The organism is Actinomadura chokoriensis (assembly GCF_039529475.1).
GTDB classification, from domain to species: Bacteria; Actinomycetota; Actinomycetes; order Streptosporangiales; family Streptosporangiaceae; genus Spirillospora; species Spirillospora bangladeshensis.
This window is the reverse complement of sequence record NZ_BAAAMW010000012.1, coordinates 113,552-169,640: the sequence shown is the minus strand read 5'-3', so window position 1 is coordinate 169,640 and position 56,089 is coordinate 113,552. Positions and strand designations below refer to the sequence as shown.

Sequence of the window (56,089 nt, the reverse complement as noted above, 5' to 3'; positions counted from 1 at the left end):
CGGCTCCGCATCGAGGGGCACGCCTACATCCGGCACCTGGACTCCTCCACCGAGGACGGCTCCCGCATCCGGGTGTGGCTGGTCGCGGCGAACAAGCGCGGCCTGATGCGCGTCCCGGTCGAGCGGGTCCGGCGGCCGGACGTGACCGCCCGGTCGCGGCAGTCGGCGGTCTCCTACGACTGGTCGGGGTTCGTCGCGGAGATCGACCCGTCCGCGCTGAAGATGTTCGGGCGCTGGCGGGACGTCGACTGGGTCCCCTGCGTGGAGATCGTCAACCGGGGCCTGCGGCGGCGCCGCACGTTCGCGAACCCGCGCCTGCCCGGCCGGCAGTGGCCGGACGACCGGGAGTGCGCGCCGGGCGTCCTCGTCCAGGGCGTCGCGGCCCGGAACCGGTTCGTGGTGCAGGTGCGGCGGACGCCCGCGGCGGTCGTCGGCTGCCATCTGGACGGCGGCGAGCTGTGCCTGGACGGCTGGAGCAGCGCCCCGCTCGGCGACGAACCGCGCGTCACCGCCGTGCCGAAGGCCGGCCGCGCCACGGTCACCGGGCCGGTCGAGCGGGTCGGCGGCGAGGGGTTCCGGGCCAGGCTGCCCGCCGCGGGGCTCGCCCGGCGGTCGGTCGACTGGGAGATCAGCCTGCCGGGCGGCGTCAAGCCGTACCTGGACGCGGACGCCGCCGGAACCGCGTTCCCCGTCCCCGGCGGGGAACTGGAGATCGCCCGGACCCGGCGGAGCACGCTGCGCATCGTCGTGCGCGGAAAGGCCCTCATCCTCGACGAGGTGTCCTGGTCGTCCGACGGTGCCCTGCACCTGGCCGGTACCTGCACCGACCGTGCCGGACGGCCCGATTCCCTGTTCCTCCGGCGGCGGCGGTCGGCGGAGGAGCACACCGTCAAGCTGTACTGGGACGGCGACCGGTTCACGGCGAAGTTCTCGCCCGCGCGCATGCCGGTGTTCGGACTGTCCCGTCCCCTGGTGTCCGGCCGTTGGGACGTCCTCACGACCATCAGCGGGCAGGAGCAGCCCGTCCTCATCAGGCGCCACACCCTCCGGGACCTGCCCGAGCCGTTCGAGGCGGGCCTGCACCGCATCACCGTCCGCGCCTACAAGACCGACCAGTTCGTGCTGCGGATCGAGACCGCCCTGGACGACGACGAGCGCGGCGCCTACGCGCAGAGCCGGATACGGTCCGGGCACTACCGGCGCCACCTCAACCTGCCCGTCCGCGACCTCGCCGTGTTCGACGCCTACCGGGGACGCCAGTACTCGTGCAACCCGCGCGGTATCTACGACGAGCTCCGGCGGCGCGGAACCGACCTTGAATGCGTGTGGGTCACCGAGAACGGACAGTTCGGCAGGCCGGTGGGGGCCCGCACCGTCCTGGTCGGCACGCGGGAGCACTACGAGGCCCTCGCCCGCGCGCGCTTCGTCTTCGGCAACTGGTCGCAGAAGGAATGGTTCACCAAGCGCGACGACCAGACGTACGTGCAGTGCTGGCATGGGACGCCGCTGAAGAAGCTCGGCTACGACGTCAAGCAGATGCCCTACAAGCGGACCGAGGGCGTCAACTGGATGGAGCACGACGTCCCGCAGTGGGATCTGCTCCTCGCGCAGAACGCGTTCTCCGTGCCGCTGTTCCGGCGCGCGTTCGGCTATGAGGGCGACGTCCTCGAAAGCGGCTACCCGCGCAACGACATCCTGAGCAGCCCGCACCGGGACGAGATCGCGGCGGCGGTCCGGCGGCGGCTCGGCATCCCCGAGGGCAAGCGCGTCGTCCTGTACGCGCCGACGTGGCGGGACGACTTCCACCACGCGATCGGCAAGCGCGCGTTCCGCCTCGAATTCGACGTCGACCAGTTCAGGGCGGCGCTCGGCCGCGACCACGTGCTGCTCTTGCGGACGCACTACCTCGTCACCGACCGGCCGAAGCTGGCGCCGGGCGACTGCGTGATGGACGTGTCCGTCTACCCCGACATCTCCGAACTCTTCCTGATCAGCGATGTGCTGGTCACGGACTACTCGTCGGCCATGTTCGACTTCGCCGTCACCGGCCGCCCGATGGTCTTCTTCACCTACGACCTGGAGCGCTACCGCGACCACGTGCGCGGCTTCTACTTCGACTTCGACGCCGAAGCCCCCGGGCCGATGCTCGGCACGTCCCGCGAGGTCGTCGAGGCGCTGGGCGACCCGGCCGCGCTGGAGACCGGGTACCGGGAGGCGCGCGCCGCCTTCGCCGCCCGGTACTGCCCGCACGACGACGGCCACGCCGCCGCCCGCGTCCTCGACCGCGTCCTGGAGCGCACGGGCGACCGGGCGGGCGACCGCATGCCCGACGGCGTGCTCGACCGGGTCCCGCCCTCCGGTCGCTGACCGGCCGCCCCACCTCCTCCTAACCCCGCTCACCCCATCACGGAGTCGCTCGTGTCCCCGCAGATCAGCATCGTCGTCCCGTTCCGCAGCACCGGCGGCCGCCTCGCCGAGTGCCTGGAGTCGCTCGCAGGGCAGACCCTGCGCGACGTCGAGGTGCTCATGGTGGACGACGGTGCCGACGACGGCGAGGCGCTCGTCGCCAAGGAGTTCGCCGGGCGTGACGACCGGTTCACGCTGCTCCAGCCCGGCCCGGCCGCAGGGACCGCCGACGCCGGTGTGGAACAGGCCAAGGGCCGGTACCTGGCGTTCGCGGACGGCGAGGACGCGCTGCCGCCCTACGCCTGCGAACTGCTGGTCGGCACCCTCGACTCCACCGGATCGGACCTCGCCGGCGGAAACGTCATGTGCCTGGACGCGGAGCAGGTGTGGCAGTCGCCGCTGCACAGCGAGCCCTACGCGAAGACGATGCTGTCGACGCATGTCACCCGCCACCCCGCGCTCCTGCAAGATCGGACGCTCTGGAACAAGGTCTACCGGCGCTCGTTCTGGGACGCGCACGGCTTCGAGCTGGGCACCGACCAGGACGCCCTGGTCGCCGTCCAAGCCCAGCTCCTGGCCTCGGTGGTGGACGTCCTGGACACGACCGTCTACTTCTGGCGCGACCGCCCGGGAACGGCCCCGCGCCTCCGTCCCGACCCGGACCACATCACCGACCGGATCGCGACGCTCGCGGCCATCCGGAACTTCGTCCACGACCACGCACCGGAACTCCTCGCCGTCCACGACATGTACGCGCTGGACCTGGACGTGCGCGACCTGATGCTCGCCCTGCCCGCCGCCACCTGGGAGGAGCGGGAACGCCTGATCGAGCTGGGCGCGGAGGTCGTCGCCGACGCCGACCGCTCGGCCACCGAGGGGCTCGACGCGATCCGGCGCCTGGAGCTGCATCTCCTCCGCGGGCGCATGGTTCCCGAACTGCTGGACGTGCTCCGGTTCGAGGAGTACGGGCTCCAGGACGTCCCGATCGTGCCCAGAGGCCGCCTGCGTCCGCGCTGGTACGCGCGCTACCCGTTCTTCGAGGACGCCGAACGCGACATCCCCTTGGACGTGTACGACGTCACCGACGAGATCGGCCTGTGGGCGGACGTCGACCGCGTCGAATGGGACGTCGACACCCTCATCGTCGAAGGGCACGCCCACTTCGACAGGTTCGACGTGTCGGCGGCGACCGATTCCCGTATCCGGGTCTGGATGCGGGACGTGAAGACCGGCAGGGAGATCCGGCTGCCCGTGGAACGGATCCGCTGCCCGGAGGTCACGGCACGCTCCGGTCAGGCGAGCGTCTCCTACGACTGGTCGGGCTTCACCGTGCGGGTGGAGCCGGAGTACCTCCTCGACGGCGACGAATGGCGCACGGCCACCTACGAGCTGTTCGCCGAGGTCTCCACGGCGGGACGCAGGGCCGTGCAGCGCCTCACCGCGACGCCCCCGGCCGTGCGGTGGACGGCGGCACGGCAGGTGGACGAGCACGTGGCCGTCCAGCCGGCGGCCGGCGACGACGACGTGTTCGTCGTCCACGTCAAGCGCGCCAAGGCCGTCCTCACCCGGATCCGCCGCGACGGGGACATGCTCGAACTGACCGGCTGGACGCGTCGTGCCCTCGGCGCCGGGGTCGCCCTGGTCGCGGCCCGCCGGCACGGAGGGGAGGAGGTCCGCGGCGAGGTGACGCTGCGCCAGTCGGCCGTCCTGCGCATGGCGGAGGGCACCGGGTTCGACTTCACGGCGAAGCTCCCGCTGGAGTTCCTGGCCTCCGGGCGGGGCGGGCCCGCCCCGCACCAGCCGCACCTGCGCGACGCCATCGACTGGGACATCCGGCTGACCGGCGAGGGCGGCCCGCTGCGGCTCACCGTCGCCGGCAACGTCAAGCCCGCCCGGTTCGCGCTGCCGGGGGAGCACGGACGCGAGCTGGCGCTCACGCGGACGGCGTTCGGCAACCTGCGCGCCGTCGAGCGCACCCTCCGCCCCGTCGTCCGCGCCGCCGAATGGGACGCCGCCGGCCACCTCACCCTGACCGGCGACCACGCCGGCCCCGAGGACAGGCCCGACCACTTCGTCCTGCGCCGGCGCCGGTCGGGCGACGAGCACCGCGTTCCCGTCACCTGGGAGCAGGACCGCTTCACCGCCGCCTTCACACCCGCGACCATGGCCGTGTTCGGCACCGACCTGCCGCTGATGAGCGGAACGTGGGACGTGCTGGCGCGCGCGCGTTCCGGCGAGGTGGCGGTCGTCGTCGAACGCGAGGCGATCCCTAGACTGCCCGACCGGCGGCGCGTCGGGACGCACGAATTCGAGGTCGGCGTCCACCAGATCGATGCGCTGACCCTGCACAGCCGTCCCGCCCTGGGCGACGACGAGCGGGGCGGACACGCGCAACTGCTGCTCCAGCAGCGCGACTACCCCGTCTATCTGCGAAGCCCGTTGGCGGACATCGCCGTCTTCGACAGCTACGACGGCGCCCAGTACAGCTGCAACCCCAGGGCCATCTACGAAGAACTCGCACGCCGCGACACCGACCTTGAATGCGTGTGGGTCACCCAGGACGGCCAGTTCCCGATCGACTGCACGACCGATGTGAATACCAGGACCGTCCTGGCCGGAAGCCGTGAGCACTACCGCGTCCTCGCGCGCGCACGGCACATCGTCACCAACCGCGGGCTCCCGCCCTGGTACTTCAAGCGCGACGGCCAGACCTACGTCCAGACGTGGCACGGCACCCCGCTGAAGCGTCTCGCCCACGACCTCAGGGACATGCCCTACCAGCGCACCGAACGCAACGACTGGCTGGACTGGGAGGTAGCGCGCTGGGATCTGCTGCTGTCCCCGAGCCCCTACGCCACCCAGATCATGCGCCGCGCGTTCCACTACGACGGGGACGTCCTGGAGACGGGGTATCCGCGCAACGACATCCTCAGCAGCCCCGAATGGGAGAGCGTCGGGACGCGCATACGCAAGCGCCTGGGGATCCCCGACGGCAAGAAGGTCGTCCTCTACGCGCCCACGTGGCGGGACGACCGGCGCCACGGCCCCGGTAGGCAGGGCTCCTCGCTGGAGCTGGACGTGGAAACCCTGCAGGACGCCCTAGGCGACGACCACGTCCTCCTCCTGCGTACGCATCACCTCGTCACCGACAGGCCCCGTCTAGCGACGACCGGGGCCGACGGCTTCGTCATGGACGTCTCCCGCTACCCCGACATCGCCGACCTCTACATGGCGGCGGACGTCCTCGTCACCGACTACTCCTCCGCCATGTTCGACTACGCCGTCCTGGGCCGGCCCATCGTCATCTACGCCTACGACCTGGAGCGCTACCGCGACCACGTGCGCGGCCTCTACATCGACCTGGAGGCGGAGGCGCCGGGTCCGGTCGTGACGACGTCGGCGGACGTCGCCAAGGCCGTCAAGGCGGCACCGGAAAGCGAGCAGCAGTACGCCGACGCCTACGACCGGTTCTTCGTGAAGTACTGCCCCCACGACGACGGCCAAGCGGCCGCCCGCGCCGTAGACCGCATCCTCAATCGTTGACCTGCGGCGTGTTGTTGTTATCAGGGGCGTCATAACAACAACACGCCGCAGATCAACGGGGGGTCAGCCGGGGTGGCGGGCTCTTGCCCACAGCCATACGCCGGGGCAGCCGGCCAGCGGCAGGCGGCGCTCCAGCGCGGCCGTCAGGCGCAGCGCCTCGTTGGCCAGCGGGTGCAGCGGGGCCAGGTCCTCGCGGCGCGCCGTCCGGTGCCGGAACCGGCGCAGCAGCGGCCGGACGAGCACGCCCCGGCTCCACACCGCCTCCAGCACCAGCCCGGCGCCCTCGACCAGCTCGGTGAGCGCGCGGCGCGGGTAGCGGCGGACGCGGCCGAGCGCCACGTCGTGCGCCGACCACAGCGCCATGTCGCACGGCACGGACACCAGCGCGACGCCGCCCGGACGCAGCACCCGCGCGATCTCCGCCGCCGCCCGCGCGTCGTCCTCGATGTGCTCCAGGACGTCCAGCGCCAGCGCCAGGTCGTAGGCGCCCGGCGCGAGCGGCAGGTACCGGGCGTCGCCCTCGTACGCCTCGACGCCCTGCGCGCGCGCCAGCGCGACGGCGTCCGGGCTCAGGTCGATGCCGGTGGCGCGCCAGCCGTGCTCGGCCAGCACCCGGCAGCTCGCGCCGGACGCGGCGCCGATGTCGACGGCCGCCCCCGGCACGCTGAACCGCAGCAGTTCCGCGGACAGGATCTCCCGCCGCTCGCGGTACCACCAGTTGTCGTTCTCGATCCGGGCGATCCGCTGAAGCTCGATGGTGTCCACGAGACAAGCCGACGGCATCGGCGGCGGCCCGTTCCACCGTCGCCGCCGTCCGCGGGCCGATCGTTGACCCCGGTTTGACCCCGTTCGGGGCTCAGCGCCTGCGGCGCCGCCGGACGAGGAACCGGATCGCCAGCAGCAGCGCGACCAGCCCGCCGAGCGCCGGGACGGCCCGCTTGGCGACCGACGGCCCCGCGACCTCCAGCAGGTCGATCGCGTCGTCCCCGTCCGTCACGTGCAGCCGCCGCGCGGGACGCTCGGGCGCCGCGGCGGGAACGGCGGCCTCGGCCCTGGCGGCGGCCTCCTCCGTGGCCTTCACCGGGCCGGGCTTGCCGGCGTCCTCCGCGGGCTTCACGGCCTCGGCCGCGGGCGCGGCGGGTTCGGCGGGCTCAGCGACCGGCGCGGCCTCGGCGACCGGTGTCGACTCGGCGGCCGGTGCGGCGGCGGCACCGACGGCGGTCTCGCCGGACGACTCCAGCTCGGTCGCCAGCGCCTTCGCGAACCGCGAAATGATCTTCGAACCGACCTCGGACAGGATGTTGCGGCCGAACTGCGCCGGCCGCCCGGTCACGTTCAGCTTGGTGTGCACGCTCACCCGCGTCGTGGTGCCCTCGGTGTGCAGCCTCGCCTGGACGGTCGCGGACGCCGTGCCCGACCCGCGGGCCTCCTTCGCGGCCGCCTCCAGGGTCACCACCCGGGCCGACTCGTCCGCCGAGACGATCCGCGCGGTGCCGCGGTAGGTGATGGTCATCGCGCCGACCTTCACCTTCATCCGCCCCGAGTACTCCTCGCCCTCGACCGAGTCGAGGGTCGCGCCCGGCATGCAGGCCGCGACCCGCTCCACGTCGAGCAGCACCGACCAGGCCTGATCCACCGGTACGGGGACGGTGAAATCGTGGTCGAGCTCCATGATCAAAAGTCCTTATCGTCCGGAGAACTTGTCCGCGACCTTACGGCGGCGGCCCATCCCGTCGCCAGTGGGGGCCCGGTACCCGGGGAGGGGGCGATCATGCGGCCGGGGCCCGGCGGGCGCCGGTACCCGGCCGCATGACCGCGTCATGCGCGTGGCGTGCGGCCCGTCAGCCCGTGGCCGCCGCCAGCGCCCGCGCGGTGAGCACGGTCGCCAGATGCGTCCGGTACTCCGACGACCCGCTCAGGTCGGTGGGCGGTTCGGTGCCCGCCGCGGCCTGCGCGGCGGCGGTCCGGAACACGTCCTCCGTCGCGGTCCGGCCCGTGACGGCGGTCTCCACCGCGCTCGCCCGCACTGGGGTCGGCCCCATGTTGGTCAGCGCGACGCGCGCCTCCTCGATCCCGTCGCCGTTGCGGCGGACGGCGCACGCGACACCGACGATCGCCCATGCCTGCGCCGTCCGATGGAACTTCTCGTAGTGCACGCCCCAGCCCGCGCCCAGCTTCGGCACGCGCACGCCCACGAGGAGCTCGTCCGGTTCCATCGCCGACGTCATCCAGTCGACGAAGAACTCCGACGCCGGGACCTCCCGCTCGCCGCGCACCGACCGGACGAGGAGCACCGCGTCCAGCGCCAGCGCCACGGCCGGAAGGTCGCTCGCCGGGTCCGCGTGCGCGAGCGACCCGCCGAACGTGCCGCGGTGCCGGACGGCCGGGTCGGCGACCGTCTCCGTCGTCTTCGCGATCAGCGGGACGTGCTCGCGCACCAGCGGATCGCGGATCACCTGGTGGTGCGTCGCCATCGCGCCGATGACGATCGAGTCGCCCTCGTCGCGGATCTCCCGGAGCCCGTCGAGGCGGTCCAGGTCGATCAGCGCGTCCGGGATGGCGAGCCGCATCCGCAGCAGCGGCATCAGGCTCTGCCCGCCGGCCAGCACCTTCGCGTCCTCGCCCGCGTCGGACAGCGCCCGCACGGCGTCGTCCAGCGAGGCGGGCCGCACGTAGTCGAACGTCGCGGGGATCACTGGTCACCTCCGGCCGAACCGAGCCCGCCGGCCGCGCCCGGTTGGGCGGCGCCCGGTTCCGCTTCTCCGCGCAGCGCGCGCCACACGCGTTCGGGCGTGCACGGCATCTGCACGTCGTGCACGCCGTGCGGGCGCAGCGCGTCCACGATGGAGTTCACGACCGCCGGGGTGGAGGCGATCGTGCCCGCCTCCCCGACGCCCTTCACGCCCAGCGGATTGGTCGTCGCGGGCGTCTCGGTGCGGTCGACCGTGAACACCGGCAGGTCCGCCGCCGACGGGATCAGGTAGTCGGCCATGGTCGTCGTCGTGAGGTTGCCCTCCGCGTCGTACACGGCCTCCTCGTACAGCGCCTGCGCGATGCCCTGCGCGAGGCCGCCGTGGACCTGCCCCTCCACGATGAGCGGGTTCACGACCTTGCCGACGTCGTCCACCGCCACGTACTTGCGGATCTTCACCATGCCCGTCTCCGTGTCGACCTCCATCGCGCACAGGTGCGTGCCGTGCGGGAAGGAGAAGTTCTCCGGGTCGAACGTGGCGTCGGAGTCCAGCGAGGGTTCGATGCCGTCGGGCAGGTCGTGCGCGGCGAACGCGGCCAGCGCGACCTCCTGCAGCGTCTTGCCCTCCTGCTGGACGCCGCGGACGCTGAACCGCCCGGCGGTGAACTCGAGGTCCTGCTCGGACGCCTCCAGCAGATGCGCGGCGACCTTGCGGGCCTTGTCGACGACCTTCTCGCAGGCGGAGAACAACGCGACCCCGCCCACGGCCAGCGAGCGGGAACCGTAGGTGTCCATTCCCTTGTGCGAGATGGCCGTGTCGCCGTGCAGGACCTTCACGTCCTCGAACGGGACACCGAGCCTGTCCGCGGTGATCTGCGCCCAGGCCGTCTCATGGCCCTGCCCATGCGCGGACGACCCCGTCACCACCTCGACCTTGCCGGACGCCAGGACGCGCACAGCCGCGTGCTCCCAGCCGCCCGCGCCGTACGACAGCGAGCCCAGCACACGGGACGGCGCGAGCCCGCACATCTCGGTGAACGTGGACACCCCGATGCCGAGCTGCACCGGGTCCTGCCGTTCCCGCCGGTCGGCCTGCTCCGCCCGCAGCTTGTCGTACTCGAACAGCTCCAGGGCCTTGTCGGTCGCCGCCTCGTAGTTACCGGAGTCGTAGGTCAGGCCCGCGATCGTCTCGTACGGGAACTCCTCGTGCTTGATCCAGTTGCGGCGCCGCACCTCGATGGGGTCGACGCCCACTTCGGCGGCCAACTCGTCCATCAGCCGCTCGATCGCGTACGTGGCCTCGGGCCGTCCCGCGCCCCGGTACGCGTCCGTGGGCATCTTGGTGGTGAACACGCCCGTGCAGGTGAACGACAGTGCGTCCATCTTGTAGATGCCGTTGAACATGAACGCGCCCAGCAGCGGGATGCCGGGCGTGACCAGCATGAGGTAGGCCCCCATGTCGGCCAGCAGATCCACCTTCAGGCCGCGGATCCGTCCGTCGCGCTCTGCCGCGAGCGTGAGCCGCTGGATCTGGTCGCGTCCGTGGTGGACGGTCATGTTGCCCTCGCTGCGCGTCTCCGTCCACTTGACCGGACGGCCCAGCCGGCGGGCCAGCAGCAGTGCGAGGACCTCCTCCCCGTACACCTGGAGCTTGGAGCCGAAGCCGCCGCCGACGTCCGGTGCGACGACCCTGATCCGGTGCTCGGGGATATTGGTGACCGTGGCCAGCATCAGCCGCAGGATGTGCGGGATCTGCGTGGCCGAGTACAGCGTGAACTCGTCGCCCTCCGGGACGCACAGCACCGACCGCGGCTCCATCGCCGTGGGGATGAGCCTCTGCTGGACGTAGCGCCGCTCGATGACGACCGGCGCGTCCCTCATCGCGGCATCGAGATCCCCGTTCTCGAACACCCACGTGTAGGACTTGTTGGTCCCGAGGTCCTCGTGGACGAGGTCGGCGCCCTCGGCCAGTGCCGCCTCCATGTCCACCACCGCGGACAGCGGCTCGTAGTCGACGTCGATCTCTTCCAGGGCGTCGACGGCCGCGGCCTTGTCGCGGGCGATGACGCAGGCGACGGGCTCGCCGACGTAGCGGACCTCGTGCACCGCCATGGGCGGATGCTCGGGGAGCTTCATGTCCTCGGTCACGACCCACGCGCACGGCAGCGACCCCTGCTCCTCGGCGAGGTCCTGCCCGCTGAACACGGCGACCACGTTCGGGCTCTGCTTCGCCCGCGAGGTGTCGACACCGGTGATCCGGGCGTGCGCGAGCGGGCTGCGCAGGAACGCCACGTGCAGCGTCCCCGCCGGGGTCATGTTGTCGGTCCACTTGGTGCGGCCCGTGATGAGCCGGGCGTCCTCGGACCGCCGGCGCGGGCTGCCGACCTCCTGCACGGTCACGGCGTCACCTCCTGCCCGGCGGGTTCGCGCATATCGCTCGCCGCCCGCCGCACCGCCTTCACGATGTTCTGGTAGCCGGTGCACCGGCACAGGTTGCCCTCGAGACCCTCGCGGACCTCCTGCTCGGACGGGTCGGGGTTCTCCCGCAGCAGATCCAGCGACGCCATGATCATGCCGGGCGTGCAGTAGCCGCACTGGAGCGCGTGCTCCTCGTGGAAGGCCGTCTGCATCGGGTGCGGGGTCCCGTCGACGCCGAGGCCCTCGACGGTCGTCACGTCGCGGCCGTCCGCCTGGACGGCCAGCACGGAGCAGCTCTTCACGCTCATCCCGTCCATCAGGACGGTGCAGGCTCCGCAGTTGCTGGTGTCGCACCCGACCGGGGTCCCGACCTTACCCAGCCGTTCGCGCAGATAGTGGACGAGAAGGAGGCGCGGTTCGACGTCGTCCTCGTACGTCGCGCCGTCGACCTCGACACGGATTCGTGGCATGCGTTTCTCCCAGGGACGTCTCGGGGTGGACTCGGAAGAGAACGTCCACCGGGCGGAGCGCGCTGGTCAGGCCACGTCATCGGGGCCACCTCCGTGGAAGGCGACCCTACGAACCTAATCCGCGGTTGAATCCCGTACTAGCCCCTGGCATCGCTTATTTACCGACGTCTGGGGGAATGCTGGCTAATGCACGCGAAGGAGAACCGACCAGGTTATCGGACCGACGATGCCGTCGTCATCCACCTTGCCCCACCGCTGGACCGCCTTCACGGCCTTCTCGGTGACGTCGTCGAACGTCCCGGTCATCCGCACCTCGGGATGGCTGCGCGCCTGCAGCAGCCCCTGCACGCTCTGCACGTGCTCGCCCTCGTCGCCCTTGCTCAGCTCGGGGAGCTTCCTCACCATGTCCTCCGTCCAGTTGCCCCCGCCGTACGCGGGCCGTCCGTAACCGGCGATCACGCCGGAGCCGCGGACGCGGCGCTTCACCGCGTCGTCGGTGTTGCCCTCGATGGTCTGCAGCCGCCCGCCGCCGAGCACGGCCTCGACCACGCCGACGTGGTCGATCGCGCCGATGCTGTTGCTGGCGCCCCAGTCGAAGAACACGATGTCGCCTGGCTTCGCCCGGTTGACGCCCGCGGTGGTCCCGCTGTGCCAGCGTCCGGCCTTCTGGAAATCCTGCGCGTGCCAGACGGTGTAGGCGCGGTCTCCGCCCGGCAGGGCCGCGGACGCGTTCCCGCTGTGCCGCGCCCAGTAGGTGACCGCCATGTCGCACCAGGCGGCGCGCAGGAATTCGCTCCCGTGCCTGGACGCGTACTCCTTGGTGATGGTGTTCGGCCGGCCCGACATTCCGAGCGATTTCCGGGCCTGACCGATCATTCCGCTCGCACCCGTCGCGGCCGCGCCGATGGCCGTTCCGATCAGTGCGGCGGCCCGGAAAACGCCGTCGTCGTCCGGGTCGCCGTACAGCTCCCGGAGGACCTGCTCCTCGTCGGACTCGGTGGCGTGGTGGACGCCGTCATGGACGTCCACCTCGTCCATATGTGCCGCTTCGTTGGTATTTGTTTGATTTTGGGGGGTCACGTGCTCCTCCAGGAGCGTCGACTCGACCGCGCCCGTTCCGGGGCGGCTCCCGTCCGACCGTATCGGGGTAACCCTCTTCTTCTCCTGTTTCCGCAATGAAACACACGTAACCGTCTATGCAGGGTCTCCATCAGGTAAGACGTCGGATGGTCACCGGACGGTGACGGATGATTCGGGGGAGGAGGGCGCTATGTTCCTCTTCTTCTCATCGCGACTTGGTTGTCTGGGTTCGCTGATCGTGACCCTCGTTCTGAGCGGCATCGTCTACCTGATCATCAGCCGCTGATCCCGCGGTCGGCGCGTCCGTGAGCGGCTCGCCCGCGATCGGTTTGACAAGGCGCGGCGGTGCGTGTCTTCTTGTGTTCGTGACCCAGCGTGCGTCGACCGACAGCCCCGTGGCCCTGCGCCGCGCGGCCAGCGCGCTGTGTCCTTCGTGTTGTCGCTGAATCCGCATCTCACCGGCCGACATCCGTACACGCGACACCAGTACACGAAGGACCTTTCCCGTGGACCTTTCCGTGGTTCCCGATCTCACCATGCACGGCCAGGACGACCCGCACGGTCGTGCTCTCGGCGTCCGTCCACCGACCGTGGGCCAGCTCGCCGCCCGCGTCCGTGAACTGGCGGCGCGTCCCGACGAGTGGTGGCGGCTCGTCCGGTTCGACGCGGCCGAGCCCCGGCACGTCCCGCTGGACGACGAGGCCGGGCCGACCGCCGGGCTGACCGTGTGGCTGACCACGTGGCCGCCCGGTCACGGCGGGACGCTCCACGGCGGCGTCAGCACCCTCGTCGCGGGCGAGCTGGCCGTCGTCACGATCACCGAGCGCGGCGTCACGGAGCGGCCGCTGCGCGCCAACCGCATCCGCGTGCACGGTACGTCCCAGGCGCTGACGAACCCCGGCCCGGCCTTCGCCGTCACCCTCCACGCGCAATCCCCCGCACGCTGAGGGTCGCCCGCGCGCTGAGACCGGTCAGCGCGGGTCAGCGCGGGTCAGTGCGGGTCGTCGGTGAGGTAGCGGGAGGCGGCCTCGCGGCCGATCAGCGGGAGCAGTGCGAAGTAGGTCAGGGACGGCAGCAGCGACGGGAGCTCGTCGGCCGCGCCCGTCTCCATCTGGACGTGGATCGCGCTGTAGATGCCGCCGACGATCGCGTCCACCACGGCCCCCGGGACGGGCGGCAGGGACGCGCCGGTGAGGAAGTCGCGGAACCGGGCGAGGTTGTCCAGGCGCGCCTGCCGGACCCGCGGACCCGCGGCGTTCACCTCCACCAGCGACACCCGCGCGAAGCGGGGCTCGCGGGCCAGCGCGGCGAGCAGCGTGCGCAGCGCGGCGTGGATGCCGTCCGGCCGGTCGGCGGCGGACTCGTACGCCTGCGTCATGCGCGCGAGCAGGATGTCCATGCCGCGCTGGTAGGCGGCGAGGAAGCAGTCGTCGAGGTCGGTGAAGTGCGCGTAGAACGTCTTCTTCGTGACGCCCGCGCCCTCGGTGACCCGGCTGATCGTGGTGTGCGCGTAGCCGCGCTCGGAGACGACCTGGACGAACGCGTCGATCAGCCGCTCGCGCTGGATGCCGGCGACGGTCTCGGGGGAGAGGCCGTGCCGGCCCGGTTTGATGGCCCGGCCCGGGTCCAGCGCCGAACGAGACCCGGGCAGCACGTCCGTGCATCCCGCCTGCGGTGTCCCGGTCTGCCCTGACATCCGACTCCATTCCGTCACCTGCCGTCGGGATCACACTACTTCCCGTTCCGGGGGCCGGGGGAGAGCGGGCGGGCCGGTCAGCGCAGGTCGCGGCGGCGGGCGCGGGTCAGCACCCGGACGGTCCCGACGACGCCGAGCCCGATCAGCACCACCGGGGCGAGCACCGTCGCGGACGCGATCGGCTCCTCCGCCAGCCCCTCCGCGAGGAACAGCCCCGCGAGGACCAGGAAGAACAGCCCGGTCACCGGGCCCGCCGGGTCGAACCGGAACCGCTTGGCCATGTCCACTCCAGACTCGTTGTCAGCCGCGCCGCCGTTAACCACGGTGCACGTCCACGTCGCCGACCTTGCCGCGGATCCGCAGCTCGATCACCGGCGGGTTCGCGCCGGGCGTCTCCGGTTCCAGGACGCGGGTGACCTTGGCGTTCGGGCCGCTGGTCGTCCGGTGCTGGATGTTCAGGTCGCCGAGCGTGATCCGGGCGTCCACCATGACGCGGGCGGCGGCGGGCAGCGTGACCGCGAGCCCGCCGAGACCCACCTGCGCGTCGATCGTGATGCGCTGGCCCGGGGTCATCGGGAGGGCGGTGAGGTCGAGGTCGCCCTGGCCGACGCCGACCTTGTAGGTCTGGGTCGTCTGCGCCACGTCGGTGGGGCGCCAGTCGACGTCGCCGTAACTGGCGTTGCGCGGCATGTCGCCCACCACCGTCGTCGTCAGCAGGCCGAGGGTCAGCAGGGTGCCCGCCGTGGCGAGGCCGTGGGTGCGGAACCAGCCGCCGACGACGAGGCCGAGCCCGATGACCGCGAGCGCGGGCGCCATGACGATCATCCAGGAGTCGGGCGCCGGGTAGCCCTTGGCGACCGGGATCATCGCCGCGCCCGCCGCCATGGCGGCCAGCAGCGTGATCGCCGCCGCCGGTGCCGGGCCGCCGCGCCCGTCCTTCTTCTGCCTCTTCCGGCGGTTCGGCGCCGCGGGGAGATCGTCCGCGAGGGCGTCGGCCCGGGTCGCCGAGTACGCGGCGAGGTCGACCATGCCCGGGGGCAGGCCGCCGCTCGCCGGCGCCGGCCGGGAGAGGTCCTTGTAGAGGGACACGCCGCCGACGACGACGTCCTCCGACCGCGTCCACGCGGCGGACGGCTCCGGCGGGTGCCCGGCCAGCCGCTCGGGGACGGACCGCGCCGCCGCCACCAGGTCCGTCCCGCGCGAGTGCGCTACCACCAGCACCAGCCCGAACACCACCAGGGCGGCGATCGTGCCGGTGTAGGCGCCGCCGAACACGGTGAACGCGAGGCTGACGCACAGCAGCGCGCCGAGGATCGACAGGACCGCCTGCGCGTCGAACCACCGCTTGAACAGCTGCTCCGCGAGCGACGACTCGCCGGGGCTCGCGGGCATCAGCAGCGCCGCCGCGACGTAGAGGAAGATCCCCTGCCCTTGCGCCAGCACGAGGATCGCGAAGCCGACGCGGAAGACGACCGGGTCGATGCCGGTGTAGCGGCCGAGACCGGTGCACACGCCGGCGAGCAGCCGCCGGTCGGCGTCGCGCGCCAGCCGCTGGTAGCCCCGCTCGGAGCGCTCCCGCATCGTCCGCCCGCCCGCGGCCTGCGAGCCCGCGCTTTCCGCACCCGCGGCCTGCTGGCCCGCGCCCTGCTCGCCCGCGTCCTGACGGCTCGTGCTCTCCGCGCCCGTGTGCTGCTCGTCCGGGCTCTGCTTCGCCGTGTCCTGCTCGGTCGGGTTCTGCGGGCGGTCGTTCCGCTCGCCGTCGTTCCGCTCGCCGTCCATGCCTGCCATCGTGGCCTCTCATCCGCGGCCGGCGGTATCGGGGACGTCCCTGAGCGGACCCTGAGCCGGTTCCAGGGCCGGTCCCTGATGCGGTTCCCCGTGCGGGCGTGTGACGATCGGTGGCGTGGGAGTACCGAGGGAAGGGCAGCGGTGAGCCAGGAGGCGCCGGGTGGGACGACGGCGGCGGAGCGACCGGACGCCGTGCCGCTGCGGCCGCCGGCGCTGGAGCGCGTCGCCGAGGGCAGGCTCGTGGCCGGGGTGTGCCGCGGCCTGGCCGTGCATCTGGGTGTGGACGTCGTGCTCGTCCGGGCCGCGTTCGTGCTGCTGACGGTGGCGAGCGGGCTCGGCGTCGCCGCGTACGCGGCGTTCTGGATCCTGGTGCCCGCGCCGGAGGCGGTCCCGCCGGACGAGCAGGCGGCGCCGGCGGGCGAGACCGCGAAGACCGGGCGCCTGCGCGGCCGGGACTGGGGCCAGCTGCTCGCCTACGCGGCGGTCACGCTGGGCCTCGCGGTGCTGCCGTGGGGCGCGGCCGGGGTCGTCCAGTGGGCGCTGTGGCCGTTCGTCGTCGGCGGCGTCGGCGCCGCGATCCTGTGGCAGCAGGCCGACCGCGACCAGCGGCAGCGGTGGACGCTGCCGCTCCGGCAGCGCTGGCTGCGCAGCCTGATGGGCCTGCTGCTGGTGGTCGGCGGCATCGGCGGCGTCGTCGTGCAGAACGTGGAGGCGGCCCAGGCGCGGTCCGTGATCGTCGCCATGCTGATCATCCTGACCGGGGTCGCGGTGATCGTGACGCCGTGGGTGGTGCGGCTCTGGCAGGACCTGGACGCCGAGCGGCACGAGCGCATCCGCTCCCAGGAGCGCGCCGAGCTGGCCGCGCACATCCACGACTCGGTGCTGCACACGCTGACGCTGATCCAGCGGAACGCGCACGACACGCGGGAGGTGCAGCGGCTCGCCCGGTCCCAGGAGCGGACGCTGCGGACGTGGCTGTACCAGCCGCGCGCCGACCCCGACCAGACGTTCGCCGCCGCGATCAGGGAGCTCGCCGGCGAGGTCGAGGACGACCACGGCGTGCCGATCGAGATCGTCTGCGTGGGCGACACGGCGCTGGACGAGCGGCTCGGCGCGGCGCTGCAGGCGGCGCGGGAGGCGATGGTGAACGCCGCGAAGTACTCCGGGGCGCCGTCGGTGTCGGTGTACGCGGAGGTGGAGAGCGACGAGATCGCGGTGTTCGTCCGCGACCGCGGCAAGGGATTCGACCTGGACGGGGTCCCGGCGGACCGGATGGGCGTCCGGGGGTCCATCATCGGACGTATGGAGCGCAACGGCGGCAAGGCGACGGTCCGCACCGCGCCGGGCGAGGGCACCGAAGTGCGGCTGGAGATCAAGAAGTCATGAGCGAGGCGTTGAAGAGGGTCGTGCTGGTCGACGACCACCAGATGTTCCGGACCGGCGTCAAGGCGGAGCTGGGCGGCGGCGTCGAGATCGTCGGCGAGGCGGGCGACGTCGACGAGGCGGTCGCGGTGATCCGCGCGGCGCGGCCGGACGTGGTGCTGCTGGACGTCCACCTGCCCGGCGGCGGGGGCATCGAGGTGCTGCGGCGGCTGCACGGCGCCGTCCCGTCCAAGTTCCTCGCCCTGTCGGTGTCGGACGCGGCGGAGGACGTCATCGGCGTCGTCCGCGGCGGCGCGCGCGGCTACGTCACCAAGACGATCTCCGGCCCGGAGCTGACGGACGCGATCGGCCGGGTCGCGGAGGGCGACGCGGTGTTCTCGCCCCGCCTCGCCGGATTCGTGCTGGACGCGTTCGCCGCCACGGACGTCCCGGCGGTCGACCCCGAGCTGGACCAGATCACCCAGCGGGAGCGGGAGGTCCTGCGGCTGATCGCGCGCGGCTACGCCTACAAGGAGATCGCGAAGGAGCTGTTCATCTCGGTGAAGACGGTGGAGACGCACGTGAGCAGCGTGCTGCGCAAGCTCCAGCTGTCGAACCGGCACGAACTCTCCCGCTGGGCGGCCGCACGCCGGCTCGTCTAGCATGCGCGCGAGTTCCGGACGCGAGTTCCGGACGCGAGTTCTGGGCCCCTCAGCGCGAGTCGCGCAGGGTGCTCACCACCATCTCGGCGACGTGCTCGACCGTCGCCACCCCGGCCCCCATCGTCGGGCTGTCCCCACTGCACACCGCGATGAGGAAGTCATGGTCGCGTCCGGTGATGCGGCCGATGCTGTTCACCGCCCAGCCGTGGCCCTGGTGGTAGACCGGCGTCCACCCGTTCTTCAGCGCCACCTTCTCGCCCGGACGGGCCGCCGCGCTCACCCCCCACGACTGCTCGCGCAGGACGGAACCCATCAGGCTCAGGATGTACGCACGTCCCGACGCGTTGATGGGGCTCTTGTTCGACACCAAGTTCGTGAGCAGGCGCACCTGATCGGCCGGTGTCGTCAGGGACGAACCCCACGACCCCGAGAACGGCGTCGTGTTCTTCAGGGCGAAGCTCTTGTTGGCCTTCCGCACGCCGCTGCTGCCGCCGGCCGCGGAGTACAGGGCGTCCGCCGCGTTGTTGTCGCTCTCCCGGATCATGTGCCCGGCCAGTTCCCGCTGTCCTCGCGTCAGGGCGCGGCGGTCGCGCTGCCGCTGCAGGACGAGGCTCGACAGGATGTCGACCTTCATGATGCTGGCGGTGACGAACCGGCCCTTCTCGTTCTCCCCGAAGGTCAGCCCTGTGCGCAGGTCCGTCGCCATGACCCCGGCCTTGCCCGGACGCGTGCCGAGGTAGGCGCGGACGGCCTGGGTCAGCGCCGGCCGGTCGAACGGCCGGGTCGGCTCCTTCGCCGCCGCTCCCTGCTCGGCCGTGATGGCCTGGGTGGCCCCGGCGGTGACCCCGGTCCTGCGGGCCGGTGCGTCGGAGACGACCCAGTGGGCGGCGAGCCCCGCCCCGGTGGCGCCCGCGGCCAAGGCGAGCACGATGATATGACGCCGCATCGATCCCCCCGAATTCGTGCGACCAGTGGTGAGAAAGCGCCTAGCGCGCGGGCTCCTAGAGGACGCCCGGAAGGCGGGCGGGGCAGCCCGGTTCGCAGCGCTCGGAGTGCCAGGCGACCCGGCGCGCGTAGGCCCCGAAGCGGCGGCGGAGCGCCGCCCGCGTGAACGGACCGGTGCCGGGGAACGCGTCGATCTCGCCGCGCCAGCGGATCAGCGTGCCGCCGCCCGCGTTGGGCTCCAGCGTGACGTCCGCCAGGACGCGGCACCGCGGCGGCCCGGCCAGCGCGACGTACCCGTAGTGCCGCGGCGGGTCCCAGGCCACGACCTCTTCGCGCCAGGGCGGGACGGACCGGACGGCCCCGATCCCGTTCGGGTGCTCGGTCCCGTCGGCCTCGCGCCGCGCGCGGATCCAGAAACCGCCCCACTCGCCCCACGCCTCGGCGACGCACAGATGCTTGAAGATCACATCCGGCTCGGCGCAGGAGGTGGCGGTCGCTTCGATCTCTTCGGACATGACAACCCCCCGTGTTCTGTCACATGGGGTGCATGCCCGATCTGCAGTTAATTACGGCTTGTGAGTAACTGTATTTGGAGTGTGACCGGAAAGGCTTGGGAGATCAGACGGCGCCGACGGTGGATCACGGGGGGCGGCGGCACGCCGTATCGACCGCGGTTCAGGCGGTGTCGACGACCTGGAAGGACTCGGCGAGCCGTCCCTCGGGGAGGCCGGCCGCCGCGGCGTTGGCGCCGAGCCAGCCGCGCAGCATCTCCGGCAGCCCGTCGCCCATGTGCCCGGTCTGGCTCACGTGCGCGCGCAGCGCGTTCACCTTCCGCTCGAACTGCTCGGTGATGTCGACGTAGTGGTTCACGACGGGACCGCCGGTGATCCACACCTCCCGCGCCGTCCACGCGTCGAGGCCCTCGTCGGCGAGCAGCTCCGGGAACGCGTACGGGTTGCGGGCGTCGGGGTAGACGGCGTCGAGCGCGGCCGAGCCGACCGCCCGGTGGTCGGGGTGGCTCGGGTAGATCCGCTCGTAGTTGCGCTCCGGGCTCGGCATCAGCACCCGGTCCGGCCGCACCTGCCGGATCACCTGGGCGATGTCGCGGCGCAGGTCCAGCGTGGCCTCGACCCGGCCGTCGGAGTACCCGAGGAACCGGACGTCGCTCACGCCGACGCACTTGGCCGCCGCGCGCTGCTCCTCCCGGCGCAGCGTCGCCATCTCCTTGCGGGACACGGTGTCGTCGAAGCCGCCCGCGTCGCCGTCGGTCACCATGAGGTAGACGACCTCGATGCCCCGGTCGGTCCAGCAGGCGATCGTCCCGGCCGCGCCGAAGTCGACGTCGTCGGGATGGGCCATCACGACCAGGATCCGCTGCAGCTCACCGTCGTCTAGAACGTTGGTCACGGTTTCAACAATAAGGTCAGTGAACGATCCGGGCACGTCCGAAGATCAGGAACTTCCCGCGGCGGGCGCGCGCGACGGCCGCTCAGACGCGCGCAGAGCCGCCTTACAGCGAGGTCAGCGCGGTGAGCAGGCGCTCCTGGAACGCTCGCACGTCGCTGCCGACGGCGACCTTCACCGGGCGGCGGACGTCCTCGGCGGGCAGCGACCGCGCGTCCCACACGGTGGTGCCGCGCGTCAGCTCGCCGCGCAGCTCCACCCGGACGGGACGGTGGGCGTACTCGCCGAGCCCCGGATCGACGGCCAGCATCGCGGCGAGCGCGTCGTGGATGACCGCGCCCCGGCGCTTCAGCGTGGGCGTGTAGGCGACCTCGTAGAACGTCAGGATGCGGGCCGCGAACCGGGCGACCTCGCTCTCGTGGGCGGCCAGCCGGTCGAGCCAGTCGTCGTGGACGGCGGTCGGGTGCGTGGCGTCCAGCGGCACCAGCACGACCGGCCAGTCCGCCGCGAACACCAGGTCGGCGGCCTCCGGGTCGTGCCAGATGTTCGCCTCGGCGTGCGTCGTGATGTTGCCGGGGTGGTCGAACGCGCCGCCCATGACCACGACCTCGCGGACCAGCGACGGCAGCTCGTCGTCCAGCAGCAGCGCCGCGCCGAGGTTCGTCAGCGGACCGGTCGCCAGCAGCGTCAGCTCGCCGGGCCGCTCCCGGGCCAGCCGGACGATCTGCGCGGGCGCCGGCTCGGCGACGGGCCGCCCGGCCGGGTCGGGCAGGTGCGTGTCGCCGAGGCCGTCCGTCCCGTGCCAGTCGAGCGCGTAGTGGACGTCCTGCGCCATCGGCCGGGCCGCGCCGACCGCGACCGGCACGCCCTCGGTGATCCCCGCCGCCTCCAGCACGCGCAGCGTGTTCAGCGCGCCGGTCAGCGGGTCGATGTTGCCGTGCACCGTGCCGACGCCGACCAGCTCCGCCTCGCTCGCCCGGACGAGGGAGGCCAGGTACAGCAGCGTCATCGCGTCGTCGATGCCGGTGTCGCAGTCGTACAGGAATGTGGGTCTTGCGCTCACGGACGAACTCACGGATGCAACCTATACGGACCGCACGGCCCCGGCCGATCGCCGATTGGGTCTGGGAGGCGGCGCCGGACGCGGGTAGAGCATGAGACATGCGCAAACTCATCAACGCCCCGTCGGACGTGGTCTCCGACGCGCTGCGCGGACTGGCCGCCGCGCATCCGTCGCTCACCGTCGACCCGGAGAACGGCACCGTCGTGCGCGCGGACGCGCCGCGCACCGGGAAGGTCGCCCTGGTGTCGGGCGGCGGGTCCGGCCACGAGCCGCTGCACGCCGGGTTCGTCGGCTTCGGCATGCTGGACGCGGCCTGCTGCGGCGAGGTGTTCACCTCCCCGGTGCCCGACCAGATCATCGCGGCGACGATGGCGGTGAACGGCGGCGCCGGCGTCCTCCACCTCGTCAAGAACTACACCGGCGACGTCATGAACTTCCAGATGGCCGCCGAGCTGGCCGAGGACGAGGACATCGAGGTCACGTCCGTCATCGTCGACGACGACGTGGCCGTTGAGGACAGCACGTTCACGGCGGGGCGGCGCGGAACGGGCGCCACCCTGTTCGCCGAGAAGATCGCCGGTGCGCTCGCCGAGGAGGGCGCCGCGCTGGACGCCGTCGCCGCGGTCGCGCGGGAGGTGAACGAGCGCAGCCGGTCGTTCGGCGTCGCGCTGTCGTCCTGCACGGTCCCGGCCGCCGGGACGCCCACGTTCGAGCTGGGCGAGAACGAGATGGAGCTCGGCATCGGCATCCACGGCGAGCCCGGCCGGGAGCGGGTCGAGATCGGCACGGCGGCGGAGATCGTGGACGCGTCGCTCAGCGCGATCGACGCGGACATGCCGCTGTCCGGGTCCGAGGTTCTGGTGCTGGTGAACGGGATGGGCGGCACCCCGCTGATCGAGCAGTACATCGCCTACGCGGCGGCGGCCGAGTGGCTGGAGGGGCACGGAGCGACCGTCGTCCGCCGCCTCGTCGGCCCGTACGTGACCAGCCTGGAGATGGCCGGCTGCATGATCAGCGTGTGCCGGGTGACGCCCGAGCTGACCCGGCTCTGGGACGCGCCGGTCGAGACGCCGGGGCTGCGGTGGGGCCGGTGAACGGCGCGGATCTCGGCGCCTGGATCAGGCACGCCGCCGAGCTGGTGTCGGCGGACGCCGAACGGCTCACCCGGCTGGACGCGGCCATCGGCGACGGCGACCACGGCCACAACCTCGACCGCGGCTTCCGCGCCGCCGTCGAGGCGCTCCCCGACGATGCCCCGCCGGGGAAGGTGCTGGTCGCGGCCGGGCGGGCGATCGTGTCCAAGACCGGCGGCGCGTCCGGCCCGCTCTACGGGACGCTGCTCCGCCGCGCCGGCAAGGCGCTCGGCGACGCCGACGAGGCCGACGCCGCCGCGCTCGGTTCCGCGCTCCGGGCGGGGCTGGACGGCGTCCGCGACCTCGGCAAGGCCGCCGACGGCGACAAGACGATGATCGACGCGCTGGCACCCGCCGTCGCGGCCTACGAGGCGGCGCTGGCCGACGGCTCCGACCTGGCCGGATGCGTGCGCGCCGCCGCCGAGGCCGCCGCCAAGGGCGCGGAGGACACCGTCCCGATGCAGGCGCACAAGGGGCGGGCCAGCTATCTCGGCCCGCGCAGCGCCGGGCACATGGACCCGGGCGCCTCGTCCACCGCGCTGATCCTGCGCGGGCTCGCCGACGTGGCGCAGGCCGACGCGGCGGGGGAGGGCTGACATGGTCGGCATCGTGATCATCTCGCACAGCCGGACGCTGGCCGAGGGCGTCGCCGAGGTCGCCCGCGCGATGGGCGTCGGCAAGGCCGTCGTCGAACCCGCCGGCGGCGACTCCGAGGGGCGGCTCGGCACCAGCATCGACCTGGTCGAGCAGGCCGTCGCCGCCGCGGACGGGGGCGAGGGCGTGGTCCTGCTCGCCGACCTCGGCAGCTCCGTCCTCACCGCGAAGATGCTGATCGAGGACGCCGGCGGCGACGACGTGCTGCTCGCGGACGCGCCGCTCGTCGAGGGCGCGGTCGCCGCCGCGTCGATGGCCGCGACGGGCGCCGACCTCGCCGCCGTCCACGCCGCGGCCGAGTCCGCCCGCGACCACCGCAAGACGTCCTGACGCCCCGGCTCCGGCGGGCCGGGCGACCGGCCCGCCGGCCCGCCGGAGTCAGGCCGGGTCGTCGGGGCCCCGGAGGAGGGCGCCGAGGACGGACGCCGCGCCCGTCGTCGGGTCGCCCCGCACCTCGAAGACGCGGGGCTCCTCGCCGGTCTCGTCCACCGTGATCCGGTAGGCGGGAAGGTCGGCGCCGATCTCCCCGGGCCCGCCACCGGCCTCGTCTGGCCCGCCGCGGGCCTGGGCGGCGGCGAGCGCGTCGACCGCCTCCCGGATGCGTCCGGCCCGCCCGGCGGGGAGGGCCGAGGTGTCGTACAGCGCGACGACGGCGTTCCGGCCGGTGAACCCGCCGGTGCTCTCGATCTTCACGCGCATGGCGCCTCCCCGCCGGAGCGTCCGGCCCGCTACTTGCTGAAGGCCCGGCGCAGCTCGTCCAGTTCGTCCCGGAGGATGTCATCGTCCTCCAGCGGGCCCCGCATGGCCAGTTTCTCCGGGGCGACGACCTGGTACTCGGGCATCTGCATGGTGCCGCAGCAGCGCGACCTGTCCTGGTCGGCGCGCAGGCTCGCGGACTGCTCGTCGTGCGCGGCGACCTCGGTGACGTCCCGGCCGTCCCCGGTGTAGCCGGGCTCGGTCATCGCCATCCGCCCGCTCATCAGGTCGCGCAGCGGCGTCTCCGCCGTGGTGATCTCGCGGACCGCGAACCGGTTGCGGATGAACGTCCGGTAGATCGCGGGGTCGCCGCGGCCCGCCGACACCTGCAGCATCTTGTTCGCGACGTCCACGTACCGGGCGCCGGTCGCCGGGGACGCCACGATCGCGTCGAACACCAGCTTGCACAGCGCGGACGCCGTCTCGATCAGCACGATCGTCGGGTCCTTCGTGCGCCGCTGCCGGTTCATCTCGAACGTGAACACGTCCGCGAGCACGTCGTAGACCGCCCCGGTGAACACCTGCGAGATCGCGTGCACCTCGTTGCCGACCTGGCTGAGCTTCAGGTCGTTGTCGGCGTTGCGGAGGCCGGCCGGCATCCCGAGCGCCTTCCCGAACTGCTCGGCGAGCTCCGGCAGGAACGACTTGTCGTGCAGGTTGGCCTTGGTGAGCGCGACGAGCGCCTCCGCCTGGTCCGGCTCCGCCAGCGCCAGGAAGATCGCGGTGATGTCGCCGAACGCCTCGTGCAGCCCGCCCGTCTGCGGCGGGTTGCCCGCCGACAGCCAGCCAGGCTTGAGGCCGTCCAGGACCGCGTGTCCCGTCTCGTGCGCGACGATGTCCAGCGACCGGCACGTGTACAGGACGTCGCTCTGCCCCTGCGGGGTGAAGAACAGGAACTTGAGCGCCTGGCCCGTCCGCGTGTAGAAGGCGTTCGCGCCCTCGCCCGCGTGCGGGAACACCGTGATGCGGTCGGTGTTGCCGGTGACGTTCCACGCGAACGGGATCGGGTTGCCGCCGTTGTGCCGCTCGTACATCGCGATCGTCTGCCGGACGACGGCGAACGTGTGCGCGCAGTCGAACTGCGGGCTTCCCGCCGCGAACACGAAGTCGCCGCTGACGTTGCGGGCGACCGGGGTGACCTGCGCGAGGTCGGTCCGGACGCGGGCGTCCGCCGGGCCGTTCAGCACGACGGTCGGGATGAACGCCAGCCGGGCGCCGGGGTCGGTGACCGACGGGTCCTGCTTGTAGACGAGGAACCGGTGCCCGGTCCGCGGCGGCACCGGGACCGGGACGGGACGCGGCACCGGACGTGGCGCGGGCCGCGGGATCGGGGGGATCGCCCCCCGCACGCGTGGAGCCTGGACGTCATGCTGGTGGATCGTCATCGAAACCACCTCCCCTGACGGTGCGCGAGTCCCTGATGACCCTGCGCTCCGTCCGTTCAACGTCCGCCGGTCCGGAGATCGAATCAACCCGGTGCGGGGCAGCTGTCCACATGCTGCCGCGGGGGCCGGACTTCGGGACGCGCCGAAATCGTCCGCGCCGCGCCGTAGACTCGCACGTGATGTCGAAGACCGAAGCTCACCCCTTGCTCGATGGCCTCAACCCGCAGCAGCGCGCCGCCGTCGTGCACTCCGGCGGCCCGCTGCTGATCGTCGCGGGCGCCGGCTCGGGCAAGACCCGGGTGCTCACGCACCGCATCGCGTACCTGCTCGGCGAGCGGGACGCGCACCCCGGCCAGATCCTCGCGATCACCTTCACCAACAAGGCCGCCGCCGAGATGAAGGAGCGCGTCGGCGCCCTCGTCGGGCCGCGCTCGCGCGCCATGTGGGTGATGACGTTCCACTCCGCCTGCGTGCGGATCCTGCGCCGCGAGGCCAAGCGCCTCGGCTTCCCCACGAGCTTCTCGATCTACGACCAGGCCGATGCGAACCGGCTGATGGCGCTCGTCTGCCGCGAGCTCGACCTCGACCCGAAGCGGTACCCGCCGAAGTCGTTCAGCGCCCAGGTGTCCAACCTGAAGAACGAGCTGATCGACTACGAGACGTTCAAGAACCGCGCGTCCACGCACATGGAGCAGACGCTCGCCGAGGCGTACGAGATGTACCAGGCGCGGCTCCAGCAGGCCGGCGCGATGGACTTCGACGACCTGATCATGATGACGGTCAACCTGCTGCAGGTCTTCCCGGAGGCCGCCGAGCACTACCGGCGGCGGTTCCGGCACGTCCTGGTCGACGAGTACCAGGACACGAACCACGCGCAGTACGAGCTGGTCCGCGAGCTGACCGCTCCCGTCGAGGGGGTGGGCGCGGCGGAGCTGTGCGTCGTCGGCGACGCCGACCAGTCGATCTACGCGTTCCGCGGCGCGACGATCCGCAACATCCTGGAGTTCGAGCGCGACTACCCGGACGCGACCACGATCCTGCTGGAGCAGAACTACCGCTCCACGCAGACGATCCTGTCGGCGGCGAACGCGGTCATCGAGCGCAACCCGCGCCCCCGGCCGAAGCGGCTGTGGTCCGACCAGGGCGAGGGCCACAAGATCACCGGCTATGTGGCCGACAACGAGCACGACGAGGCCGCGTTCGTCGCGCACGAGGTCGACCGGCTCACCGACGACGGCGACGCCCGTCCCGGCGACGTCGCCGTCTTCTACCGCACCAACGCCCAGTCGCGCGTCTTCGAGGAAGTGTTCATCCGCGTCGGGCTGCCGTACAAGGTCGTCGGCGGCGTCCGCTTCTACGAGCGCAAGGAGATCCGCGACGCGCTCGCCTACCTGCGCTGCCTCGCCAACCCCGAGGACACCGTCTCCCTGCGGCGCATCCTGAACGTCCCCAAGCGCGGCATCGGCGACCGCGCCGAGGCGTGCGTCGAGGCGTACGCGTCCCGCGAGCGGATCTCGTTCTGGCAGGCCCTCCGCGTCCCCGAGGACGTGCCCGGAATGGCGACCCGCTCGATCAACGCCGTCCGCGAGTTCGTCACCCTGCTGGACGAGCTGCGCAACGCCGCCGAGAGGCTCACCCCGGCCGACCTCCTCACCGAGGTCCTCAAGGCCAGCGGCTACCTGGAGGAGCTCCAGAACTCCAAGGACCCGCAGGACGAGACCCGCGTCGAGAACCTCCAGGAGCTCGAAGCCGTCGCCCGCGAGTTCGAGGAGCGCCTCGACGGCGAATCGGCCGAGGGCCGCCTCCCCGAATTCCTCGAGCAGGTCGCGCTGGTGGCCGACGCCGACTCCATTCCCGGCGGCGCGAAGGGCGGCCCCGTCCCGCCCGGCGAGCAGCCCGAGGAGACCGACCAGGGCGTCGTCACGCTGATGACCCTGCACACCGCGAAGGGCCTCGAATTCCCGGTCGTGTTCCTGACCGGAATGGAGGACGGCGTCTTCCCGCACCTGCGCGCCATGAGCAACCCCAAGGAACTCGAAGAGGAACGCCGCCTCGCCTACGTCGGCATCACCCGCGCCCGGCAGCGCCTCTACGTCTCCCGCGCCGCGATGCGCAGCTCCTGGGGCGCGCCGCAGGTCAACCCGCCGTCGCGGTTCCTGGGCGAGGTGCCGGTGACCCTCGTCGAATGGGAACGCGAGGCGTCGTCGACGTCCACTCCGGCGATGTCGAGAATGGCGGCACGCCCGGGCACCCGCTCGCCGGGAAACCGCGCCGTCCCGTCCCTTTCCCCCGGCGACAAGGTCACCCACGACGCCTTCGGCCTCGGCACCGTCGTCTCCGTCTACGACCGCGGTGAAAAGGCCAGCGTCGATTTCGGCGGCGAATACGGTGTCCGCACCCTGGTCCTCCGCTTCGCCACCATCGAAAAACTCTGATCCCCGCCTCGCGCGCTGGTACGGAGGGCAGTCCGTCCACCACGCGAGCCCGCGGATGCAGGTCGGAGGCCCGCGCCCGTTCGCCGCGGCCGCCGCCGTTGCGATGCGGGCTAGCCGGGGCGGCGGCTCAGGAGGTTGGCGGGGAGGGTCGACAGGACGATCTGGTCGTCCTGGGTGAGGAGTTCGGCGCGGGTGCGGACGATGCCGCGGTCGGGCTTGGAGCGGGACGGGCGGGCCTCCAGGATGGCCACGCGCAGCCGGAGGACGTCGCCGGGGCGGACGGGGGCGGGCCAGCGCAGTTCGTCCAGGCCGGGGGAGGCGAGGCTCGCGACGCGCGACAGGACGTGGTCGGCGAACAGCCGCATCATGATCGAGCCGGTGTGCCAGCCGCTGGCGATGATGCCCTTGAACGGGCCGGTCGCGGCGAAGTCCGGGTCGACGTGGATGGGCTGCGGGTCGAACCGGCGGGCGAACTCCAGGATCTCGGCCTCCGACACGGTGACGTGCCCGTACTCGTAGACGGCGCCGGCCGTGTAGTCCTCGAAGTAGCGGTCGTCGATCGGGGCGGCGAAGTCGGTTCCGAGGGCGCGCGTGCTGATCGTCATGCCACCAGCATCGCAGCGCCGCCCCGCTTCCTCAGCGTGCCGGGGTCAGGGACGTGAGGAAGGCGTCCAGCAGGGCGATCTGGCGGCCGGGCGGGAAGCGGTCCGGGTCGAAGAGGGCGTGGACGACGAGGCCGTGCGCGAACGCGGCGGCGGACGCGACGACGTCGTCCGCGTCGGTCGAAGCGGGCAGTTCGCCGAGTGAGACGGCCGCCGCGACGTGCGGGCGGAGGCGGCGGCGCCAGTCGTCGTAGCGGTCCTTCTGGCGGGACGCGAGGGCGGGGTCGGCGAGCGAGACGTCCCAGGAGCTGACCCATACGCGGTTCATGTCGGTCCCGGCGGGGGTGAGGCTGAGGACGTCGAGGAGGGCGGCGCGCAGGGCGGCCATGCCGGGCGCCGCCGTCGCCGCGCGCAGCGGGCGGTTCCTGGTGCGTTCCTCGGCCACGTCGAGGGCGTGCGCGACGAGGGCCTTCTTGTTCGGGAAGTAGTGGGTGAGCAGGCCGGTGGAGGCGCCCATCTCCGCCGCGACGGCGCGCAGGGTCAGCCCGCCGAAGCCGTGCTCGGCGAGGACGCGCCAGACGGCCTCGGACACGTCCCGGCGGCGGGCGTCGTGATCACCTCGGGCGGGCATTCCCGTAGGGTACATAACAAACGTTCGGTATGTACCCCTCGGGAGGCTTCATGTTCGCTCGCACGATCGGAGACGGCGCCGAGCTGCGTCCGTTCGAGCCCTGGCAGGCGGCGGAGTTCGCCGAGCACGCCGAGCGCGTCCGCAAGGACATCGAGGAGTACATCCCCTGGGCGCGGACCGTCGTGGACGCGGAGTCGGCCCGTGCCCTGCTCCAGTCCTACGCCGACAAGCAGGCCGAGGACTCGGGCCGCTTGTACGGCATCTGGGTGGACGGCGTCCTCCAGGGCGGGACGCTCTTCCGGGTGTTCGACACGGCGCGCGGCGTCTGCGAGGCGGGCGTCTGGCTCGCGCGCGAGGCGCGGGGGCGCGGCCTGGTCACGGCGGCCGTCCGCGTCATGATCGACTGGGCGGTCCGGGAGCGCGGGATGCACCGCGTCGAGTGGCTCTGCGCCCCGGAGAACACCGCGAGCGCCGCGGTGGCCGAGCGGCTCGGCATGACGTGCGAGGGCGTCCACCGGCAGGCGTTCGTGATGGACGGCGAGCACCGCGACGTGCAGGTCTGGGCCGTCCTCGCCGACGAGTGGACCTCATGACACCCCCGTGACGCGCTCATGAAGCCCGCATAACGCCCCCGGGACACCGCTAGGGTAATCAGTGATCTCCGCTTAACTCCTTACCCCCCGGAGTCCCCGTGCACGCCGAGCAGGTGCTCATGCTGCTGGCCGCCGCCGTCGCGGCCGGCTGGATCGACGCGGTGGTCGGCGGGGGCGGGCTGATCCAGCTGCCGGCGCTGCTGCTGGCCAACCCCGGGCAGCCGGTCGCGGCCGCGCTCGCCACCAACAAGCTCGGCTCGATCGCGGGCACCGCCTCGGCCGCGGTCGCCTACGCGCGCAGGGCCAAGCCGGACGTCCGCGTCGCCGTCCCGGCGGGCGCGCTCGCGGTCTGCTGCGCGGCGGGCGGGGCGCTGTGCGCGTCGGCGATCTCCTCGGACGTGCTGAAACCGGTCATCATGGTGGTGCTGCTGGCCGTGGCCGCGATCGTCGTGCTCAGGCCGGACCTCGGCCGGGCGCCGCGCACGGTGCTGCGGACCCGCCGCCGGGTCGCCGCCGCAGTCCTCGTCCCGGGCGTCGCCATCGCCTTCTACGACGGGCTGGTCGGGCCCGGCACCGGGACGTTCCTGGTCGTCGCGTTCACCGCGCTGCTCGGCCTGGACTTCGTGGACGCGTCCGCCACCTCGAAGATCATCAACGCGTGCACCAACCTCGGCGCGCTGGTCGTCTTCGCGGCGCAGGGGCACGTGCTGTGGGCGGTCGGGCTGGGCATGGCCGCCGCCAACGCGGTCGGCGCGCAGCTCGGCGCCCGCATGGCGATCAGGCGCGGCGCCGGCTTCGTGCGGATCGTCCTGCTCTGCGTGGTCAGCGCCCTCGTCGCGAAACTGGCCTACGAGCAGTTCGGCTGACGGCCCCGTCAGCCGTCCGCCGGCGGGACTGGCAGCGGGCGCTCCAGCGCGGACAGGCTGAGCAGGACGAGCGACGCCGTCCAGCCGAGCGGTGCCGGCCCGGCGGGCTTGCCGGTCGGCCCGACCTTCTCCGGCAGGACGCCGAGGGACGTCCGGTGCGCGGAGAGCCAGCCGAGCCGGCCGACCGCCTCGTCCGTGCGGCCGGACGCGGCGGAGTTCAGGCCGAAGAGGGCGGTCTCCGGCGTCCAGGCGACGTCCGGGGTGCCGGACCAGCGCTCGCCCGGCAGCACGCCGCCGTTCGGCAGCGCCTGCTTGCGGGCGGCGTTCTGGATCGCGGCGGTGATCCCGTCGTCGGCCGGGGCGAACGGCGGCGCGAGGAAGGTCACCGAGGTGTCCATCAGCCCGCCGGGCAGCGGCGAGCGCGGGTAGCCGTAGGGCGCGAACTGCCTGGCCACGGCGTCGGACACGCGCTGCGCGGCGTGCTCCCATTCGGCCTGCTTGCGGGCGTCGCCGCGCAGCCGCGCGAGGTCGGCGGCCGAGCGCAGGCCGGCGAGCACCGGTCCGACGACGCCGAGCGTGGGGCGCCTGGGGTCCTGCTCGCGGAGCGGGTCGCGCTCCCAGTAGTCGGACGAGGCGGGCGGCAGGCCCTCGGCGTCCAGCGAGTGCGCCAGGTGGTCGGCGGCGCGCTCCACCATCGTCCACAGGTCGGGAAGCTCGTCGGGCGGGCCGGTCCGGACGCGGTAGAACCAGGCCGCCCACAGCACCCAGCCGAGCGAGTCGAGCTGGGGCGGGCGGCCGTCGGCGACCGCCGTCCCGTCGGCGTTGTAGCGCGCGGCCCACATGCCGTTGCCGCTCTGCGTCCGGGCGAGGAAGCGCAGCACGCGCCGGGCCTCCGACGGGTGGCCGGTGACGGTGAACGCGGCGACGGTGAACGCCGAGTCGCGCGGCCAGCAGTACCGCCACTTGGTGTACCAGGACGCCAGCGACGCCCCGTTCGGGCGGGTGAGGAGCCGCAGGTCGAGCAGGGCGCGGGCCGCCATGTCGCGGTAGGTCTGGCCCATCCCGCCGGTCGGGACCGTGCCCTGCGACAGCCACGCGTTGTCGGACCGGACGGCCGTGTCGACCCGCGGGTCGGACGCGTCCACGGTGATGGGCGTGTCGCCGCCGGACGGGATGAGCCGGACGCGCCCGTCCGCGAGCCGGACGACCGAGCTGTCCGGCAGGTAGGAGGCCCCCTCGGCCTGCTCGGGGGAGAGCGGGACGCCGGCGAACGGCCAGCCGCCCCCGCCGACGAGCCCGGGGCTGGCCCAGCCGGGGCTGGACGGTTCCGGCACGGTGGCGCCGCCGGTCGCGACGAGCGCGGCGACCATCAGCAGGGCGGCGGTGCGGCGGACCTTGCGCGCACCCGACCGCCTCCGCGCACGCTGCCGTGCGGTCTGCGCGGGCTGCGTCCTCTGCGCGGCCCCGGCGCGCCCGGCAGGCCCCGCCTGCCCGGCGGACCCCGCGGACCGTCCCGCGCCGGTCTCCGCGGGCTGTGCCGGGCCGGTCTCGGCGGGCCGGCCGCCTACGGGGGCGGTGACGCGCGGGTCCTGTTCCTCCGCCATCGCCATGCGTCCGCCCCCTTACCGCACCCTGCACCCCGCGTCTGCAGAAGCGAAATAAGTACATCAAACTACGTCAATTGGTTCATCCTCCTCACGAGCCACTCGTGCCCACCCCTCAGGAGGAGACACCTGCCGTCCGGTGACAGTTGCCTTCTAGGCCGGACACTCCGTGACATATGGACCCGGCGGCATCACCACGAAGACGGGTTGACTAGGCTGCATCGACGGAGCGGACCGCAGAGTGCCGGCCGCACGGAAACCCGTGTAGATCGCCGACTCGTGTGGTCTTTGGCTGTCGATCCGTTAAGGACGCCCTCGTGGACCTGTTCGAACATCAGGCGAAGGAACTCTTCGCCGAGTACGGGGTACCGGTGCCCACCGGCAAGGTCGCCCATACTCCCCAGGAAGCGCGCGCCATCGCGGAGGAGCTGTTCTCCGCGGGCAGCAAGAAGGTCGTGGTCAAGGCCCAGGTGAAGACCGGCGGCCGCGGCAAGGCCGGCGGCGTGAAGCTCGCCGACAACGCCGACGAGGCGGAGGCGCTCGCCGGTCAGATCCTCGGCATGGACATCAAGGGCCACACGGTCCACAAGGTCCTGATCGAGGAGGGGAGCGCGATCGCGCAGGAGTACTACTTCTCCTTCCTGCTCGACCGCGCCAACCGCACCTTCCTGTCCATCTGCTCCGTCGAGGGCGGCGTGGAGATCGAGGAGGTGCCGCACGACCGGCTGGCGATGGTCCCGGTCTCCCCGCTGGACGGCGTGGACCGGGCCAAGGCCCGCGAGATCGCCGAGCAGGGCCGGCTGCCCGAGGAGGCGCTGGACGGCGCCGCCGAGCTGATCGAGCGGCTGTGGGCCGTGTTCACCGACGAGGACGCGTCCCTCGTCGAGGTGAACCCGATGATCCTCACCGCCGACGGCCAGGTGAAGGCCCTCGACGGCAAGGTCACCCTGGACGACAACGCCGGGTTCCGCCAGGACCACGAGAAGTTCGAGGACAAGGCCGCCGCCGACCCGCTGGAGGCCGCCGCCAAGGCCAAGGACCTCAACTACGTGAAGCTCGACGGCAGCGTCGGCATCATCGGCAACGGCGCGGGCCTGGTCATGTCCACCCTCGACGTCGTCGCCTACGCGGGCGAGCAGTTCGGGGGCCAGAAGCCGGCGAACTTCCTCGACATCGGCGGCGGCGCGTCCGCCGAGGTGATGGCGAACGGGCTGGAGATCGTCCTGTCCGACGCGGCCGTCAAGTCCGTCTTCGTGAACGTCTTCGGCGGCATCACCGCCTGCGACGCCGTCGCGAACGGCATCGTCTCGGCCTACAAGCTGCTGGCCGACCGCGGCGAGGCCGTCGACCGCCCGCTCGTCGTCCGGCTGGACGGCAACAACGCCGAGCTCGGGCGCACGATCCTCAACGACGCGGCGCTGCCCGGCGTCCAGCAGGTCGAGACCATGGACGACGCGGCCAAGCGCGCCGCCGAACTCGCAGCGGCAGGTGCATGACAATGGCCATCTGGCTCACCGAGAACAGCAAGATCATCGTTCAGGGCATGACCGGTTCGGAGGGCATGAAGCACTCCCGCCGCATGCTCGCGGCCGGCGCCCAGGTCGTCGGCGGCGTGAACGCCCGCAAGGCCGGCCAGTCCGTCGACTTCGACGGCACGAGCCTCCCGGTGTTCGGCACCGTCAAGGAGGCCATGGAGCAGACCGGCGCGGACGTCTCCGTCGTGTTCGTCCCGCCGAAGTTCACCAAGGACGCCGTGGTCGAGGCGATCGACGCCGAGATCCCGCTCTGCGTGGTCATCACCGAGGGCATCCCGGTGCACGACACGGCCTACTTCTGGGCGTACGCCGAGAAGGCGGCCAACAAGACGCGGATCATCGGGCCGAACTGCCCGGGCATCGCGTCCCCCGGCAAGTCGAACGCGGGCATCATCCCGGCCGACATCACCACGCCGGGCCGCATCGGCCTCGTGTCGAAGTCGGGCACGCTGACCTACCAGATGATGTACGAGCTGCGCGACATCGGCTTCACCACCTGCGTCGGCATCGGCGGCGACCCCGTCATCGGGACGACCCACATCGACGCCCTCCAGGCGTTCCAGGACGACCCGGAGACCGACGCCATCGTGATGATCGGTGAGATCGGGGGCGACGCCGAGGAGCGCGCCGCCGCCTACATCGAGAAGAACGTGACCAAGCCGGTCGTCGGCTACGTCGCCGGGTTCACCGCCCCCGAGGGCAAGACCATGGGCCACGCGGGCGCGATCGTGTCCGGCTCCGCCGGCACCGCGCAGGCGAAGAAGGAGGCCCTGGAGAAGGTCGGCGTGCGCGTCGGCAAGACCCCGAGCGAGACCGCCGTCCTCATGCGCGAGATCATGAAGAACCTCTGACCTCCCGCGCAGCACCGAAAAGACGCCCGAGCCGCCCCACGGCCCGGGCGTCTTTCGCGTCTCTCCCCCCCGAACCCGGCGGCGGACGGCGGGCGCGGGGACGGGGGCGACGACAAAGGCGACACGCCGGGCGGGCGGGGGCGCCGGAGGCGGGGGTGGTGCCAGCATGGAGCGGTGAGCGACAGGACGCCCGGGCAGCGTGCGCGGCGGGAGCCGCCGGAGGCGGCGCCGGCCAAGGGGGCGGCGCCCGTGAAGGGTGCCGCGCCGGTCAGGAACGCGGCGCCGGTGAAGGGCGCGGCCGGGCGGGCGCGCGCCGGCGACGGCAGGCCGCGGACGGCGGTGCAGCCCGCGCGTCCGCTGTACGTGACCGGGCTGGTCGCGGCGCTGTGGTGCGTCGGGATCGGGCTCGCCGTGCTCACCACGATCACGCTCATCGGATGGATCGCGGCGCCGAAGACCGCGATGGGCAACGGCCTGTCCGGGGTGTTCCGGACGGCCGTGAACTTCTGGCTCGTGTCCCACCACGCGGGCTTCTCCTACGGGCAGGGGCGGGTCGGGCTGCTGCCGCTCGGCGTCATCGTCCTGCCCGGCGTGCTGCTGTACCGGGGCGGCGGGTGGATGATCCGGGTCGCGGGGCTGCGGCAGCGTCCGCGCATCGCGGTCGTGCACGTGGCGGTCGCGCAGGCCGCGCCGTACGCGGCGCTGGCCGCGCTGCTCGCGCTCGCGGCGTCCTCGAAGGAGGTGCGGCCGTCGGCGTGGCAGGCGCTCATCGGATGCTTCCTCGTCGCGGTGACCGCGGGCGGCCTCGGCGCCGCGCGGGCCGTGGTCGCCGCGCAGGTCGCGGCGGAGGCGAAGGGGCGGCGGGTGCGGTCCGGGCTGGGCGCGCTGCTGCGGCTGCTGCCCGAGCGGCCCCGCTCGCTGGTCATCGGGGTGGCGGGCGCCCTGGGCGTGCTGCTCGCGTCCGGTGCGGTGCTCGTGGGCGCGGCGCTCGCGATGAACATGGCGGGCGCCGACGACCTGTACGACATGCTCGCCCCGGGCGTCGTCGGCGGCGTCCTGCTGCTGCTGGTCGAGCTGGCCTTCCTGCCGAACGCCGTGATCTGGGGGATGGCGTACGCGGTCGGCCCCGGGTTCTCGGTCGGCGCCGGCACGAGCGTCTCGCCCACCGGGGTGTTCCTGGACATCGTCCCCGCGTTCCCGCCGCTCGCCGCGCTGCCGCAGCCCGGCCCGGCCCCCGCGCTGTCGCTGATCGCGCTGGCCGCCCCGTTCGTCGCGGGCGCGGTCGGCGGCGTTCTCACGATCAGGTCGCTGCCGAGCCCGGTGGCGGAGGGCGCGCCGCTGTGGGGGTTCGTGTCCGGGGCGCTGACCGGTGCCGTGGCGGCCCTGCTCAGCGCGCTGTCGGGCGGCCCGCTCGGCGGCGGACGGATGGCGACCGTGGGCCCGTCCGCCTGGCAGGTGGGGCTGCTCGCGGCCCTGGAGGTGGGGATCTCGGCGGCGATCGCGGCGTGGGTGGCGAACTCGATGGTGCTGCGGCGCCCGGCCCGCGCCGAGGCCGGGAAGACCAGGGCCAAGAAGCCGAAGAGGGCGAAGAACCCGAAGCCGGCCGCCCCGCCGAAGCCCGCGACGGTCCCGCTGTCGGCCCCGGTTCCGGGTGACTACGACCCTCCCGCGCAACCCGCGCCGGCCGCGCCGAGGGCCCCGCACGCGCCGGATCCGGTGGAGTTCGAGGAGGCCGAGCCCGTCCTCGCCCCGCGGCGCACCCGCCGCCGGAGCGACCCGCTGCCCGACCTGGCCGAGGAGCACGAGCCCACCGAGGAGCGGAGCCGGCGACCGGCCCAACCGCCGGCGGGCGGAGGCACGGTCGTCGTCGAGGGCCACATCGTGGACGAGCCGGAGCCCGAACCCGAGGAGCCGCGCAGGCCCGTCCCCCCGCCCCGCGCCGACCCGAGCCGCACGGAGAACCGCGGCGGCGCGATCTACGTCCTCCGCGAAGACCCCGACCGGGACGACTGACCGAACAGCCCCCAGGAGGCGGCTAGAGGAGGTCGCCGTACTTGTTCATCCAGCCGCGCGGGAGGTCGAGCTTGTCCTCGATCTTCGGGTAGTACTCGTCGCGGCACGCCTGCTCGTCGGTGTGGGTGTTGGAGGCGTTGACGCAGTCCCAGTAGCCGCTGAACTCCGTCCGCAGGACGATCGCGCCCGCGACCATCACCAGCGACATCGCCAGGCCGATCCCGCCCATCACCATGCCCGGGACGGCCCCGGGGACGGCCTCGCGCGCGCCGCCCGCTCCACCCGCTCCGCGCACCGCGCGGCGGGCCTTGATCCCGACGACGAGGGCGGCGATGCCGAGCACCAGGCCGAGCGGGTAGAAGAACAGCGAGGTCACCAGCGCGATGCCGCCGAGCCACAGGGCCCGCACGCCGGCCTGACGCGCCTCGGCCTGCCCCGCGGGCGGCTCTCCCGCCGGCCGCCCGTCCGGGCGGTCCTCGGGACGGACCTCACGGTCCCGCTGCTCGCTCACGTTCGTTTCCTCCTGGCCCGTGGGGTGCTCTGCGATGGTGGCGGCGCCGAACCGGCCCGATAGGCTTCATGTCGGCCGCACACCCCGTCAACGTCCAACTGGGAGTCATGGTGTCCGCCCGGCTCGTCGTCCTCGTCTCCGGTGCGGGGACCAACCTACAAGCGCTGCTCGACGCGTGCGCGGATCCAGCCTACGGGGCGAAAGTCGTGGCCGTGGGGGCGGACCGCCCCGATATCGCGGGAACCGAACGCGCAGAACGTGTGGGTTTGCCCACTTTCACGCTCTGCATCCCGGATTTCCCGTCCCGGGACGACTGGGACGCCGCGCTGACCGAGGCCGTCGCCGTCCACGAGCCCGACCTCGTCGTCTCCGCCGGCTTCATGAAGATCCTCGGCCCGCGCTTCCTGGCCCGGTTCGGCGGCCGGACGGTCAACACCCATCCCGCGCTGCTGCCCTCGTTCCCCGGCGCGCACGCCGTACGGGAGGCCCTGGCGTACGGCGTGAAGGTCACGGGTTGTACCGTTCACTTCGTCGACGAAGGCGTGGACACCGGACCCGTCATCGCCCAGGAGAGCGTCCCCGTGGGCTGGCATGACGACGAAGACTCCCTGCATGAGCGGATCAAGCAGGTGGAGCGCCGGCTCCTCGTCGACGTCGTCGGACGGCTCGCCCGCGACGGCTGGACGACGCGCGGCAGGCGGGTCTCGATGAAGTGCAGGACCTGCGGCGACGCGTCCGGCGGTGCGTCCTCCGCCGGCGGATCTTCCGACGGCTAGCGGCCGCCGGCGGCTGGATCTCCGGGCGGCCGGGCCCTGCGGAGGCCGGGCCCTGCGAAGGCCGGACCTCCGAAGACCGGACCGTCGAAGACCAGGGAAATGTCCGACGACTAGGAACTTCCGACGACCATGAGGGGAGCTCGGCCGGTGAGTCGGGTGGCGATTAAGCGTGCGCTGATCAGCGTGTACGACAAGACCGGGCTGGAGGAGCTCGCCCGCGGCCTGCACGAGGCCGGGGTGGAGATCGTCTCGACCGGGTCGACGGCGGGCCGGATCTCCGCCGCCGGGGTCCCGGTGATGAAGGTGGAGAAGCTCACCGGGTTCCCCGAGTGCCTGGACGGACGGGTCAAGACCCTGCACCCCAGGGTGCACGCGGGCCTGCTCGCCGACCGCCGCAAGGAGGACCACCTCCAGCAGCTCGAAGACCTCGCCGTCGAGCCGTTCGACCTGGTGGTCGCGAACCTGTACCCGTTCGCCGACACCGTCGACTCGGGCGCGAAGCCGGACGAGTGCGTCGAGCAGATCGACATCGGCGGCCCGACGATGGTGCGCGCCGCCGCGAAGAACCACATGAGCGTGTCCGTCGTCGTGGACCCGTCCGCCTACGGGACGGTCCTGGACGCGGTGAAGGCCGGCGGCTTCACCCTGGACGAGCGGCGCCGCCTCGCCGCGCGGGCGTTCGCCCACACCGCGTCCTACGACGTGGCCGTGGCCTCCTGGTTCGCGAGCAGCTACGCCCCGGACGAGACCGCCGCCGAGACGGACTGGCCCGACTTCCTCGGCGCCACCTGGGAGCGGTCGAACACCCTCCGGTACGGCGAGAACCCGCACCAGCGCGCCGCCCTGTACCGCTCGCCCGGCGAGACCGGGCTGGCGGGCGCGGAGCAGCTGTACGGCAAGGAGATGTCCTACAACAACTACGTGGACACCGACGCCGCCCGCCGCGCCGCCTACGACTTCACCGAGCCCTGCGTCGCGATCATCAAGCACGCCAACCCGTGCGGCATTGCGGTCGGCGCCGACATCGCCGAGGCGCACCGCAAGGCGCACGCCTGCGACCCCGTGTCCGCCTACGGCGGCGTGATCGCGGCGAACCGCCCGGTCACCGCCGCCATGGCGCGGCAGGTCACCGAGAGCTTCGCCGAGGTGGTCATCGCCCCGGCGTTCGACGACGAGGCCGTCACCGTCCTGAAGGACCGGTTCAAGAACGTCCGGCTGCTGGTCTGCCCGGACGCCCCGGCCGGCGCCACCGAGTACCGGCGCATCGACGGCGGCGTCCTGCTGCAGGGCGTCGACCGCGTGGACGCGCCCGGGGACGACCCGTCCACCTGGGAGCTGAAGACCGGCGAGGCCGTGGACGAGGCCACGCTCCGCGACCTGGCGTTCGCGTGGCGGGCGATCCGCTCGGTGAAGTCGAACGCGATCCTGCTCGCCGCCGGCGGCGCCACGGTCGGCGTCGGGATGGGGCAGGTCAACCGGGTCGACTCCGCCAAGCTCGCGGTCGCGCGGGCGGGCGCCGAGCGCACCGCGTCCGCCGTGGGCGCGTCCGACGCGTTCTTCCCCTTCCCGGACGGCCTGGAGGTGCTGACCGAGGCGGGCGTGAAGGCGGTCGTCGAGCCCGGCGGATCGGTCAACGACGACAAGGTGATCGAGGCGGCGCGGAAGGCCGGGATCACCCTGTACTTCACCGGCGTCCGGCACTTCTTCCACTGACCGGTCGCAGGACCGCGGCGAACCCGGTGTGACGCGCAACACAGTCGCACCGGGTTTAGCCGCGGTTTTTGCACTTGACGGCTGCGGGTAGCCTCGGCGCAGCCGCGCCCCCTCATGACGCTCCCTTGACTCCGGCGCGGGCATTCCGTGATGGAGGCGCGATGGACGTGCTGCTGGCCCTCATGCTGAGATCGGTCTACCTGGTCGACTCCCTGCTGATGGACTCCCGCCAGGTGATCGGCCTGCTCGCCGCGTTCGTGGCCGCCATGCTCGCCGCCCAGCTCGGCTGGCACGGCACCGACCGCGTCCTCGCCTGGCGCAGCCGCTCCGAGGACTAGCCCCTCCCGCTACCGCAGCCGTGCGCGCAGGGCTCGGGCGGCGGCGGGCCATTCGTCGTCCGTCATGCCGTAGGCGGCGGTGTCGCGGATCGAGCCGTCCGGGCGGATCCGGTGCTTGCGGTGGACGCCCTCGAACGAGGCGCCGAGGCGTTCGATCGCCGCCCGCGACCGCTCGTTCCGGACGTGCGTGTGCCAGCCGACCCTGATCGCGCCGAGGTCGTCGAACGCCCGTCCCATCAGGAGCAGCTTCGCCTCCGTGTTGATCCCCGTCCGCTGCCAGCGCGCGCCGATCCAGGTGCTGCCGATGCACAGCCCGCGGTGGGACGGCGCGATCTCGTAGTACGACGTCGTCCCCGCGACCTCGCCGGTCGCCGCGTCGATCTGCGCCCACGGCAGGCGCGCCCCGCGCTCGCATTCGGCCAGCGCCTTGTCGACCAGCACGCCCATGCCGTCGGCCGTCGCGGGCTGCCGCTCGTTCAGCCACGTCCACACGTCCGGGTCCTTGGACGCCTCGAACAGACCCCCGGTGTGCGCGCGGGACAGCGGCTCCAGCCGCACATACCGCCCGGTCAGGACGGGCCGCTCGAACCATGCGTCGCTCATGCCGACCACGCTAGAAGGCGCCGGACCGGCCCCGGCAGGGCCACTCGGCCCCGATTTCCGGGTGCCACTCGCCCGTTACCATGGGTTTTCACGCGACTGGCGCGGCAAGGTGGATCACCACCGGGGAGCGAACGACAGTCCGGACACCGCGCGCCTGGGTGGACGGGACCTCGAGCCGGGCTCGGTCCTGCGGGGCCGTCCGGGCACCGGCGAGATCCACGCGGAGGAACGCATGACGGCACAGATTCTGGACGGCAAGGCCACGGCCGCCGAGATCCGCTCGAACCTCAAGGTGCGCGTCGAGGCGCTCCGCGACCGCGGCGTGACCGTCGGGCTCGGCACCGTGCTGGTCGGCGACGACCCGGGCAGCCACTCCTACGTCAACATGAAGCACCGCGACTGCGCCGAGGTCGGCATCGAGAGCATCCGCCGCGACCTGCCCGCCACCGCCACCCAGGACGACGTGGAGCGGGCCGTCGCCGAGCTGAACGCCGACCCCGCCTGCACCGGCTACATCGTCCAGCTGCCGCTGCCGAAGGGCCTGGACGAGCAGCGCGTGCTGGAGCGCATCGACCCGTCCAAGGACGCCGACGGCCTGCACCCGACGAACCTCGGCCGGCTCGTCCTCATGCAGCCGGGCCCGCTGCCCTGCACCCCGAAGGGCATCATCGAGCTGCTGCGGCGCTTCGACGTCCCGATCAAGGGCGCCGAGGTCGCCGTCGTCGGCCGCGGCATCACGGTCGGGCGCTCGCTCGGCCTGCTGCTGACCCGGCGCACCGAGAACGCGACCGTGACGCTCTGCCACACCGCGACCCGCGACCTGGCCGCGCACACCCGCGCCGCCGACATCGTCGTGGCCGCCGCCGGCGTCCCGGGCCTCATCACCGCCGACATGGTCAAGCCGGGCGCCGCCGTCCTCGACGTGGGCGTCTCCCGGGTGGACGGCAAGCTCGCCGGCGACGTCGCCGCCGACGTCCGCGAGGTCGCCGGCTGGGTCGCCCCCAACCCCGGCGGCGTCGGCCCGATGACCCGCGCGATGCTCCTGGCGAACGTCGTCGAAGCCGCCGAGCGAACCGCCTGACGAACCTCCGCACGGGCGCCGGCACGTGGACGGGGCCGCCACTCAGCACCGAGGTGGCGGCCCCGTACACGTTGCTCCGGGCGGGGCCCTGCGCCGTCACCTGCGCGGACCCCGTCCAGGAGGTTCAGCGATCGCCCTCGTACGCGCTGCCGGGAGGGCGACCGCAGGTTCACATCAGCTGGCCCTCCGTCCGGCGGCGCTAGGGGCCGGGCGGCTCGGCCCGTGGCCGTGGCCCGGCCTGCGGGTCTCCGCCGTCCGGACGCCGGGGACCCGGCCGTCCATCGGCGGACGGCCCTGGTGGGGGACGTGCACCGGCGGCAGCGGACGGACGAGGCCCATCGCGATGACCTCGTTGGCGAGCCGGGTGCGCCGGTTGGCGCCCTCGGGGATGCGGAACTTCTGGTAGAGGCGCAGCAGGTGCTGCTTGACGGCGGCCTCCGTGACGACCAGCTCGCCGGCGATGTCGCGCGCCGTGGCGGGGGCCACGAACGCTTCGTCGGACAGGGCGGGTCGGCACAGCGAGGTCAGCACGTCGACCTCGCGGCGGGTGAGCTCGGGCGCGACGGCGCGCCGCAGTTCGACGTCCGGGTCGACCTCCTCACGGGGGATTCCCCCCAACCGGCAGCGCGCCGTGCCGAAGCTCACGACGTCGCCGTCCTCCAGGACGCGGCGGGCGATCGGCCTGCCGTTGACTCGGGTCCCATTGCGGGACAGGCCCATGTCCACCACGTAGACGTACGGGCCACGTCGGACGATTTCTGCGTGCAAACGGGACACACTCGGGTCGTCGAGGCGTACGTCGACTCCTCTCCCTCTCCCGACCGTCGTAACGTCGGGGCGCAGCGGCATCACCAGCCCGCTGTCCTCGATCCGCATGAACGGCCCCTCCACGGCAGTCCTCCCAGCTAGTTAGCGACCCCTGTCTGCCGGGTTACCCGGGCGCCGTGCCGTCACACCCTCCTACTGGCGAGTAGCACCGATGGGACAAGGGATTCCGGCCTCTCGGGCATCACCCGGGCACCTTCCGTCACATCCCTATTCCCGGCGCCGGGCGACAAGACGGACCGTTCCATCGCGGTCGCGGCTGCGTTCCGTTGCCGCCGCGGGTACGTTGCGTCGCGCTTCCGGAAGCGGCGCGATGTGGTTTCGGGCCCGGTCTGCCGTGCTCGCGGGTGGACGATGTCGTCCCGTCCGGCGATCGGCGATACCGTGAGAAGCATGAGCACTCAGGTGCAGCGGCGCCGGCGTAAGGCGCCGCGCCGCAGGGGCGCCGCACCGCACTGGCTGGCGCAGCTCCCGTACCTGTTCGTGCTCAGCGGGGTCGGGGCCGGCCTGACCCTGTGCGCCTTCAATTACTTCCGCAAGGGCTCCGGCCTGATGGCCGCCGCGCTGCTCGTCGGCGCCCTCGCCCGGCTGCTGCTGCCCGAGTCGCAGCTCGGCCCGCTCGCCGTCCGCAGCCGGTCCGTCGACTGCTGGACGCTCGTCCTCCTCGGCGAGATGGTGGCGTTCGTGTCGCTGAGCGTCCCGCCGATGAACAAGACCGGCCTCGCGCTCGCGGGCGCGTTCGGCATCCTGATCGCGCTCACGGCGGTGGCCCGCGGCATCCGGCTGCTCATCGCCGGACGCCGCTCCGCGGCGGTCCCCCCGGCCGGTGGCGGGCCGGGTTCCCCGCCCGGAAACGGGCCGCCGGGCTAGCGCGTCGTCCCAGGTAGAGGCGTTCGGGGCCAGGCCAGGTCTAGACCGCATGACCGCCTCGGCTAGCCTAGCCAGTTGAGCCTTACAAGGACTGCTGGCCAGGTGTAGGAAAGGGACAGCACAAGCATGCCCAAGATCAAAGTAGCGGGCCCGGTCGTCGAACTCGACGGCGACGAAATGACGCGGATCATCTGGAAATTCATCAAGGACCAGCTGATCCTGCCCTACCTCGATGTGGACCTGAAGTACTACGACCTGGGGATCGAGCACCGTGACGCCACGGACGACCAGGTCACCGTCGACGCCGCCAAGGCCATCCAGGAGCACGGCGTCGGCGTCAAGTGCGCGACCATCACCCCCGACGAGGCGCGCGTCGAGGAGTTCGGCCTGAAGAAGATGTGGCGGTCCCCGAACGGGACGATCCGCAACATCCTGGGCGGCGTGGTGTTCCGTGAGCCGATCATCTGCTCCAACATCCCCCGACTCGTCCCCGGCTGGACCAAGCCGATCATCATCGGCCGGCACGCGCACGGCGACCAGTACCGCGCCACCGACTTCGTCGTCCCCGGCCCCGGCAAGGTGACGATCACCTACACGCCGCAGGACGGCTCGGAGCCCATGGAGTTCGAGGTCGCCGACTTCCCCGGCGGCGGCGTCGCGATGGGCATGTACAACTTCGACGACTCGATCCGCGACTTCGCGCGGGCGACCATGCGGTACGCGCTCGACCGCGGCATGCCGCTGTACCTGTCCACGAAGAACACGATCCTGAAGGCCTACGACGGGCGCTTCAAGGACATCTTCCAGGAGATCTACGAGTCGGAGTTCAAGGCCGACTTCGAGTCCAAGGGCCTGGAGTACGAGCACCGGCTGATCGACGACATGGTCGCGGCGGCGCTGAAGTGGGAGGGCGGGTTCGTCTGGGCCGCCAAGAACTACGACGGCGACGTCCAGTCCGACACGCTGGCGCAGGGCTTCGGCTCGCTCGGCCTGATGACGTCCGTCCTCATGACCCCCGACGGCAAGACCGTCGAGGCGGAGGCCGCGCACGGCACGGTGACCCGGCACTACCGGCAGCACCAGCAGGGCAAGCCGACGTCGACCAACCCGATCGCGTCCATCTTCGCCTGGACGCGCGGCCTCGAGCACCGCGGCAAGCTGGACAACCAGCCCGAGGTCATCGACTTCGCCCGCAAGCTCGAGGCGGTCTGCGTCGAGACGGTCGAGCACGGCCAGATGACCAAGGACCTGGCTCTGCTGGTCGGGCGCGAGACCCCCTGGCTGACGACGCAGGAGTTCCTCGCGGCCCTCGACACCAACCTCCAGAAGAAGGTCAACGGATAGTTGACGCGCGTATGGGCACTCCCCCGCCGCTCGCGGGGGCTGAGTGCCCGGAAGGGCGCCTGCTCACCGTGCTGCCCGCGCACGCGCAGGCCGAGGCCGTCCCGGATTCGTCCGGGGCGGCCTTTCGCGTGCTCGGGAACCGGCGCGGCATGCCGGTGGGTGCACCTGGGCGCCGGCGGGTAGGGGGCGCGCGATAGCCTGAACCACGGAACTATCTCGACGGCGAGAGAAACCGCGGCGGCGCGGCTCTTCGGCGGTCGGGTTCGAAGGATGGCCGCCTGAGCCCCGTCAGGTCACTGCAGGAGAAGAAGGACAATGACGCGCACCCCAGTCACCGTCACCGTTACCGGCGCCGCGGGCCAGATCGGCTACGCGCTGCTGTTCCGCATCGCGTCCGGGCACCTCCTCGGCGCGGACGTCCCCGTACGCCTGCGCCTGCTGGAGATTCCGCAGGCGGTGAAGGCCGCCGAGGGCACCGCGATGGAGCTGGACGACTGCGCGTTCCCGCTGCTGTCCGGCATCGACATCTTCGACGACGCGACGAAGGCGTTCGACGGCGTCAACGTCGCGCTGCTCGTCGGCGCCCGCCCGCGCACGAAGGGCATGGAGCGCGGCGACCTGCTGGAGGCCAACGGCGGCATCTTCAAGCCGCAGGGCGAGGCCATCAACGCGGGCGCGGCGGACGACGTCAAGGTCCTCGTGGTCGGCAACCCGGCCAACACCAACGCCCTGATCGCGCAGTCGCACGCGCCCGACGTCCCGGCCGACCGCTTCACCGCGATGACGCGCCTCGACCACAACCGCGCCCTCGCCCAGCTGTCGAAGAAGGCCGGCGTCTCCGTCGCCGACATCAAGAAGATGACGATCTGGGGCAACCACTCCGCGACCCAGTACCCGGACATCTTCCACGCCGAGATCGCCGGCAAGAACGCCGCCGAGACGGTCAACGACCAGAACTGGCTGGAGAACGACTTCATCCCGACCGTCGCCAAGCGCGGCGCCGCGATCATCGAGGCGCGCGGCGCCTCCTCCGCCGCCTCCGCCGCGTCGGCCGCCCTCAACCACGTCCACACCTGGGTGAACGGCACCGCCGACGGCGACTGGACGTCCATGGCGGTCATCTCGGACGGCTCCTACGGCGTCCCCGAGGGCCTCATCTCGTCCTTCCCGGTCACCACGAAGGACGGCAAGTGGGAGATCGTCCAGGGCCTGGACATCAACGACTTCTCCCGCGCCAAGATCGACGCCTCGGTGAACGAGCTCTCGGAAGAGCGCGACGCCGTCCGCAAGCTCGGCCTCATCTGACCCCGACACAGACGAGCCCCGGCCCACCTCGGCCGGGGCTCGTCCCATTCACCCGCCCTGCCAGTCATCCCCGTGAGCCGTGCCGATGAGCCGTCGAAGCGGCGCAGGCGGATGTGGCGATCATTTTGCGACCGGCGCATGGTCGGCGTTTGCTGAAACCGCATGGTGGCGTGCCTGATCGTGGCGAACTGGCAAAGCTGAGTGTCGTAGTGCCCACCAGCATCTGGGCGCCTTTCGCCAGGATGGAGATACCGTGCCTGCCAACTCCGGCCGCAAGCGCCGCTCCGACACTCCGCCGCCCCGGACGGGAAGCAGCGAGGCCGAGGTCCTGCGCGGGTTCCTCGACTACCTTCGGGCCTCGATCGCCGCGAAGGTCGACGGGGCTCCCGAACCGCAGGTGCGAACGGCCGCGGTACCGTCCGGCACGAACCTGCTCGGCCTGCTCGACCACCTGACGTCCGTCGAACGCGCGCTGTTCCTAGGGGACGACGTCACGGACTGGCAGGCGACGTTCGAAGCGGCGTCGACGGACAGCGTGGCCGAGGTCGTCGCCCACTACCGCGAGACGGTCGAGCGCGCGAACGAGGTGCTCGACGGCTGCGCGGACCTCGCCGCCCCGCTTCCCCGGCCGAGACCGGGCCGCCCTGCTCCCAGCGTCCGCTGGGCGCTCACCCACATGATCGAGGAAACCGGCCGCCACGCCGGCCACGCGGACATCCTCCGCGAACTCATCGACGGCACAACGGGTCGCTGACCTCGGAGGCGGGGCGTGCTAGGGGAAGAAGCCGCGTACGTACGGGTCGGCGAGGGCTTTCAGGGCGGCGAGGTCGCCGGTGGCGGTGATCTTGCCGGCGCGCATGAGGACGAGGCGGTCGGCGACGCCGGTCGCGGTGAGCATGGCAACGTCGTGTGTGATCGCCAGGACGGCGGCCCCCTCGGCGGCGTACTTGTACAGCGTCACCCATACCTCGTACGCGAGTCCGGTGTCGAGGGAGGCCGTCGGTTCGTCCGCGACCAGGACGTCCGGGGCCGGGAGGAGCGCGGCGGCGAGTGCGGCGCGCTGGATCTGGCCGCCGGAGTGCTCGCCGGGATAGAGGTCGAACAACTCGGTGGGGTAGCGCGCTGCGGTGCAGGCCCGCTCGATGCTCCATCGGCCGTGGCGGCGTTCGAGATCGCGCAACTGCGTGCCTACAGTTTCCGCGGTATCGAAGGCGTCGATTCCCGCCTGGGGCAATAGGCCGATGGTGCGACCGCGGAGACGGCGCCACTGCCGCTGATCACGGACGAACGCGCCATTGATGACGACTTGGCCGGTGCTGCGGGCCGACTCCGGCAGCAGCCCGGTGAGTGCGGCGGCGACCATGGACTTGCCGCAGCCGGATTCGCCGAGGAGGGCGGTGATCTGCCCGTCCGGGACGACGATGTCCACGGCGTCGAGGACGGTCTCGCTCCATCGGCCGGTGTCGACGTGGACCGTTACGTCCCGCAGTTCGGCACCCACCGCACCTTCCTTTCGCTGGCCACACGACGCCTCAGGATAGGCCCGGCCGCACGGAAATCGTCATCGGCGAATCGTTCTCATTCGCCTGCTCTGTCCGGGCGGAGTTCGCTACCCTTGACCGGCTTGCTGACACATTGCCTGCCCAGACCATGACAGTCCGCATGCCTGGAGTGGAAATCGCATGAGCCCTCCGAACCGGGTCGCTCAGGCCCTCGGAACGCAGACCGCCGGTGCGCCGGGGCCCGTCACGCCGCCCGGGGGCCGTACGCCTCCGTCCATGGGGCCGGCGCAGCCGAAGTCGCCGTTCGGCAACATGCCGGTCTCGACCGGGTCGGACGAGGTGCGCTTCAAGCCGGACGACCTCGTGCGGCTGGGTGGCGAACTCGTCGGCAGGCTGGGGGACGACCTGACCCAGGCGCGGCGCCACGTGAACGCCGCGCCCCGCGAGGTCGAGGCGGGCGCCTTCACGACGTTCTGCGCCCACCTGGCGCACGCCTACGTGCAGGGCGTGGAGTACACGGACGTGGATCTGGTGACGAAGCTGCGCCAGCTGAAGGAAGTCCAGGACGGGCTGAACACCACCGCCAAGATCGCCTTAGATACCTCGACGGCGGCGGCCTTCGTGATCCCCACTGCCTGGCCGTCGGTCTCGGTGATGTATATGGCCCAGTCGGACCCCTCGCAACTGTGGGACGCGGCGGAGGACTGGAAGAAGGCCGCCGACAAGATCAAGTCGGCGCGCGACCGGATCGACGACGAGTTGCGCTCGCTGCCGCACGACAGCTGGTACGGCAAGGACCGCGACGCCTTCGAGAAAAAGATGAACGACTACGCGAACCAGCTGATGCTGGCGTTCGCGTACGCCTACGTGATGTTCATCGTGCTCACGATAATGGCGCTGCTGATCGCCATGTTCATCATGATGATGATGGTGTGTGCGCTCGTCCTCGTGGCCTTTGCCATATGGGTGATCATCGCGCGGATCCTGGCGGCGATACCGGCGTACGGCCAAGCGGAGCTAGCGGTAGCGGAGGAAGGCGCACGGCTGGCCGCACGGCAGGTGCGGCAGATGCTCCGCATGGGCGAGAAGGCACTGGAGAAGACGGGCACGACATGCGTAGCGGCCATCGCCGCCGCCACCGGGATTGACGTGGTCGGCCAGATGCTCACCGGCAACACCAACGCCTTTCCGGACTTCTTCGAGGCGACCGTCCGCAGTGCCGATGATGTGGCTATCAGCCGGCTCGCCCTAATCGAGCAGAAGCTTACCGGGCAACTCATGCGCGGCCGCGCCGTCGGTGGCACAGGCTACGGAAAGTGGCGGCTGCCCATGCAACGGCTCCCGCAGAAGTACAAGTCGCTCTGGTCGGGCATAGGGGGCGCTAAAGGTATCTGGGACACCGGCCTTCCCTACACCTCTGACGGCGTCCTGAACCCTGGGGCGCCATTGGCCAACAAGGGGATCACCTCCGTAACTGGTCAGGAGGGGTACGGCGATGACTACGTTAAGCGCACGAACCCGATCCCGGCCGACACGGGCAAGGAGCTTGACTGATGGCCGCTTCCGAGGATTTCAGGGTCGTCCTGCAGGACCCGAAGCGGAACGCGCCGACGACACTCGGCCTCTTGGCTTTCCTGTGCGCATTGTGCACGTGGGGCGCAGTGGCTGTGGACAACGGCTGGCGTTTCGTTCTGGCCGCGCTTGCGCTTCTGCTCGCCGCTGCGCTGCTTTTGATCGGAGCTCAATTCCTCCCCGGAAACGAGTTTCTCACCTATGTCGATGGTCGGGGCTTGGTGATGAAGAGTGGCAAGAGGCCCGCGCAGATTCTTCCTGCTGAGCGGTTCGTACGGTTCGAGGTCATCGACCCGGGGGACGGCGCGGCGGTGACGCTGAAGCTCCGCTACAGCAAGGAGGGGGGCTACAAGCCGCCGAAGATGATCCAGCGTATGGAGGAGATTCCTGGCCGGCTCTTGCTCGCCGTCGTAAAGGACGAGGACGGGTTCGGCTCCCTCAGCCTGGAGGATCTGTGGCGGCTCCGCCGGTTCGTCGAGGAGACGGGCATGGGGACGTGGGAGGCAGAACCCCGCCGCTACTGATGCGCGCGACGGCGGGCCGGTCACCGCTGCTGGAACGCCCGCCGCAAGTTGTCGATGATCACGGTGGTCTCCTGGAGAGTGCCTTCGAAGGTCGTGTGCATATCGGTGATGAAGGCGGCGGCCTCCTCCGCGCTGGGCGGTACCATCTGCTCGCCGTCCGGCCCGAATGACTCGGTCGTCATATCGGTCACCCGGCGTTCGAGTTCTTGCTGTGCTGCCTTCACGGTTTCGGTGATCAGGTCGCCGAGTTCGGCGGCGGGCATGCGGAGTGCTCTCGGGTCGAGGTCGACGCCGGCCAGGCCTGCGCTGGTCCAGCGGGCCTTCACTCGGCCGTCGGCGGACTCGGCCTCGGTCTCCAGCTCGTCGATCCGGCGCCGCAGATCGTCGGAGTTGGCGGCGAACTGCTGGGCGCTGTCGGCGAGCGCGGCGAAATCGAAGACCATCAATTCTCTCGTTTCGGCGGAGGGGCTGTTTCTCGGTTACGGGGTGCGTTGAGCTTGGAGTTCGGCGGCGACCTCGGCGGCTATCGCCAGGGCCATGAGGAGGAATCGCCAGCGGTCGCCGTCGTCGGGGCATCGGATCGTGGTCATGCCGCCGCTGGTCGAGACGTGCCCGATGGGCATGTTCCGGGAGTCCATGACCTCGAACGTTGTGTAGAGGGAGTCGCCGCGGATGTCGCCGAAAGGATCCCCGTTGGTGTCCGATGCCTGGAACAGGTTCGCGGTCATGGCCTCTCGGCCGGTACGCCGCAAGGTCGCGATCCGGGTCTCGGAGTCGTCCTCGATCCAGAGCTGGTCGATGTCCCGGGTCCGTTGCGGCGGCATCTGGAAGAGCAGGGTTCCGTTGGGGGAGAGCACCCGTACCGGCTGGCCGGAGCTCCGGAACAGGTCGCGGAAAGACCAGCGCGGACGTTCGATGACCGCGAACTCGTTTCCCTTCCAGTCAACGAACTTGTCACCCGTCATGAGGAAGTGGCGCTGGTCTTTCTCCTGGGAGCTCATCGTCCGCCTTCGAGTCGGCCGGGGCATGCGGGGCGGCGGCTGAGTTTAGTGGCGCCGTGCCGACCGATGGAAGGAAATGCGTCTTGTGGCCGAACCCGGCTGCGCGGTCGTGATCACTTGCGTTTCGGTGGGCTTCCGAGGGCGATCGAGAGGACGAGAACGAGGCCGGCGATGGCCGTCACCTGGAGTTCCCCCGTCGTTGACATGTCTGATTTGGGGCCGCTGATCGGCGCGAATCGTCCGGCCGGGTCGAGGACGATCTGAAGGGTGTCGCCGCGTTCGCGGCCTTCGCAGTTCGACGCGTACTCGCGGGGGAGCGGGGTGCCGTCGGTGCGGTGCAGTGTGCAGCGGTGCTGCGGCCTGCCCTTGGTGCCGCCGGTCGTCCAGGTCTTGGCCACGATCGCCTCGGCGTCTTCGCCGACCATTGTCATCGTGACGTCCCGGACGGCGATGACACCGACGGCGTAGAGGGTGAACAGCGCCAGGAAGCCGAGCGTCAGGGCCACACCCTTGAACCGGAGATCACGTCCGGAGCCGTACAGCATCCCCAGGGCGACGGCCGAGCCGACGCAGCCGACGATGGCGAGCAGGGCCGCGTTCGCGACGCCCCACCACAGGTAGCCGGCCGAGACCGCCGCCAGGCCGACCAGGGCGATGCCGAGCGTCCGGGCTCCGCGCCACAGGGCGGGGCGGGCGTCGGTCATGCGTCCTCCATCAGGCGTCGGTTCGGCTGATCGCACCGTAGTCGTCGCGAAATGATCTGAAGGCGTCGGTACCGGTCGCTAGTGTTTGATCGCTCGGAAAGTGATCGGGGAGGCGGATGGTGGCGGAACAGGCGTTTCAGGTAGATCTGCGTGGCGTGGTGGATCTGCTGAGCCGCCATCTCTACGCCAGTCCGCGCGTCTACCTGCGGGAACTGCTGCAGAACGCGGTGGACGCGATCACCGCGCGGGGCGACGGCGGCCGGGTCGAGATCGAGACCGGCGGCGGGACGCTCCGGGTCCACGACGACGGGGTCGGGCTCACCGAGGACGAGGTCCACACGCTGCTGGCGACCATCGGACGCTCGTCCAAGCGGGACGAGCTGGGCTTCGCCCGCCACGACTTCCTCGGCCAGTTCGGCATCGGGCTCCTGTCGGCCTTCCTCGTCGCGGACGAGATCGAGGTCGTCACCCGGTCGGCGCGCGGCGGTGACGCCGTCACGTGGACGGGCCGCTCCGAAGGCAGCTACCAGGTCGAGCCGGGCAAGCGCGACGAGCCCGGCACGACGGTCACCTTGCGGGCGCGGCCGGGCGCGCAGGAGTTGCTCGCCCCGGAGGTCGTGGCCGAGCTGGCCCGCACGTACGGGTCGCTGCTCCCCGTCGAGCTGGTCGTCGACGGTGTGCCGATCACGGGCGACGGGCCGCCGTGGCAGGCGTCCCACCGTGATCCGGCCGGACGCAGGCGCGCGCTGGAGCAGTACTGCGAAGAGCTCTACGGGTTCACGCCGTTCGACGTGGTCGATCTGGACGTCCCCGAGGCGGGGCTGACCGGCGTCGCGTTCATCCTGCCCGCGCCCGTCTCGCCGACCGCGCGCGCCTCCCATCGGGTCTACCTGAAGCGGATGCTGCTGGCCGAGAGCGTCGAGGGGCTGCTGCCCGAGTGGGCGTTCTTCGCGCGGTGCGTCGTCGACGCCGGGGAGCTGCGGCCCACCGCCAGCCGCGAGGCCCTGTACGAGGACGAACTGCTCGACTCGACCCGGCAGGCCCTCGGCGACGTCCTGCGGCAGTGGCTGGTGAAGCTGGCCGAGACCGACCCGGCGAGCCTCCGCGCGTTCCTGCGGCTGCATCAGCTCGGCGTGAAGGCGATGGCGCTGCACGACGACGACATGCTGCGGATCGTCGACCGCTGGCTGGAGTACGAGACGTCCGCCGGGCCGATGACGCTGCACGAGTTCCGCCGCCGCCATCCGGACGGCCGGTTCACCGCGAGCGTGGACGAGTTCCGGCGGCTGTCGGCGGTCGCGGGCGCGCAGGGCGTCGGGCTGGTCAACGGCGGCTACGTGCACGACACCGAGATCATCGAGCGGCTGCCCGACCTCGACCCCGACATCCGGCTGGCCCGGCTGGACGCGGCGGAGCTGACCACCACGTTCGGCGTCCTCGACCCGGCGGCGGAGCTGGCGCTGCGGCCGTTCCTCGCGGCGGCGCAGCGGGCGGTGGAGCGGCTCGGCTGCGAGGTGGTCGTCCGCGACTTCGATCCCGCGTCCCTGCCCGCGCTGTACCTGACCAGCCGCGACGCGCAGTTCCGCGAGGAGCTGACGCGGGCCAGGGAAGAGGCCGACGAGCTGTGGGCGGACGTCCTCGGCGCCGTCAACCCCACCGGGGTCGAACGTCCCCAACTGGTGCTGAACTACCGCAATCCGCTGGCCCGCCGCATCACGTCGCTCGGCGACGGCGGGCCGGTCGAACCGGCCGTCCAAGCCCTGTACGGGCAGGCGCTGCTCCTCGGCCACCATCCGCTGCGGCCCGCCGACACGGCGGTGCTGAACCGTTCCTTCATCGGCCTGCTGGAGTGGGCCGTCCACTCCCCGGAGGCCCCCAAGTGAGCACGGACGACGTCTACGCGCTGATGGCGCGTTCGCAGGAGCTGCCCTACGGGGAGGCCCGCACCGTCCTGGTCGAGGACGCGCTGCGCCGTGCCGAGGCGGCCGGTGACGAGGTGCTGGCCTTCCACGTGCGCGTCCGGCTGACCGACGCCTACCGGTACGGCGGCGAGCCCGCGAAGGCGTTCGCGACGTTCAGCCGGACGCTCGCCGACCACGACCGCGACCCGGGCCGGTTCGACGAGACGCACGGTCTGCTATGGCAGATGAAGGCGATCGTCAGCTCCCTGACCCTCTTCCCGGAGATCCCGCTAGACCGCACCTACGCCGTCCTGGACGACATGGAGCGCCGCTACAAGGCCGGTGGGCACAGCCTCCAGGCGGTGTACCACTACCGCAACGTGGTGGCGCGGCACGTCGGCGACGGGACGGCCGACGACTGGTACGTGAAGTGGCGCTCCGCCGAACGCGACGAGCTGTCGGACTGCGAGGGCTGCGACCCCACCGGCATGGCCCGCCACCTCGTCGAGGCCGGCCGGCACGAGGAGGCCTTCGAGGTCGCCGCCCCCGTCCTGAGCGCGCAGCTGAACTGCAACGAGCAGCCGCAGTCGATCCAGACCGCGCTGCTGCCGGTCTACCTGCGGACGGGCCGCGCCGACCAGGCCGCCGACGCGCACCGCCGCGCCTACCGGGTGCACCGGACGCGGCTCGCCGACCTCGGCGACATCGCCGAGCACCTGGAGTTCTGCGCGGTCACCGGCAACGAGGCCCGCGGCCTGGAGATCCTGCAACGGCACATCGGCTGGCTCGACCGCGCCCCGAGCGCCCACGCGGACATGGAGTTCTCCGCCGCGGCGGCCCTCCTCCTCGGTCGGGTGGCGGCCGCCGGGCACGGCGCCGCGACCATCCGCCGGCCCGGACCGGACGGACGGGCCGCCGACGTCCCGCTGGACGAGCTGCGCGCCGACCTGGCGGAACGCGCCACGGCGCTGGCGGCCCGGTTCGACGCCCGCAACGGCACGTCCCACCAGGGCGGCAAGGTGCGCGCCACGCTGGACGCCGAGCCGGTCGTCGAGTTCGTCCCGCTGGCCGCCCACCACCGCCGCCCCGCGACCCCTCAGGCCACCGCCCCGGAGCCCGCCCCGGCGCGGCAGGACGACCTGGCCGCCGTCGACGACCTCGACGAGATCCTGGAGATCGGCGACCAGCGCCGCAGGAGCAGCGACCTCCCCGGGATGCTGGCGGCCTGGCGCCGGTTCGACGCCGTCGCCGAGACGGCCGAGCCGACGCCGCTGCAGCGGGCCCGCCGGCTGGACGCCCGGGGCGTCGAGCACGCCGTCGACGGCGACGCCGAGAAGGCGGCCGCCGCCTGGGACGAGGCGTCCCGGCTGTTCGGCGAGCTGGGCGACGAGACGCGCCGGCACCGCACGCTGGGCCGTCTCGGCGCGGTCCGCATCGACCTCGGCGACGAGGACGGGTTCGACCTGCTGGTCACCGCGGCCGACCACTTCACCGCGAACCCGGGAGAGGCCGCCGACACCGCGTCCGCGCTGCTCCGCCTCGCCACCGCGCACATCCGCTTCGACCGCCCCGGCGACGCCCTCGCCGTGCTGGACGGCGTCCCCGAGGACGCGTCCGGCCAGGCGCCCGACCACCTCGGCGAGCTGTGGTTCCTGCGCGGGCAGGCGCTCCTGCTGACCGACCGCGCCGACGAGGCGGCGGCCGCGCTGCGCCGCTCGATGGAGGCGGCGCGGGCGTCCGCCGATCCGGAGCTGGTCGCCTCGCCCGCGCTGCTGCTGGCCCGGACGCTGGCCCGCCGGGAGAGCGGCCCGGACGACGAGGTGTTCGCCCTCCTCGACGAGGTGATCGGCGTGGTGCCGGGGCCGTCGCCGATGCTCGCGGCGGCGCATTCCGAGCGCGGCCTGGCGTTCCTCGCCGTCGACCGTCCCGCCGACGCCGTCGCCGACCTGGTCGAGGGCATCGCGGCGTGGACGGCCGCGGGCCTCCAGCCGCAGGCCGTCGAGCTCCGCGTGGACCTCGCCGCCGCCTACCTGTCCACGGACCGCGCCCTGGAGGCCGCCGAGGCCGCCGAAGAGGCCCTGCCGGGCCTCGACGGCGACTACGCGCGGCGCTGCCGGCTGATCCTCGCGCACGCGCAGAAGCAGCTCGGCGAGGAGGAGGCCGCGACCCTGTTCACCGGCCTCGCCGAGGACGCGGCGCGCGAGGGGCAGCACGACGCCGTCGCGCACTTCCTCAACGAGGCCGCCGACGTCCTGACGGCCCTCGACATGGACGCGCAGGCCGCCGAACGCTACGCGCAGGCCGCCGAGGCGTACGAGAAGACCGGCGACCCGTTCGGCGTCGTCCGCACCCGCCGCCGCGCCGCGCTGTGCCTGATGTGGAGCGGCGACCGGGACGGGGCCGTCACCGCGATGGAGACGGCCCGTGCGGCGCTGGCGGCCCTGCCGCCGGACAACGAGCCCGCCCGCGTCTGGGAGACCGCCCTGACCTCCTTCGAGCAGGCCCGCGTCCTGGCCCAGGCGGGACGGCTCGACGAGGCCGCCTCCCACGCGTCCGCCGCCGTGGACGGTTTCACCGCCATCGACCAGACCGACCCCGCCGAGGACGCCACCCGCCTCCTGGAGGACATCCGCGCCGCGCTCACCTGACCCCCCGCCTCCACCTGCCGGTGTTAAGCCTGTCCGCGGATGTCAACACCGTCCTGTGGGTTGAGCCTGTCCGCCGGTGTTAATGGACGCGGGGTCAGTTGACGCGGCGGGCGCCGTCCGAGGGGACGGCCTCCAGGAACTGCGGGGGCGTCCAGTCGCGCTTGGCGTAGGCGGCCGTGATCGCGTCGCGGACCTTGTCCGCGCGGGCCGAAGGCGTCAGGACGATGACGGAGCCGCCGAAGCCGCCGCCGACCATGCGCCCGCCCCGGGCGCCGGCCCGGAGC

The 56,089-nt window shown here is 72.2% G+C and carries 52 protein-coding genes and 1 riboswitch (2 of these 53 cut by a window edge); of the genes, 26 read left to right on the top strand and 26 right to left on the bottom strand.

Annotated elements, in window-relative coordinates:
- A protein-coding gene (locus ABFX46_RS25225) for a bifunctional glycosyltransferase/CDP-glycerol:glycerophosphate glycerophosphotransferase (protein WP_346045753.1) crosses the window boundary here: on the top strand, positions 1-2,367 show its 3' portion. It extends 1,134 nt beyond the left edge of the window; the window shows 2,367 of its 3,501 coding nt (coding positions 1,135-3,501); its start codon lies off the left edge, out of view; it ends in the stop codon at positions 2,365-2,367.
- A 51-nt stretch (positions 2,368-2,418) separates the two neighbouring features.
- Entirely contained in the window at positions 2,419-5,949 is a 3,531-nt protein-coding gene (locus ABFX46_RS25220) for a bifunctional glycosyltransferase/CDP-glycerol:glycerophosphate glycerophosphotransferase (RefSeq protein ID WP_346045751.1), read from the top strand.
- A gap of 63 nt (positions 5,950-6,012) precedes the next feature.
- On the opposite strand, the gene ABFX46_RS25215 is transcribed toward ABFX46_RS25220, so the two are convergent.
- The 6 genes from ABFX46_RS25215 to ABFX46_RS25190 all read right to left on the bottom strand — a co-directional run bounded on the left by ABFX46_RS25215 (position 6,013) and on the right by ABFX46_RS25190 (position 12,567).
- Positions 6,013-6,714, bottom strand: coding sequence for a class I SAM-dependent methyltransferase (locus ABFX46_RS25215; protein WP_346045749.1), 702 nt, complete (start codon positions 6,712-6,714; stop codon positions 6,013-6,015).
- Positions 6,715-6,805: 91 nt separating this feature from the next.
- Positions 6,806-7,621 (bottom strand): SRPBCC family protein, encoded by an 816-nt coding sequence (locus ABFX46_RS25210; protein ID WP_346045748.1) that lies wholly within the window; start codon positions 7,619-7,621, stop codon positions 6,806-6,808.
- Positions 7,622-7,790: 169 nt separating this feature from the next.
- On the bottom strand, positions 7,791-8,645 hold the full coding sequence (locus ABFX46_RS25205; RefSeq protein ID WP_346045747.1) for an FAD binding domain-containing protein: 855 nt from the start codon (positions 8,643-8,645) through the stop codon (positions 7,791-7,793).
- Positions 8,642-11,041 (bottom strand): xanthine dehydrogenase family protein molybdopterin-binding subunit, encoded by a 2,400-nt coding sequence (locus ABFX46_RS25200; protein ID WP_346045746.1) that lies wholly within the window; start codon positions 11,039-11,041, stop codon positions 8,642-8,644. The genes ABFX46_RS25205 and ABFX46_RS25200 overlap by 4 nt, the downstream gene beginning before the upstream one ends.
- Positions 11,038-11,529, bottom strand: a complete 492-nt coding sequence (locus ABFX46_RS25195) for a (2Fe-2S)-binding protein (RefSeq protein ID WP_163064016.1) — start codon at positions 11,527-11,529, stop codon at positions 11,038-11,040. The genes ABFX46_RS25200 and ABFX46_RS25195 overlap by 4 nt, the downstream gene beginning before the upstream one ends.
- 183 nt (positions 11,530-11,712) lie before the next feature.
- Positions 11,713-12,567: a CHAP domain-containing protein gene (locus tag ABFX46_RS25190; protein ID WP_346045745.1), complete on the bottom strand. Its 855-nt coding sequence runs from the start codon at positions 12,565-12,567 to the stop codon at positions 11,713-11,715.
- A gap of 548 nt (positions 12,568-13,115) precedes the next feature.
- On the opposite strand from ABFX46_RS25190, the gene ABFX46_RS25185 reads away from it, so the two are divergent.
- Complete coding sequence (locus ABFX46_RS25185) at positions 13,116-13,556, top strand: cupin domain-containing protein (protein ID WP_346045744.1); 441 nt, start codon at positions 13,116-13,118, stop codon at positions 13,554-13,556.
- Positions 13,557-13,600: 44 nt separating this feature from the next.
- Here ABFX46_RS25185 and ABFX46_RS25180 read toward each other — a convergent pair whose 3' ends face one another.
- From ABFX46_RS25180 to ABFX46_RS25170, 3 genes are all read right to left on the bottom strand, one after another.
- On the bottom strand, positions 13,601-14,305 hold the full coding sequence (locus ABFX46_RS25180; protein WP_346045743.1) for a TetR/AcrR family transcriptional regulator: 705 nt from the start codon (positions 14,303-14,305) through the stop codon (positions 13,601-13,603).
- A gap of 77 nt (positions 14,306-14,382) precedes the next feature.
- Positions 14,383-14,586, bottom strand: a complete 204-nt coding sequence (locus tag ABFX46_RS25175) for a hypothetical protein (RefSeq protein ID WP_346045742.1) — start codon at positions 14,584-14,586, stop codon at positions 14,383-14,385.
- A 34-nt stretch (positions 14,587-14,620) separates the two neighbouring features.
- Positions 14,621-16,084 (bottom strand): PspC domain-containing protein, encoded by a 1,464-nt coding sequence (locus tag ABFX46_RS25170; protein WP_346045740.1) that lies wholly within the window; start codon positions 16,082-16,084, stop codon positions 14,621-14,623.
- 222 nt (positions 16,085-16,306) lie between these two features.
- Here ABFX46_RS25170 and ABFX46_RS25165 point away from each other — a divergent pair, with 222 nt between their 5' ends.
- Together ABFX46_RS25165 and ABFX46_RS25160 are read left to right on the top strand one after the other, a co-directional pair.
- Positions 16,307-17,479 carry an ATP-binding protein gene (locus ABFX46_RS25165; protein ID WP_428831310.1) on the top strand — a complete coding sequence of 391 codons (1,173 nt, stop codon included), beginning with the start codon at positions 16,307-16,309 and terminating at the stop codon, positions 17,477-17,479.
- Positions 17,476-18,117, top strand: a complete 642-nt coding sequence (locus ABFX46_RS25160) for a LuxR C-terminal-related transcriptional regulator (protein WP_131938674.1) — start codon at positions 17,476-17,478, stop codon at positions 18,115-18,117. The genes ABFX46_RS25165 and ABFX46_RS25160 overlap by 4 nt, the downstream gene beginning before the upstream one ends.
- A 49-nt stretch (positions 18,118-18,166) precedes the next feature.
- Here the strand turns inward: ABFX46_RS25160 and ABFX46_RS25155 are convergent, their stop codons facing one another.
- The 4 genes from ABFX46_RS25155 to ABFX46_RS25140 all read right to left on the bottom strand — a co-directional run bounded on the left by ABFX46_RS25155 (position 18,167) and on the right by ABFX46_RS25140 (position 21,529).
- The gene (locus tag ABFX46_RS25155) at positions 18,167-19,063 is read right to left on the bottom strand and encodes a serine hydrolase (RefSeq protein WP_346045737.1); all 897 of its coding nucleotides are present in this window, start codon (positions 19,061-19,063) and stop codon (positions 18,167-18,169) included.
- Positions 19,064-19,118: 55 nt separating this feature from the next.
- Complete coding sequence (locus ABFX46_RS25150) at positions 19,119-19,577, bottom strand: SRPBCC family protein (protein WP_346045735.1); 459 nt, start codon at positions 19,575-19,577, stop codon at positions 19,119-19,121.
- 160 nt (positions 19,578-19,737) lie between these two features.
- On the bottom strand, positions 19,738-20,421 hold the full coding sequence (locus ABFX46_RS25145; RefSeq protein WP_346045884.1) for a PIG-L deacetylase family protein: 684 nt from the start codon (positions 20,419-20,421) through the stop codon (positions 19,738-19,740).
- 151 nt (positions 20,422-20,572) lie between these two features.
- Positions 20,573-21,529 (bottom strand): nucleoside hydrolase, encoded by a 957-nt coding sequence (locus tag ABFX46_RS25140; protein ID WP_346045734.1) that lies wholly within the window; start codon positions 21,527-21,529, stop codon positions 20,573-20,575.
- A gap of 98 nt (positions 21,530-21,627) precedes the next feature.
- Between ABFX46_RS25140 and dhaK the strand changes: the two genes are divergently transcribed.
- From dhaK to dhaM, 3 genes are read left to right on the top strand one after another with little or no spacing between them, the layout of a single operon-like run.
- Positions 21,628-22,623, top strand: a complete 996-nt coding sequence (gene dhaK / locus ABFX46_RS25135; RefSeq protein WP_346045733.1) for a dihydroxyacetone kinase subunit DhaK — start codon at positions 21,628-21,630, stop codon at positions 22,621-22,623.
- On the top strand, positions 22,620-23,258 hold the full coding sequence (gene dhaL, locus ABFX46_RS25130) for a dihydroxyacetone kinase subunit DhaL (protein WP_346045732.1): 639 nt from the start codon (positions 22,620-22,622) through the stop codon (positions 23,256-23,258). Before dhaK ends, dhaL begins: the two co-directional genes overlap by 4 nt.
- 1 nt (position 23,259) lies before the next feature.
- Positions 23,260-23,646, top strand: a complete 387-nt coding sequence (gene dhaM, locus ABFX46_RS25125; protein ID WP_346045730.1) for a dihydroxyacetone kinase phosphoryl donor subunit DhaM — start codon at positions 23,260-23,262, stop codon at positions 23,644-23,646.
- 48 nt (positions 23,647-23,694) lie between these two features.
- Here the strand turns inward: dhaM and ABFX46_RS25120 are convergent, their stop codons facing one another.
- A complete protein-coding gene (locus ABFX46_RS25120) occupies positions 23,695-24,015 on the bottom strand; it encodes a protealysin inhibitor emfourin (protein ID WP_346045728.1) in 321 nt (106 codons plus the stop codon).
- A 29-nt stretch (positions 24,016-24,044) separates the two neighbouring features.
- Positions 24,045-25,457: a gluzincin family metallopeptidase gene (locus tag ABFX46_RS25115; protein WP_346045726.1), complete on the bottom strand. Its 1,413-nt coding sequence runs from the start codon at positions 25,455-25,457 to the stop codon at positions 24,045-24,047.
- A 179-nt stretch (positions 25,458-25,636) separates the two neighbouring features.
- Here ABFX46_RS25115 and pcrA point away from each other — a divergent pair, with 179 nt between their 5' ends.
- Positions 25,637-27,892, top strand: coding sequence for a DNA helicase PcrA (gene pcrA / locus ABFX46_RS25110; RefSeq protein ID WP_346045724.1), 2,256 nt, complete (start codon positions 25,637-25,639; stop codon positions 27,890-27,892).
- 110 nt (positions 27,893-28,002) lie between these two features.
- Here pcrA and ABFX46_RS25105 read toward each other — a convergent pair whose 3' ends face one another.
- Positions 28,003-28,497, bottom strand: coding sequence for a MaoC family dehydratase (locus ABFX46_RS25105; RefSeq protein WP_346045723.1), 495 nt, complete (start codon positions 28,495-28,497; stop codon positions 28,003-28,005).
- A gap of 31 nt (positions 28,498-28,528) precedes the next feature.
- Positions 28,529-29,125, bottom strand: a complete 597-nt coding sequence (locus ABFX46_RS25100) for a TetR/AcrR family transcriptional regulator (protein ID WP_346045722.1) — start codon at positions 29,123-29,125, stop codon at positions 28,529-28,531.
- Positions 29,126-29,175: 50 nt separating this feature from the next.
- Here ABFX46_RS25100 and ABFX46_RS25095 point away from each other — a divergent pair, with 50 nt between their 5' ends.
- Positions 29,176-29,718: a GNAT family N-acetyltransferase gene (locus ABFX46_RS25095; protein ID WP_346045721.1), complete on the top strand. Its 543-nt coding sequence runs from the start codon at positions 29,176-29,178 to the stop codon at positions 29,716-29,718.
- 119 nt (positions 29,719-29,837) lie between these two features.
- Positions 29,838-30,584 carry a TSUP family transporter gene (locus tag ABFX46_RS25090; protein ID WP_428831309.1) on the top strand — a complete coding sequence of 249 codons (747 nt, stop codon included), beginning with the start codon at positions 29,838-29,840 and terminating at the stop codon, positions 30,582-30,584.
- Positions 30,585-30,592: 8 nt separating this feature from the next.
- On the opposite strand, the gene ABFX46_RS25085 is transcribed toward ABFX46_RS25090, so the two are convergent.
- A complete protein-coding gene (locus ABFX46_RS25085; RefSeq protein ID WP_346045717.1) occupies positions 30,593-32,194 on the bottom strand; it encodes a glycoside hydrolase family 15 protein in 1,602 nt (533 codons plus the stop codon).
- A 311-nt stretch (positions 32,195-32,505) separates the two neighbouring features.
- Here ABFX46_RS25085 and sucC point away from each other — a divergent pair, with 311 nt between their 5' ends.
- From sucC to ABFX46_RS25070, 3 genes are all read left to right on the top strand, one after another.
- On the top strand, positions 32,506-33,684 hold the full coding sequence (sucC, locus tag ABFX46_RS25080) for an ADP-forming succinate--CoA ligase subunit beta (RefSeq protein WP_346045715.1): 1,179 nt from the start codon (positions 32,506-32,508) through the stop codon (positions 33,682-33,684).
- 2 nt (positions 33,685-33,686) lie between these two features.
- A complete protein-coding gene (gene sucD / locus ABFX46_RS25075) occupies positions 33,687-34,574 on the top strand; it encodes a succinate--CoA ligase subunit alpha (RefSeq protein ID WP_346045713.1) in 888 nt (295 codons plus the stop codon).
- Between the two features lie 174 nt (positions 34,575-34,748).
- Positions 34,749-36,587 carry a cell division protein PerM gene (locus ABFX46_RS25070; RefSeq protein ID WP_346045711.1) on the top strand — a complete coding sequence of 613 codons (1,839 nt, stop codon included), beginning with the start codon at positions 34,749-34,751 and terminating at the stop codon, positions 36,585-36,587.
- Positions 36,588-36,609: 22 nt separating this feature from the next.
- Here the strand turns inward: ABFX46_RS25070 and ABFX46_RS25065 are convergent, their stop codons facing one another.
- Positions 36,610-37,098: a hypothetical protein gene (locus tag ABFX46_RS25065; RefSeq protein WP_346045709.1), complete on the bottom strand. Its 489-nt coding sequence runs from the start codon at positions 37,096-37,098 to the stop codon at positions 36,610-36,612.
- 107 nt (positions 37,099-37,205) lie between these two features.
- Between ABFX46_RS25065 and purN the strand changes: the two genes are divergently transcribed.
- The 3 genes from purN (at position 37,206) to ABFX46_RS25050 (ending at position 39,925) form a co-directional block, all read left to right on the top strand.
- A complete protein-coding gene (purN, locus tag ABFX46_RS25060; RefSeq protein WP_346045882.1) occupies positions 37,206-37,874 on the top strand; it encodes a phosphoribosylglycinamide formyltransferase in 669 nt (222 codons plus the stop codon).
- 147 nt (positions 37,875-38,021) lie between these two features.
- Entirely contained in the window at positions 38,022-39,587 is a 1,566-nt protein-coding gene (purH, locus tag ABFX46_RS25055) for a bifunctional phosphoribosylaminoimidazolecarboxamide formyltransferase/IMP cyclohydrolase (protein ID WP_346045708.1), read from the top strand.
- Between the two features lie 161 nt (positions 39,588-39,748).
- A complete protein-coding gene (locus tag ABFX46_RS25050) occupies positions 39,749-39,925 on the top strand; it encodes a hypothetical protein (protein WP_346045707.1) in 177 nt (58 codons plus the stop codon).
- Between the two features lie 9 nt (positions 39,926-39,934).
- On the opposite strand, the gene ABFX46_RS25045 is transcribed toward ABFX46_RS25050, so the two are convergent.
- Positions 39,935-40,528, bottom strand: coding sequence for a GNAT family N-acetyltransferase (locus ABFX46_RS25045; RefSeq protein ID WP_346045706.1), 594 nt, complete (start codon positions 40,526-40,528; stop codon positions 39,935-39,937).
- An 82-nt stretch (positions 40,529-40,610) separates the two neighbouring features.
- A riboswitch (ZMP/ZTP riboswitch) is annotated at positions 40,611-40,695 on the top strand.
- Positions 40,696-40,760: 65 nt separating this feature from the next.
- Between ABFX46_RS25045 and ABFX46_RS25040 the strand changes: the two genes are divergently transcribed.
- On the top strand, positions 40,761-41,609 hold the full coding sequence (locus tag ABFX46_RS25040; RefSeq protein WP_346045705.1) for a bifunctional methylenetetrahydrofolate dehydrogenase/methenyltetrahydrofolate cyclohydrolase: 849 nt from the start codon (positions 40,761-40,763) through the stop codon (positions 41,607-41,609).
- A 174-nt stretch (positions 41,610-41,783) separates the two neighbouring features.
- Here the strand turns inward: ABFX46_RS25040 and ABFX46_RS25035 are convergent, their stop codons facing one another.
- Positions 41,784-42,485: an FHA domain-containing protein gene (locus tag ABFX46_RS25035; RefSeq protein ID WP_428831304.1), complete on the bottom strand. Its 702-nt coding sequence runs from the start codon at positions 42,483-42,485 to the stop codon at positions 41,784-41,786.
- Between the two features lie 342 nt (positions 42,486-42,827).
- Here ABFX46_RS25035 and ABFX46_RS25030 point away from each other — a divergent pair, with 342 nt between their 5' ends.
- From ABFX46_RS25030 to ABFX46_RS25015, 4 genes are all read left to right on the top strand, one after another.
- A complete protein-coding gene (locus tag ABFX46_RS25030) occupies positions 42,828-43,304 on the top strand; it encodes a DUF3017 domain-containing protein (RefSeq protein ID WP_346045702.1) in 477 nt (158 codons plus the stop codon).
- Positions 43,305-43,430: 126 nt separating this feature from the next.
- Positions 43,431-44,648: an NADP-dependent isocitrate dehydrogenase gene (locus ABFX46_RS25025; RefSeq protein WP_346045700.1), complete on the top strand. Its 1,218-nt coding sequence runs from the start codon at positions 43,431-43,433 to the stop codon at positions 44,646-44,648.
- Between the two features lie 315 nt (positions 44,649-44,963).
- The gene (locus tag ABFX46_RS25020; RefSeq protein ID WP_346045698.1) at positions 44,964-45,953 is read left to right on the top strand and encodes a malate dehydrogenase; all 990 of its coding nucleotides are present in this window, start codon (positions 44,964-44,966) and stop codon (positions 45,951-45,953) included.
- Between the two features lie 253 nt (positions 45,954-46,206).
- Positions 46,207-46,707: a DinB family protein gene (locus ABFX46_RS25015; RefSeq protein WP_346045696.1), complete on the top strand. Its 501-nt coding sequence runs from the start codon at positions 46,207-46,209 to the stop codon at positions 46,705-46,707.
- Positions 46,708-46,725: 18 nt separating this feature from the next.
- Here ABFX46_RS25015 and ABFX46_RS25010 read toward each other — a convergent pair whose 3' ends face one another.
- Positions 46,726-47,454 carry an ATP-binding cassette domain-containing protein gene (locus ABFX46_RS25010; RefSeq protein WP_346045695.1) on the bottom strand — a complete coding sequence of 243 codons (729 nt, stop codon included), beginning with the start codon at positions 47,452-47,454 and terminating at the stop codon, positions 46,726-46,728.
- Between the two features lie 277 nt (positions 47,455-47,731).
- Here ABFX46_RS25010 and ABFX46_RS25005 point away from each other — a divergent pair, with 277 nt between their 5' ends.
- Together ABFX46_RS25005 and ABFX46_RS25000 are read left to right on the top strand one after the other, a co-directional pair.
- Positions 47,732-49,009, top strand: a complete 1,278-nt coding sequence (locus ABFX46_RS25005; RefSeq protein WP_346045693.1) for a hypothetical protein — start codon at positions 47,732-47,734, stop codon at positions 49,007-49,009.
- Positions 49,009-49,551, top strand: a complete 543-nt coding sequence (locus ABFX46_RS25000) for a hypothetical protein (protein WP_346045692.1) — start codon at positions 49,009-49,011, stop codon at positions 49,549-49,551. Before ABFX46_RS25005 ends, ABFX46_RS25000 begins: the two co-directional genes overlap by 1 nt.
- 20 nt (positions 49,552-49,571) lie before the next feature.
- On the opposite strand, the gene ABFX46_RS24995 is transcribed toward ABFX46_RS25000, so the two are convergent.
- The 3 genes from ABFX46_RS24995 to ABFX46_RS24985 all read right to left on the bottom strand — a co-directional run bounded on the left by ABFX46_RS24995 (position 49,572) and on the right by ABFX46_RS24985 (position 51,256).
- A complete protein-coding gene (locus tag ABFX46_RS24995; protein WP_346045690.1) occupies positions 49,572-49,994 on the bottom strand; it encodes a YbaB/EbfC family nucleoid-associated protein in 423 nt (140 codons plus the stop codon).
- A 36-nt stretch (positions 49,995-50,030) separates the two neighbouring features.
- Positions 50,031-50,552 (bottom strand): hypothetical protein, encoded by a 522-nt coding sequence (locus ABFX46_RS24990; RefSeq protein ID WP_346045688.1) that lies wholly within the window; start codon positions 50,550-50,552, stop codon positions 50,031-50,033.
- 113 nt (positions 50,553-50,665) lie between these two features.
- Positions 50,666-51,256 carry a hypothetical protein gene (locus tag ABFX46_RS24985; RefSeq protein WP_346045687.1) on the bottom strand — a complete coding sequence of 197 codons (591 nt, stop codon included), beginning with the start codon at positions 51,254-51,256 and terminating at the stop codon, positions 50,666-50,668.
- A 119-nt stretch (positions 51,257-51,375) separates the two neighbouring features.
- Here ABFX46_RS24985 and ABFX46_RS24980 point away from each other — a divergent pair, with 119 nt between their 5' ends.
- Entirely contained in the window at positions 51,376-53,139 is a 1,764-nt protein-coding gene (locus tag ABFX46_RS24980) for an HSP90 family protein (RefSeq protein WP_428831308.1), read from the top strand.
- Positions 53,136-55,805 (top strand): hypothetical protein, encoded by a 2,670-nt coding sequence (locus tag ABFX46_RS24975; RefSeq protein WP_346045683.1) that lies wholly within the window; start codon positions 53,136-53,138, stop codon positions 55,803-55,805. The genes ABFX46_RS24980 and ABFX46_RS24975 overlap by 4 nt, the downstream gene beginning before the upstream one ends.
- A 94-nt stretch (positions 55,806-55,899) precedes the next feature.
- Here ABFX46_RS24975 and galK read toward each other — a convergent pair whose 3' ends face one another.
- Positions 55,900-56,089: the 3' end of a galactokinase gene (gene galK / locus ABFX46_RS24970; RefSeq protein ID WP_346045681.1), read on the bottom strand. The gene runs 947 nt beyond the window's last position; the window shows 190 of its 1,137 coding nt (coding positions 948-1,137); its start codon lies off the right edge, out of view — the gene reads right to left on this strand; its stop codon occupies positions 55,900-55,902.

What these genes read in the sequence shown, in the direction of transcription:
- dhaM (WP_346045730.1), top strand. Translation starts at nt 23,260, where the DNA reads ATGGTCGGCATCGTGATCATCTCGCACAGCCGGACGCTGGCCGAGGGC.
- ABFX46_RS25115 (WP_346045726.1), bottom strand. Translation starts at nt 25,457, where the DNA reads ATGACGATCCACCAGCATGACGTCCAGGCTCCACGCGTGCGGGGGGCG.
- ABFX46_RS25155 (WP_346045737.1), bottom strand. Translation starts at nt 19,063, where the DNA reads ATGCGGCGTCATATCATCGTGCTCGCCTTGGCCGCGGGCGCCACCGGG.
- ABFX46_RS25160 (WP_131938674.1), top strand. Translation starts at nt 17,476, where the DNA reads ATGAGCGAGGCGTTGAAGAGGGTCGTGCTGGTCGACGACCACCAGATG.
- ABFX46_RS25090 (WP_428831309.1), top strand. Translation starts at nt 29,838, where the DNA reads ATGCTGCTGGCCGCCGCCGTCGCGGCCGGCTGGATCGACGCGGTGGTC.
- ABFX46_RS25210 (WP_346045748.1), bottom strand. Translation starts at nt 7,621, where the DNA reads ATGGAGCTCGACCACGATTTCACCGTCCCCGTACCGGTGGATCAGGCC.
- ABFX46_RS25180 (WP_346045743.1), bottom strand. Translation starts at nt 14,305, where the DNA reads ATGTCAGGGCAGACCGGGACACCGCAGGCGGGATGCACGGACGTGCTG.
- ABFX46_RS25085 (WP_346045717.1), bottom strand. Translation starts at nt 32,194, where the DNA reads ATGGCGATGGCGGAGGAACAGGACCCGCGCGTCACCGCCCCCGTAGGC.
- pcrA (WP_346045724.1), top strand. Translation starts at nt 25,637, where the DNA reads ATGTCGAAGACCGAAGCTCACCCCTTGCTCGATGGCCTCAACCCGCAG.
- ABFX46_RS25045 (WP_346045706.1), bottom strand. Translation starts at nt 40,528, where the DNA reads ATGAGCGACGCATGGTTCGAGCGGCCCGTCCTGACCGGGCGGTATGTG.
- ABFX46_RS25095 (WP_346045721.1), top strand. Translation starts at nt 29,176, where the DNA reads ATGTTCGCTCGCACGATCGGAGACGGCGCCGAGCTGCGTCCGTTCGAG.
- ABFX46_RS25170 (WP_346045740.1), bottom strand. Translation starts at nt 16,084, where the DNA reads ATGGACGGCGAGCGGAACGACGGCGAGCGGAACGACCGCCCGCAGAAC.
- ABFX46_RS25030 (WP_346045702.1), top strand. Translation starts at nt 42,828, where the DNA reads ATGAGCACTCAGGTGCAGCGGCGCCGGCGTAAGGCGCCGCGCCGCAGG.
- ABFX46_RS25150 (WP_346045735.1), bottom strand. Translation starts at nt 19,577, where the DNA reads ATGTCCGAAGAGATCGAAGCGACCGCCACCTCCTGCGCCGAGCCGGAT.
- ABFX46_RS24990 (WP_346045688.1), bottom strand. Translation starts at nt 50,552, where the DNA reads ATGAGCTCCCAGGAGAAAGACCAGCGCCACTTCCTCATGACGGGTGAC.
- ABFX46_RS25120 (WP_346045728.1), bottom strand. Translation starts at nt 24,015, where the DNA reads ATGCGCGTGAAGATCGAGAGCACCGGCGGGTTCACCGGCCGGAACGCC.
- sucD (WP_346045713.1), top strand. Translation starts at nt 33,687, where the DNA reads ATGGCCATCTGGCTCACCGAGAACAGCAAGATCATCGTTCAGGGCATG.
- dhaK (WP_346045733.1), top strand. Translation starts at nt 21,628, where the DNA reads ATGCGCAAACTCATCAACGCCCCGTCGGACGTGGTCTCCGACGCGCTG.
- ABFX46_RS25020 (WP_346045698.1), top strand. Translation starts at nt 44,964, where the DNA reads ATGACGCGCACCCCAGTCACCGTCACCGTTACCGGCGCCGCGGGCCAG.
- ABFX46_RS25050 (WP_346045707.1), top strand. Translation starts at nt 39,749, where the DNA reads ATGGACGTGCTGCTGGCCCTCATGCTGAGATCGGTCTACCTGGTCGAC.
- ABFX46_RS25000 (WP_346045692.1), top strand. Translation starts at nt 49,009, where the DNA reads ATGGCCGCTTCCGAGGATTTCAGGGTCGTCCTGCAGGACCCGAAGCGG.
- purN (WP_346045882.1), top strand. Translation starts at nt 37,206, where the DNA reads ATGGTGTCCGCCCGGCTCGTCGTCCTCGTCTCCGGTGCGGGGACCAAC.
- ABFX46_RS25040 (WP_346045705.1), top strand. Translation starts at nt 40,761, where the DNA reads ATGACGGCACAGATTCTGGACGGCAAGGCCACGGCCGCCGAGATCCGC.
- ABFX46_RS25145 (WP_346045884.1), bottom strand. Translation starts at nt 20,421, where the DNA reads ATGGCCCATCCCGACGACGTCGACTTCGGCGCGGCCGGGACGATCGCC.
- ABFX46_RS25025 (WP_346045700.1), top strand. Translation starts at nt 43,431, where the DNA reads ATGCCCAAGATCAAAGTAGCGGGCCCGGTCGTCGAACTCGACGGCGAC.
- ABFX46_RS25195 (WP_163064016.1), bottom strand. Translation starts at nt 11,529, where the DNA reads ATGCCACGAATCCGTGTCGAGGTCGACGGCGCGACGTACGAGGACGAC.
- ABFX46_RS25035 (WP_428831304.1), bottom strand. Translation starts at nt 42,485, where the DNA reads ATGCGGATCGAGGACAGCGGGCTGGTGATGCCGCTGCGCCCCGACGTT.
- ABFX46_RS25100 (WP_346045722.1), bottom strand. Translation starts at nt 29,125, where the DNA reads ATGCCCGCCCGAGGTGATCACGACGCCCGCCGCCGGGACGTGTCCGAG.
- ABFX46_RS25105 (WP_346045723.1), bottom strand. Translation starts at nt 28,497, where the DNA reads ATGACGATCAGCACGCGCGCCCTCGGAACCGACTTCGCCGCCCCGATC.
- ABFX46_RS25005 (WP_346045693.1), top strand. Translation starts at nt 47,732, where the DNA reads ATGGGGCCGGCGCAGCCGAAGTCGCCGTTCGGCAACATGCCGGTCTCG.
- ABFX46_RS24995 (WP_346045690.1), bottom strand. Translation starts at nt 49,994, where the DNA reads ATGGTCTTCGATTTCGCCGCGCTCGCCGACAGCGCCCAGCAGTTCGCC.
- ABFX46_RS24985 (WP_346045687.1), bottom strand. Translation starts at nt 51,256, where the DNA reads ATGACCGACGCCCGCCCCGCCCTGTGGCGCGGAGCCCGGACGCTCGGC.
- ABFX46_RS25175 (WP_346045742.1), bottom strand. Translation starts at nt 14,586, where the DNA reads ATGGCCAAGCGGTTCCGGTTCGACCCGGCGGGCCCGGTGACCGGGCTG.
- ABFX46_RS25190 (WP_346045745.1), bottom strand. Translation starts at nt 12,567, where the DNA reads ATGGACGAGGTGGACGTCCATGACGGCGTCCACCACGCCACCGAGTCC.